Raw genomic sequence first — 57,671 nt, forward strand, 5'->3', positions numbered from 1 at the left:
AGCGGGCTTGCTCGCGAAGAGGCCAGAACTGCCACCATAAAACTCAGGGCTTGTACCCTAATTCAAAAGCCTAAATCTGAATCACATGTCTCATTTCGTACTAAGAGGAACGTTTACCTTTGCCCTAATGAACGGTACGCCTGAAGACAAATAGGGCTTGATGAATTCCGCTACGTTTACCTTTTGCTTTCGCTTACAGAAGACATTGAGACTCCAATTGGTTTTACAGTCCTCTCCCTCCAGAGTGATGCTGTATTTCAGGTCAACTACTTCTCGATTGGTCGCAATGGCAAGTTGCGTTAACTCTTCCCATTTAAAAGCATAGTGATGGTACTGCGTGTGCATTTCCTGATAGCTCTTGGAGTGAGCCATAGACAGATACATCAGCCCCATGCCGCCGGGGCCTACCAGAGCGCCGATCAGGAATACCGGATCAATGCTTGCCATGCCGATGCAGATAATCACGGTGATGCCTGTGAACCATTTCAAAAATGGCAGCACCCACTTGGGAAAGTCTTTCCATTTACAATACTCGACTCCAGACTGTGTAAACCGATAGGCAAAATTCACTCGCTGATGCGTCATCGATATCAAGGCAATGTTCACGACGACGAAATACAACAAAGTTAATGTTCCGCTGAAAACGGGATCTTCATCGATGCTTCTATATATCAGAACTGAACCTATTGTGATTGCGGCGAAACAGGACCAAAACATGAAATCGGCTACAAATGTATTGTAGTTGCGTGCTCGGATTGTCCATCCCAACAACTCCTGTTCGTCAGCGTACTTCCAGTGAAGTTGCGACGGCAGATCAAGTGCTTTATTCAAATTAAACATATCAGGGCTCGTCCATTAGCTCAGTTATGGATGATCAGTTCTGAAAAATGGGTCAGAATTATTTTTATACACACAAGTCACGTTAAAAATATATCTGAACCTTTTTTCTGCACTGGTCAGTTCAGCACGTCCACCTTTCCAATGACACAAGGCACGCTGGGTGGCAGGTTGGCTTTGATGAGCTCCACCACTTGCTCTTTTTTACGGCGTTTAAAGAAAACGTACTGACTTCCTGAAATCATATCGTTTGAGTTTTTTTCCGGAAATTTGAATTCCAGTTCAACCATGTCCCTATTTGTTGCAACCGTAATGCTCGTCAGCGTGGTCCAATTTATGAAGTAATGATGGTATTCAGTGTGCAAGCTTTGAAAGCCCTTAGAATTTGCCATGGATAGGTACATTAGCCCCATACCGCCAGGACCTATCAGCGCACCAATCAGAAATGCCGGGTCAATGGTTGCAAGGAAGATGAAAATAATCGCTGTGATGCCGGTAAACAATTTCAAAAATGGCAATACCCACTTAGGAGGGGCTTTCCACTCACAATATTCGACTCCGGACCGAGTGAAGCGATAGGCGAAGTTCACTCTCTGGTGAGTAATCGATATCAATGCAAACGTGACGATAGAAAAATACAGCATGGTAAGAACTGCACTGAAAAGTGGGTCATCATCCATGCTTCGATATATCAGTATTGACGCGATCATTATGACAATGAAGCAAACCCAGAACATCGAATTTGCCACAAAAGTATTGTAGTTTCGCGCCCGGATCGTCCACTCTAATAACTTTTGCTCATTAGAGTATTTCCAGCTTAGCCTTGATGGAAGATCCAGTACCTTGTTGAAATTTAACATTGTCATGTCCTTCAGTTTATTTGGTTAGGAATGGTCAGTTTTAAAAGCTGGGTACTTTGCTGTGTAAGCACGATGCCATCCTTTTCCTTTAATTCCCCGCTGAAGGCATTGTTGGCCCGATCCGCTTCACTTGAGGTCCACTCAAGCGCTATTCGAAATATGTACCCGCGACCATCAGCACGTTGAAGCACGCCGGGCGGATACTTCACCTCCAGTTCAAGGACCGGGCTGCTTTTGGAGAATTCGATCCACACCTGCCACAGACGATGCTGTTCTTTGCCGGTGTAGATGTAATCGGCGGGGTTGTCTTTGGTGCCGGGACTGTTGGGCAGCTTTCCGAGTAGTTTTGGGTCGACCCAGTAGCCATCCAGGAACCTGTTGTAGAACTTGTCCTTGGTGCTTTGCAGTTCGTCGGGGTAAAACAGATGTGTCTGGATCATCGCCGGTTGCAAGGTCACATCCTTGCCTACCAACGCATTCGGCACCTGGATCTGTAGCCAGAAACCGAGATTTCTTCTCGGCGTGCTGCCTCCGCCGGTGGACAAAGCCCTGCCGCCGACGCTGGGGCGTTGCAGGGTTTCCAAGAGAACTTGCATCTGCCTGAAGTGGCCTTCATCGCCCTGCCATTCCGGGATTGATCCGCGCCCCCAAATGCAGCGGTACAGCCACAGGCGAAGTCCCTCGCGCTTGTAGCGGTTGGCGGCCATGGTGATCGTCAAATAAGCAATGCCCAAGATCGCCAACATTATGATCACCGGGTTGGACATCACCCAGGCAAAACCGAACCAGTATCCAAGGCCTGCGCCAATAGTTTGAATGCCAGCAACCGTTGTCATAACAAGCACAGTGATTTGTTTTGCATTGAGTAGCTTTCGCTCCTCTTCACTTGTAGCGCTATCGATCTCACTGGACAACTGCCAAGCCTCAAGCCCACCCGCCACAGCCCCCAATGCAGCCCAAGTCACCGTGCGCCAGATCAACCCTTTAGAAACGCTTGCAAACTCATTTGCCAGCGCTGCTCTGGCACTTTTCCCGTCAATTGCTGCTGTTTTGGCCTCCGACAACCAACTCTTGTATGAAGCTTGAGCCACGCTTCGAGTTTTGTGCCTCAGTTCAGTTGTCATGTTCCCCGCCCGATTCCAAGCCGGCCCCACCCACAACGCCGCAATCGCATTCCCCGCATACGCCGCACTGGCACTCACATTGCGCCATTCATCCGCCGAGAACCTGCCGTCGTTCTTCGCCTGTTTCGCCGTGTGATGCAGGTTCCATGCGTTCAAACCCACCAGCAAGGCCGGCAAGGCATTACCCAGGTTCTGGTTCATCCAGGCTTTAGTGCTGCGCTGGTGTTCCTGAGTGCCGAATGTTTTCAGCTGCGCGATGACCTCGGATCGACCGAGGTCGAAGAGCCAGCGGTCGATTTGTGGCAGGTCGACATGCAGGCGCGTGTGGCCGGAGGTTCGAGCGAAGATCTGGTTGGGGAGGTTCAGGAACAGGTGTTTCAGGCGCTCTTCATTGGCTCGTAGAAAGTGGCGGGCTGCGCGTTGATCGTGAGGCGCCGCGCGATGGCGTAGGACGTTGTTGTAGGACGCTATCTTTTTCTGCAAGGTAGCGATTTCCAGCAGCCAGGCTTGGTACTCGCGTTGGTAGTTCGAGTTGTAGACCAGCTGTGTGTCGAGGGAGATTTCGGTGGAGATCAGCACTTGCGGTACGGCCAGGGTCAGTGCCAATTGTTGTTTCATGGCCGGGAGCAGCAGGACACTCAAGCCGTGCCAGGCGTCTCTGGCCTGGTAGTTTGCGACGGTGAGGAGGGTGTTCATCGCCTGTTTGGCGGTGCTGCTCATGGCTTGGTAGAGCTGGCTGTCGCGCACGGATTCCAGGTCCAACACCGCCTTGATTTCATTGAAGCGGGTGCCGATGCTCGTGGCGTCGCCCGGGGATCTTGGGTTCAGCGCGGGTGAGTGGCCATCGCCTTCGCGCCCCTGGTCGTCGAGTTTGCCGGTGGTGCTGAAGTTGTGGGTGACCTGTTTGATCAGCGCGGCGAGTTCCGGGTTGAAGTTGTACAGCGCGGTGCCGAACAGTTTGTTGGGCTGCGCGGCTTGCGCGAGTAGCCACTGCTGCCCGCGTTCGACGTTGCCCAAGGCGGTGTAGAGGGCGTGGGCGGTTTCCAGCAGTTGGCTGGCCTGATCTTCATGACCGGTGTCGTGATAGATCGATTCGGCGCCTGGATTGAGTTGGTCGAGCCAGTCGATCAGGTCGTCGGCACTGCGCTGGATATGCGCTTGCAGTTGTAGCGCCTCGACGGTGGTCTGGCTCAGGTAGTTTCGTACCTCGTCAAAGCGCACGTCCTCGCGCCAGTAGCGTTTGGCGTCCCATTCCTCAAGCGCTGTCCGCCATTTTTGTTGATCCGGCAGATGGCCCCACCTGGCTTTGAACGCGCGTTCGCCGGCCGCCACCGTCGAGTTCGCCCCCATCCTCACCATTGCGCTGTACTCGGCCTCCACCAGCTCCGTGGACCGTTCGATTTCATCATGCGTGCTCAGCAGTGTGTACAGGTCATCGGTATAGGCCTGGCGCTGGACCGGGTCCTTGATCGAGGAGGGAATGAACGGCTCGGCATCAAACCCGCACAAGTTCTGCACGGCCAACGCACTTTGTAATTGCTGTTGATGCAGGGCTTCGAACTGGCTCTGCTCCAACAGGCGACCGACGAGGTTCATGTTCAGGTCATCGATCACCGCCAGCGGATCGTCCAGTGCGACAAACAGCGCCGTGTCCTGCATCGGAACCCGGCCGCGGACCAGCGCTTCTTCGAAGGCCGGCTTGAACGCCGCGTCCGGGTCGGCGGTTTCGGTCGGCAACGAGGTGCTGGTGAAGCTCGGCGCCTGTGCGCCAAACACGAAAATGTCTGCGACGCATTTACCCAGTTCGTTGATCGCTTCACCGTGGGCGACTTTGCCGGTGAGGCAATACGCCGGCAGGTCGACGCTGCGCATCCAGCGCGATTGTTCAGCGGCATTGCTGCGCATCAACTCGCACATTCGCCAGGTCCATTGCACCGGTGAGTAGGCGATGCGCAGTTGGGTTCGGCGGGAATAGAGCAGGTACTGGCGTGCCTGGCCGGGGTTGTGGCGGGTGTCCTGATTGAGTTCGCGTTCGGTCCATTCGTGACGAATGAGCATCTCGCGTTCCACCTGATATTCATGGAAGGTTTCGTCGACGCTGCTCCACACGTACAGCCAGCCGTCTCGCAGTTGGCGCAGGGTATAGCTGCGGGTCTTCAACAGTGGCAGGGCGGGGTTTGACCATTTTTTCGGAAGCGGATTTGGGCCCTGGTTGCTGCCTTTTTGCGGTGACTCATCCACGGCATACCGAACGGGGAAAACGGCCACTTCCTGTTGCATCAATCCGCACTGGCCGGAGCCCATCGGTATGTTCTGGAATTCCTGATTGCGCCGGGCCTGATCCAGCTGGGCTTCTGTTGCGTAGCTCATCACATGTCCTTGTGGTTTTCGGTGGGTAGACAATCGTTATCCATCCGCTGGATACGCAGTTCTGGTGCAAGTTGGAGGGCGTCGGGATTGTGTAAGAGCCAATGCTGATAAGGCCCGTCTGATTGAAATGCGAACCCGACTCCCCACCGCACGCTGTACTCGACCCAGATGGCGAGACTGCACTCGCTCGACAATCCCCAGGTCTCGGCTTCATCCAATCGTTGATCGAACCATTGGGTTCGGATGCTGTTGTGCACCTGTGCGAAGGGCAGCGGGTGGCGTTGCTCCAACCTCAGGTTCAGCCGTTCCATGAAGCGCCAACGACCAGCGCTGTTCAGTGCCTCCAATTGCCCTTCACCCAACAGGGCATTGACCCCATCGGGCGCAGGCCCGGCGCGCACAAAACTACGCCAAGCAGATTGGGGAGGGGCTTCCCAGGAGTGCTGACCTTCAGGCACATGCCACGCCTCGATCGGTCCCAGAATCCCGTCGAGGTGAGTGCCCTGATAGCTCTCCAACCAATGGCGCGCCACCAGCGGATCGGCAAAACGCAGCAACCCGCTCCCGCCCAGCACATCCGGCGGCGCAATGAAACGCCGCAAATGATCGGCAACAACCTGCATGGAAGCGCGACTGGATAACAGGCTGGCATCCGCCTGCTCATACTCTTCGCCGATCAAAGTGGACGGCCCCAGGAGCGAAACCAATATCGGCCCCAGATCCTGCAGCTCACTCCACCGTGTCCCGAGATACAGCGGCACAATCTCCAGCGGCTCGCCACGCTGGTACAGACGGGCAAGCGCATCGGGCCGCAATACACCATCAATCAACAAATAGTTGGCTTGGGAAACTCTGTTCACTGGGCTGTCCATTCCCTGTTCCTTGTGTTGAGCAACGCGTAACCGTTGCCTGAACACGGCATCGGGAACGCGAAAATAAGGGTGCCCACGGGGCAAAATCGCCCAACGGGTGCCAGAACCCTTCTCAAGGAACGTGCCAGAAATATTGAGGAGCAATGAAATCGGGGGTATGGGGACTTTTTGTCCGACGTTTGAAACAAATAGAGGCTCAATTACCCCTAAAAGTGCGCAAGAAGTTGCGCAGTGCCTGGCAACTTTTTGCGCACTTGTCTGTACAGCACGGGCGACGTTGCCTGCAAGAATGTGTCCACAGGCTTATCCACATTTTTTGTGCGCAACTTCTTGCGCATAGTGGCCTTAAGTCATCACCCTATCCGATGGTGTTCAGATAGAGGCTGGGCTCAGGTTTACGAATGGCTTCGCAGCCGGGCGGTTTCTGGGGAATTTGATAGTCTGGGTTCGGCGCAGATGAATGCTGCAGCGAGTGCAGCAATCTGTAGGAGCGAGCTCGCGATGGAGGATGGGATCCCGCGGGGTATCAGGTTTCCCGCGTCATCGTTGACGACCATCGCGAGCGTGCTCGCTCCTACAGGGAGGTGGTCCCTATAATGCGTTTGTTCCGATCACCCAAAGGCACCAGGATGGCGCTCACACTCAGGCAGGCACAGGTTACCGATCTTCCATCGATCTACAGGGGCGAGCAGGACTACATCCGGTGCTGGGAACCTGATCACGAAAGCGCCTGGCGAATCCAGCTGGAGCGGCACCTGACGCGCTGGGTGGAGAACTTCGAACGGTTCACCATCGCGTCCATGGACGAGCAGTTCGCGGGTTATGCCTTATGGACTGCCGAGCAGGATCACGCCGAAATCTGCACCCTCAACGTCAGCCCGTCGCATGGACGCTGCGGCATTGGTCGAGCGCTGCTCGAGGCTTGTACGGCGGCGGCATTGCGAGAAGGCTTCACGCTCATGAAGTTGAGCGTGAAACCCGAGAACCCCGCCAGGCACCTCTACGAACGAGCAGGTTTCGTGCGGAGCGGAATCGACACTCACGGTTATCTGCAATACGAGCGCAGAACTGATCAGGTTCCGCGCCCGTAGCGCGACTATCAAAAGCTGTATTTGGCCGTCAGCATGTAGTTGCGCGGTGCACCGTAGGTATCCGTCGAACCCCAGGTCACGTCATAGCCGATCGCCGAGTAGTAGGTGCGGTCGAAGATGTTGTTGGCGTTGAGTTGCAGGTCCAGGTGCTTGTTCACCTCGTAGCCGGCCATCAGGTCGGTGACCGCGTAGCTGCCCTGTTCGATGCGATAGCTGCCATCGTCGAGCGCCACGTCGTTGTACATGCGGCTCTGCCAGTAGACGTTGCCGCCCACGCGAAACTTCTCCAGCGGACCTTGCAGACGGTAAGCGGTGGACACCTTGAACAGGCGCTCAGGCTGATCCGGGGTGAAACGCTGGTTATCGTTGGCCGGGTCCGAGTCCTTTTTGTAGCGGGCGCGGGTGTAGGTGAAGCCGGCGCCCACTTGCCAGTTCGGGGTCAACGCACCCTGCAGTTCCATGTCGATGCCCTGGCTGCGAACCAGGCCGGACGATTCGTAGCAGGTCATCTCCGGGCAACCGGTCTGGTCGTCGGCGACGCTGGCGCGGTTCTTCTGATCGACCTGGAACAGTGCCAGGCTGGCGTTGAGGGCGCCGTTGAAATATTCGCCCTTGATGCCGATTTCGTAGTTCTCGCCCACGATTGGTTCGATCACCTTGCCGGAGGTGTCCTTGGAGGTTTGCGGGGTGAAGATGTCGGTGTAGCTGGCGTAGACCGAATAGGTGTCGTTCAGGTCATAGATCAGGCCCGCGTAACGGGTGACGTTGCGGGTGACCTTGTAGTCGCCTTCGCCCGTGCGGTTGTCGTAGTCATACCAGTCCAGACGGCCGCCGAGAATCAGGCTCAACGGGTCGGCAAGACTCAGGCGGGTGGTCAGATAGACGCCGTCCTGGCTGGTGACTTCATGGCTGTCGCCGCTGTGCACGAAGTCCGGTTTCGGTGCGCCGATCGCCCATGACAGGGCATAGGGGCTGTACTCGCGCGTGCGCAGGTCGACTTCACGACGGCTGGCGCCGAGAACCAGTTCGTGGGTACGACCGAAGGCTTCGAACGGGCCGCTGGCGAAGGCATCGAATGCGGTCTGGTCTTCCTGGGGTTTGGACTGATAGGCCGTTGTCGCCAGCGGGCCGGAGTAGCGCGACAGATAGGTGCCGGAGAACAGCGCGTCCTGCCAGGACTTGGTGGCCGCCAGATGCAGGCTCCAGTCGTTGGCGAAGTGATGCTCGATTTCGCCGAACAGCGTGTTGATTTCCTGCCGTTTGTTTTCCCAATCCGTGCCCGGGTAAGTCGAGCGCGGCAAGTCCAGATGGTGGCCGTCGGCGCCGATGGGCAGGCCGCCCCAGAAGAAGTTGGTCTGGTCTTCCTGGCGCGAGAAGCCCAAGGTTGCCGTGGTGTCTTCGCTCAGGTCCGCCTCGCCGATGGCATAGAACAGGCCATGGTCGCTTTTTTCCTTGTCGCGAAAGCTGTCCGAGTCGCGGTAGGAACCCACCACACGACCCCGCACGCTGCCGCTGTCATTCAGCGCGCCGGAAGCGTCGAACTCCCCGCGATAGTCATCCCAACTGCCAGCCGCGCCGGTCAGCGTGACCTGCGGAGTAGCGGTGGGGCGCTTGCGAACCATGTTGATGGCCGCCGAAGGGTTGCCGCTGCCGGTGACCAGGCCCGTCGCGCCGCGAATGATTTCGACCCGGTCGAACATCGCAAGGTTGGGCTGCACGCCGACGTTCCAGCCGGTGTAAGAACTCGGCAGGCCGTCGTACATGATGTTGTCGATGTCAAAACCGCGTGCGCTGTAGGTTTGTCGACCTGGGCCGCTGGACTGGCTGAGGAACAGCCCCGGCGTCGCCCTGACCACATCGTTCACGCTGGTCATGGCCTGGTCGTCCATGCGCTGACGGGTGATCACGGTCACGGCTTGCGGCGTCTCGCGCATGGACAGCGGCAGCTTGGTGGCGGTCGACATGGCGCCGGTGGTGTACGACCCCGTGCCTTCGGTGGTCTGGCCCAACTGATCGGCGCTGACGTTCACGGCTCCCAGTGTCAGGACCTGCTGGTCGCTGATCGGCTCGTCAGGCGTTGTTGCCGTAGCGGGTTCCTGCGCAAGTACAAAGGGCGAGGCGCTGGCCAGGGCAACGGCAACGGCGAGAGGACGGGGCCAAAAAAATTGCACGCGAAAGTCTCCTTACAGAATGGATGTCGGATTGAACGGATGGGGGGTGTTTCAGCGGCGGCGGGGTGGACCGAATTGCGTTACGAGGCGGACATGGGCACTCACACAAATGCTGTTGTGATTACTTGTGATAATCATTCGCAACAGAGTGCCAGATTGGATCCTGGAAAAAAAGTGCTTATTACCAATTGGTTAACGAAAATTTCATATTTCGAAATGAATGGGCGCTGATAAACAACTGTAGAAGCGAGCTTGCTCGCGATGGAGTCAGATACACCGCGGGGTGTCAGGTTTCCCGCGTTATCGTTGACGACCATCGCGAGCAAGCTCGCTCCTACAGGTGATTGTGGTTAGCCTCCTTACATCTTGTGCCCCGCATGCTGATGGTGCTCATCGTGAGTGTCCTGCGCCACCGGCGCTTGCGGCTGCAGGCGTTCGGTCTCTTCGGCCAGATAGGTCAGCACCGCATTGATCTCGATCTCACCCAGGCGCAGGTTCGGCATCGCCAGGCTGTTGTATTGCTCGAACAACTGCGTCGCCAATGCATCTTTCTCCGCCAGCATCACGTCCGGTTCCTTGATCCAGCGTTTGAGCCATTGCGGGTCGCGTTGGCGGGTGACGCCGATCAGGTCGGGGCCGATGCTGCGGATGCCGGCGTTCGCGGTGTCGCCCACGGTATGGCAGGACGAGCAGCGAGTGCGGTAGATCTGCTCACCGGCGCTTGGTGGGCGCAGGGTTGGGGCGGTGGCGTAGTCCTGGGTGCTGGTGCTCGGCTGTTTCCAGTTCTGCAGGGTTTTGCCCAAGCGGTCGGCCAGAATGTACGGGTTCTCCATGGGCGAGGATTTCATCCAGCGGCCGGTGCTCTGGTTGCCGATGATCAGGCTCAGGTTGTGGTCCTTGTTGCGGCCGTTGTCGATGCCTTCGATGAACAGGCCCAGGCTTTTGCGCAGGGCGGTGATGTCGTCCTTGTTGCCGGTGAGGAACTGCCAGCCCGGGCCGATCCTGAATTTCTCGGTGTATTTCTTCAGCACCTCTGGGGTGTCGGTTTCCGGATCGATGGTGATCGAGTAGAGAAAGATGTCCTTGCCGACCCGATCGCCCAGCACCTTCTGGACCTGGAGCAGGCGTGCGGTTTCCAGCGGGCAGGAGTCGGTGCAGGAGGTGAAGATGAAGTTGATCGCCACCACTTTGTCTTTGATCAGGTCATCGAAAAAATGCACCTTCAGGCCGTCCTGATTGACCAGTTCGGTGTTGGGGAAATAGTCCTTGCCCCAGGGTGTGCTCGTGCCGCTTTCCTCGGCAACGGCGGCTGCTCCGCCAGCGATGCTCAGGGTTAAAAGCAGCAACGGGCGAAGGAGTCTGATCGTCCGGTTCCAGTGTGAGGTGATCATGAGTGCGTCCTGTGCAGAGTACTGATTGAAGCCTTGCACTCCACCGGTAAGGGCTGGAGTGCAAGGTGATGCCGGTCAACGGACGGAGATAGGCGCTGTGACCGACTTGCCGGAGGACGACTTGATCGTCACGACGGGAGTCGCCGCCGGCCCGTTGCCGGTGGTGCTCGCCGAGATCCTCCAGCGCGCGCCGGTGGCGGTTGGCGTCAGGGTCGCCGTACCCAGTACCAGCGGCCCGCCGGTGGTGGCTGCGGTGACGGTCAGCACCGATCCGGTCAGCGACGTGGTCCCCGCCAGATCCCAGGTGTAACGGTTGTTGCTGCGTACCGACACCGTGGCGCTGGTCACTTGCAGGTCCTCGTTGCTGGTCGCTGCCGGTGCCACCGAGACAGTCACAGTGCCGGGGGTTGCCGAGACACCACCCTTGGCGTCGCGCACTTCATAGGTGAAGGACGCGATGCCCGGCTCGGTGAGCGCGGCCGGTGGTGTGTAGATCACCCGGGTGCCATCGGTGGTGGTCGTGCCCATGCCGGAATCCGGCTGTGTCAGGCCGACCACGGTGAGCGGCACGTTGTTGTCCGGGTCACTGTCGTTGGCCAGCACGTTAAGGGTGACCGGCACACCGGCGGTGGTGCTGCCGGCGTCGGGACCGGCGATCGGCAGTTTGTTGGTGCTGTTGTCGTCGCCGCCTTCGTCCTCGTCATCGTCATTACCGCCTTCGCCTTCGCCTTTGCCACCGGTACGGAAGGTCGGCAGGGCGGCGGTGGCGACGTACTCGACACCATCCCAGCTTGGCAGCGGTGTCGGCATCAGCTCGAACTGGCCGGGGTGTTCGATGTCCCAGCGCAGCAACATCGACGAGTCTTCATGCTGGGTGTTGTGGCAGTGCTCCATGTAGGTCCCGGCGAATTCGCGGAAGCGGATCGCCATGGTCACTTCGGTGGAACTGTCGACTTCCGGCCCGATGCGGTACACGTCCTTGCGTGCCCATTTTTCCCAGTCCGGTGGTGCCTTGCCGTCGCGGTTGAGGATCACCCCTTCCTCGAAGTGCACGTGCACCGGATGGCTCCAGCCGTTGCCGCCGTTCTTGATGTTCCACACTTCCAGGGTGCCGTCGCCGCTGAAGCCGGCGTCGGTCGGCCCGGTGGACAACGACGCCGCGGCGGTCAGCTGGCGTGGGTCCATGCTGTAGCCGAAGCCGCCGTCGGTCTTGATGGTCCATGGCGCGGTGTCGGTGCCATCGGAGCGGCCGAAGGTGAAGCTGCGGTGACGGGCCTTCTCCATTTTCGCCTTGTCGGCCACGTCGTCGCGGTTGATGGTCAGCGGGATCATTTTCTTGCCGGCAGGTTTGCCGGGTTTGGCCGGTTCATAGGCGACAGGGTCCATGCTCAGGTCTTGCCCTGAGTATTCCTTGACGATCAGTTGCAGGAACTTGCCCACCACCGGATCGCCCTTGTCCCACTGCGGTCCCTTGCTGCTTTGCTTGAGCACGGCCTTGTATTTTTCGGACAGGACATCGCCCAGCGGCACTTCCTCTTTCTCCGGCCCCTTGCCGGTCTTGTGCTCCATCAGGTTGACGAAGTACAGCTTGTCGCCGGTTTTGATTCCGTTCTTCGCGAAGTTGATGATGATGTCGTAACGCTCTGCGATGGCCTGGGTCGGCAGGATGCCGTTGTTGTCTTTCAGGTCGCCGTCGCCGTCGAGGTCCATGCTGCCGTCGAAGGGAATAGCGTGTTCCATGATGTTGCCGTCGTTGCCGATCATGTGGAACGGCACCCGGGCGTAGGACACACCTGAGCCGGATGGCCCTGGGAACTCGCCGCCGGTGCCCTTGATTTCCCGCACCACCGCTAGCTTCATGTAGCGCGACACCGAGCCGTTGAGAATGCGGAAACGGTAGCTGCGGGCACGCACGTTGAGGAATGGCTGGTACTGCCAGTTCACCAGCATCTGGTCACCGATGAAGCCGTCGGTGTTGAACGGGTTGAACCACAGCTGGCCGTTGGCATCCCAGGCCTTGTCGGCCACCACCAGGTTCACGTCATAGTCGCGGTTGCCCCAGGGCATGGCGCTGCCGCTGGGCAGGCGCAGGTTGACGCCATCCTCGAAAGACTCGTTGCCGCGGTCGATGGCGCTGTAGTAGTTCATCATCACCGCGTTGCCCTTGTAGACGTTCTGCGCGGTGAAATCGAGCATGTGGTCGTGGAACCAGTGGGTGCTCATGGTTTCGCGCCAGTCGCCACGGATCTTGATGCTGCCGTTCTCGCAGGTCTTCTTGGCGGGAGCCATGTCGTTGACCCACAGGGTTTCGCCCGGCGAGCAAGGGAAGGCGGCGCGCGGGTCTTCGGCCTTGGTGTTGATAGTGTCGTAGCCGGCCAGTTGCACCGGCCAGCGGTAGTCGTAGTACTGACCGGGGAAGAAGAAGGCGTTGGCATAACCATCGCTCTCGGCCGGGCTGTGACCGTTGTGTTCGTGGGTGCTGATGGTGTGCAGACCGAAGCCGTTGTTGGCGGCCGGATCGATCGGCAGGGCGTTGTAGTGACGCATCAGCAGCGGTTGGCCGTAGCGCACCATCAAAAGTTTCGGCGGCAGGGTACCGTCGAAGGTCCACACCGAGTTGTGGTTCTGGATGGGCATCTTCGGATGGATGCGAATGTCGATGCCTTTGGTGGTGCCCTTGGTGGTTGGAATGTCCGAGGTCTGGTAGTAGAGACCGCCCGGACCGAATTCACCCTTGGTGTAGCCGTGCATCTGTTTGCTGTCGCGCAGGCCCAGGTTCTGCCGGGCGCCTGCTTGCACGGTCTTGAACGCGGCTTGCGGATAGAACTCGTTCCAGCGCTGGTGCGACCAGCCTTTGCCGCCTGGCCGTCCTTCGGCCGGGGAGCCTACCGGGGCGCGGTTGAGGAAGGCTTCGATCTGCGCCTTCCAGGGGTTGCGGTCCAGTACGTTGGAATATTGGGTCGGGAACGGCGTCAGCCCCGGTTGACGCAGGAAGGCTTCCAGCGCGGTTCCCGATGGGCCGCTGCGGGCGATGCTGTTGGGGTCCTGGCCAGGCATCGGGCCTACCGTCGGCACGGGGAAGGTCAGTTGCCCCGGCGGCGTTTGCGGGTCGAGTTTCTCCGGGCCGAATTCTTCGAACAGGAGGATTTGCTGGGTAAAGGGTTCGGCACCAAACAGCGGGCTTGGTTTGCCGTTGGTGGGGAAGTTGAACGAGGTCTGCAGCGCAGGGGGCAGGACGTTATCGGCCCTTGGAGTGTTGCGGTCGCCCTGGCCGCCATTGGGCAGCGACAGCGAGCCGTGGTTGGCCTCCGGCATCGTCCGGATTTCCAGCAGCGCGGCCGCAGGATCGGCAGGTTGCGGCCGATAGTAGGACGGGTCGGTGTGCGATGGCTCGCTCTCATCGTCGATCGGCGAAGCCCCCGCGTCCCCCATGGTGAATGCCAACAATATGGCCGAAGCCATGTCCGGCCGTATCAAGCGTGAGAAAGAACGGTTGGGTTGTTTGGTCTTCATTCTTTTGCCTCCCCGGCAAGGTGTGGCGCCAGGCCAGACCTGCATCGCGTTGATAGCACTGTGCCCTATATTTGGGCGTCAAGCAGGGACCGTGCCAGCGCTCGCTGCGATCGGAAAACGTGAGCAAATGTTTCATGGATCCAACAGTCCGCGGACAATCGGGGGTGGTTTGGCGGGGTGTTTCAAGAGAGGGACAAGTGGGGGCAAAGCCCCTGTTTCGGGGGGGATTGGGGGAAATGGGCCCGCAGATTGGCTAATGCTGAAACCCTAGCCCTGTGGCTGTTTGCGCCACATCCCGGGCGATGTGCCGAACTGCCTTTTGAACGCCCGACTGAACGCCGCCTCCGACTCATAGCCCACCGCAAACCCGATCTGCGCCACATTTCCCCGGCCTTCACGCAGCTGTTGCGCGGCCACGTGCATGCGCCAGAGCGTCAGGTATTGCATCGGCGGTTGACTGACCAGAGCCGTGAATCGTTCGGCGAACACCGACCGCGACATGCCCACTTCAAACGCCAAACCTTCCGCCGTCCAGTTTTCGGTCGGGCGGGCGTGGAGCAGGGCCAGGGCGCGGCCGATCTGCGGGTCGCGCAAGCCCGCCAGCCAACCTCGGCGCTCGGCGGGGAGGCTGGCGACGTACTGGTTGACGGCTTCGACGAACAACAGTTCCGACAGCTTGGCGATGACCGTGGCCGAGCCGACCCGTCCCGCCGCGATCTCGCTGACGGCGAAACGGAACGAGCTTTCGATCCAGGTGCCCGAGGCGGTCGCGCGCAGGTCCAGTTTCAACAGCGAAGGCAGCGACGACAGCAATGGACTGAAGGGCGTTTCGGAACCGAGAAAACCGCACAGCAACTGCGTGGCCACTTCACCGCCTCCGCCGTATCGAATGCGGGAAATGCCACCGACTTCGGGTGGCTGGATGACCTCTTTCACCGGCATCGGAGCGATGCTCAGGTCACTGCCGAAGGCATGGGTGTGGTTGTGCGGCAGAAGCACCAATTCGCCGGCCTGCACCTCGACGGCGGTCTCGCCCTCGACCCGGATCTGCATGCTCCCGGCGGCGACGAAGTGCGATGCGATGACATGCCTGGGTGACTGCTGAAAGGGCTTGCAATCCTCTTCCGACATGCGCCCGTTGATGCACCAGGGCGCGGTGAGTTCAGCCTCGAGGAACACCCCTCCAGACAAACGGATGACACGCAGTACATCGGACAGCGCATCGAGCATTGGCCAGACCTCAGTCTCAGCTCTCGGTTTCGGTTCCGGACGCCGGAGCAGGTATTCCGGCGCATCGGTCATTCAACGCCGCAATGGCGAGGCCTAGATTAGCACCAACGCGGAACCGGCGATCCAGGCGCCCTTGGCGGCCTTCATCGAGGGTCCTTGGCTCCGACGTTATCGCTAACTGGCACATCCCTATTCGACCAGGCAATCCGGAGATCAATGTGAATACTGTCGTGACCGTACCCAGCTCCTTACGCGGCAAAGCTGCCGCCAATGTCGATCGCTATGCGCAAATGGTCAAAGCATCGAAGAAAGCCGAATGGCAGATCGACCGCGATCTGCTGCAGGACCGCCGCTTTGATTTTTCGCGCAAATTCCTCCCCGACGGTCTGTCGCAGATCGACCGTCTGAGCTTTCTCGGCGTCGATGAAGCGCGTCTGCTCAGCCAGATCCAGGGCCGCACCTATGCGTACCTGTTCGGCCTGGTCGAACGCTTCATCAGCGCCAAGATGCTCGATCAGGGCAGGGCCCATGTGTTCGACGATCAGTTGGCGCTGGAGGCGCTGGTGCGTTTCTCCAACGACGAGATCAAGCATCAGGAGCTGTTCCGGCGCATTGAAATCATGATTGGTGAGCAATTGCCGGCCGGCTATCGCCAGGTGGCCGAGCCCAATGAGGTGGCCCGCGCGGTACTGGCGGCCAGCAGTTGGTCGGTGCTGGCGCTGACCTGCCATATCGAGCTGTTTGTGCAGACCCACTACAGCCAGAGCATCGCCCCGCGCGAAGAGCTGTGCCCGCTGTTCAAGGATGTGTTCAAGTTCCACTGGAAGGATGAGAGCCGGCACGTGGTGCTCGACGAACTGGAGTGGCAAGCGGAACACGCCAAGCTCTCGCCGGCCGAGCGCGACCTGGCGGTGGATGATCTGATTGCCCTGGTGGCGGCCGTGGACGGCATCCTGCAGGCCCAGTCGGCGGCGGATGCCGGGTACTTCATCCGCAGCGTTTCGCGCCCGTTCAGTGCCGATGAACGCGCGCAAATCAGCGACGGCCTGCTGGGCGCCTACCGCTGGCAGTACATCGTTTCGGGCATGCAGCACCCGCACTTCGGCAAGCTGCTGACGAGCATGACGACGCCGGCACAGATGTCGAGGATCCAAACGGCGCTGGCGCCCATCCTGGAAAGCTGATCGCGCACGCGCGACTGACATTTCATCGGTCGCGCGATGTTTTGTAGGCCGTCGGTCCGGCGTTATCCCCGGTTCCCTGCTATTAATTTAGGGTGCAGGAATGCAAATCTTTCGGGGAGCGTGTCATGAATCCATCCGTGCGTATCGGCATCGTCGACGACCATCCGTTGTTGCGCGAAGGCGTTGCCAATACCTTGAAAAGACGCCCGGACCTCCAGGTGGTGGAGCAGGGCGCGAGTGCGGACGATGCCAGGGAAATTGCCGAACGGGTGAGCCCGAACGTGATGTTGATGGACGTCAATATGCCCGGCGATGTGTTCGCTGCGGTGCGATTCATCACCACTCAGCTGTCGGATGTGAAGGTGCTGATGCTGACGGTTTCCGAGTCCGAGAACGATGCCTTTCTGGCGCTCGAGGCCGGCGCCAGCGGCTATGTCTTGAAAGGGATCAGCGGCCCGCAACTGGTCGAGGCGATCAGGGCGATTGCCCGGGGCGAAACCTTCATCTCCCCCGAGCTTGCGGACAAACTGCTGAGCAACACCAAAAAGCACGAAGCGGAAATGCCGAGGTTCGATTTGACCCCGCGTGAGGAGGAGGTCATTCGTGAGGTTTCAAAAGGGCTGACCAACCGGGAAGTCGCGACCAAGCTGCTGATCAGTGAAAAGACCGTCAAGCACCACATGGGCTGTGTGATGCAAAAGCTCAACGCGCGAAATCGCGTGGAAGCGGTCACCGTCCTGCGGCGTTACTGGGAACACGAAGCGGTCGAGCGACTTCGCTTCGCCGCCGAAGAAGCCTCTCAGGACGCTGACTAGAGTCGAAATTGCGCATTGACCGACGTGCCGGCGGCGCTGGAGTCGATGCTGAACAACCCGCCCAAGGATTCGACGCGATAACGCAAGCCGGCCAGCCCCAGCCGGCTCCTGCCTGATTTATCGAGCTCGAAGGCGTCGTCCGACAGGCCCGGCCCACTGTCCCTGACGCTGATGTTCAGTATCCCGTTGATGTACTTCGCCTGGATCGCCTGGCCCTCGCCGTTGGCATGACGGTAGGCGTTGTTGAGCACTTCCTGCACGAAACGGTACAGGCAGAGCTTGAGCGGCATCGACGTGACCTTCGGCAGCGTACCGATGTTCAGGGCCACCTGGGTGCCGGTCCGTTGCTCGTGTCGCTGTGCCACCAGATGCAGCTCTTCCACCAGGGTCAGGTCGTTGATTTCCGGCAGGGCCAGGCCTCGGGACAGATCCCGCACCTCGCGCAAGGCGTCGGTGGCCGCGCCGCGAATGGTTTCCATCGACTCCTGATCCACGTTCGAGCAGTTCTCGGCCAGGTCGTCAAGGCGGATCAAAATCAGGGTCAACAGCTGCGCCGGCCCGTCGTGCAGGTCCGCGCCGATGCGGCGCAGGGTCAGTTCGTTGACCCGGGAAAACTCCTGGGTCGCCGTGGCCATCTTGCGTTGCAGTTCAGCGTTGCTGATGTGCAGGCGGGTCTGTTCCTGCAAGCGCAGGCGCAGGGCCACCTGCTGGCGCTGGATGATCTTGTCGCCACGGCGCACGATAAAGAACAGCAGCGTCAGCATTGCCAGCGTCGCGGCGCCGACCACCGTCCAGACTTCCTTGCGGATGCGATTGATCTCGACCTTCAGGCTCTCAGCCTTTTCATAGAACTCGCCCACCGCGATGATCTTGCTGGAACCGGCATCGCGCAGGGGCGCGTAGATCTCATAAAGCGGCAGGTCGAGTTTGCGTTCCCACTCGTTCTCGTCCTGCGACGGGTCTTCAACGTCGGTGACCACCTTGCCCTTGAGTGCCTCGCCGACATGCTCCACCGGGAATTTGTGGTTGGTAATGGCCTTGTTGGTGCTGTAGACCACCGTGCCGTCGGCCCGCCAGATCTTGATCGAGACGATGTGCTGTTTCAGCGCATGACTTTGGGTGAGGCGATCCAGTGCCTGGACACTGGCTTCGGAGAGGGTGTTGTTCTCGCTCATCTCCTGCACGAAGGGCTCCAGAAAGGTCCCCATGTACTGCGCGCCCGCGGCTGCGGCGCTGTTCACCGCGGCGTTTTCGATGTTTTCGCTCACCAGATTGCCCACGGAAAACATGGTCAGCCCGAGAATCACCGTCGCAATAATCACAAATCGCGTCGAGTTGCTCAGCTGCCGCGCCCAGAACCGCGCACCCCAGCTGCCGTTGCGATGCTCATCGATCGGAGGGGTGGACTCGAACAGAGGCTCATTGTGATGCGCGATGAACGTCGCGTCTTTTGAGTCGACCTTTTCGTCTTTTGTCATGGGGTTGGTTCTCCGATGCCTCCATTCAAGAAGTGTAGGCCTCTTCACCCCGTATGCCGCGCCCTGTAGTCGCTGCCGAAGGCGTGATCTTTTCAGATGGATTTCAACGCCGACTGAACGCCAACCGCGCCGCAAACAGCACAAAAATCATCCCTGTGGTGCGATCCATCCACTTGATCACGCGCTCGCGTCGCAGAACGCTGGCTAGCGGTTGGGTCGCGCCGATTAGGCTGGCGGACCAGATCAGGCCGAGTACCACGTGAATGCTGACCAGACCGAAGGTCCAGGCGATCAGGTTGTGTCCCTGGGGAATGAATTGGGGGAGGAAGGAGACGTAGAAGATGCCGACCTTGGGATTGAGCACGTTGCCCAGCATGCCCTTGAGGAACCAGTTGGCGTTCGGCTTGCCATCGGTTTCGACCGGGGAGAGCGAGCGGCGAGGGCGCAGCAGCATGTTCAGCCCGAGCCAGGCCAGGTATCCGGCGCCGCAATACTTGAGCAGGTTGAACGCCAGTTCCGAAACCGCGATCAGGGCGCCCAGGCCAAAGGCGACGGCAGCGCCCCACAGCAGGCAGCCGGCGTTGATGCCCAGTGCGGCACGGAACGCCTGTTGTCGGCCTTCCACGGTGGCGGTTCTCAGGACCAGGGCGGTGTCCAGGCCGGGAGTCAGGGTCAGCACCGTGGCGGCGAGGGTGAAGGCGAGCAGGCTGTCGAAGATAGACATGGGCGGTGGCTTCCACGTGGGGATGGCCGCACGTTAGCACATGGCCCGAACAAATCCCCCGCACCTACGCCGTTTTACGCTGCGCACTTTCCTTGCGTTCAACCACCTTGAACGTCAGTCGCACCAAAGTTCCCTTCTGATCAAGGCTACTCAACGTCGCCTCGCCACCAAAGCTCTCCATGATCTGCTTGACCATGATCAGCCCGATGCCGAGCCTGCCGTCCTTGGTGGTGTAGAAGGATTTGAAGGCCGCCATTTCCTGCAACCTGGACAGTCCGTATCCGGTGTCATGCAAGGTCAGATGCAGCCATTGCTGGGTTTCATCCAGCTCGGCGCGGATGGTCAATGTTCCCCCGCCAGGCATGGCCTCGATGGAATGGGCGATCACGCTGTTGAGAATCTGCGACAGCAGCAGCGGGTTGCTCACCACACGGGGCGTCGGCTCGTTGCTGAAAATCACCTGGATCCTGGATTGGCCCAGTTGCGTGGCGAAAGTGCCCAGCGTGGCCTGTACCCCGACCATTGGCTCCACCAGTTCGGCCTCTCCGCGAATCGGTCGCAGGCACAGCAGCAGTTCATGCACCCACTTCGACATCCGGTCGACCTGGCTGACGATATCGGCGATGTTCTTGCGCGCGGGCTGGCCCTCTGTTTCGTCTGCCAACTCGGCACTGGAGCGGATGCACGCCAGCGGATTGCGCAGGCTGTGGGCAACCGCCGTGGACATCTCGATCAGCCCCAGATAGGTCTTGTTGGCCACCAGTTGCGCTTCCTGCGACGCCAGTTGCGCCGACGCCCGTCGCACCATCCAGTACAGCCCGAAGTACAGCAGAACACCGCCCAGCGCCGTGGACAGCCAGATGATCCAGTGGCCCCGCTCGAGCCTTTCGATCAGGTCGGACGGCTCCTTGTAGATTTCCACCATTACCAGTGTGTTGCCCACGTCATCCATCAGCGGGATGTAGCTTTCGATGAAGAAGTTTTTCGGCGGATGCAAAAACTGCTGCTCGGGGCGCGCTTCATCGGCCGCGCTGTATTTGGTGGAGACCCGGTCCTTGGCCTGGAAGGCGGCTTCCAGTGCTTCGTCGTCGAGAAATTGCTTGCCGATCAATTCGGGATTGGTCGACCAGATCACCGTCCGCTGCGGGGAGTAGAGGCTGATCAACAGGGAATCGGGCAGGTGCGACAGATGGTCGAAAAACTCCGAGCGCGCCCGTAGCCGGTTCTGTGCCAATTCATGGGAAAGCACGCCATACGGAGGCGCGGCCAGCACATCGGCCACCCGCATCCCGGTGAGCCCGTGATGGCGGATCTCGCCGGCGGCGATGGTCTGGATGAATTGCGCTGACAGCAGTGCATCGCGCTCCAGGCTTTCGATCACCAGATACTGAGTCGACACCGTGCCCAGACCAAAGGCGATGACGCTGACGAGGAAAAAACTGATCAGCGAAAACCAGCGCAGAAGATTGAATTGCCGAGTCGGCGCGATGGCGTCGGCGGCTCCCCGGGGCAGGCGATTGAACAGTGCTGAAATGGCAGCCATGGGGAATGTCCTGTCAGTGTTTCGTTTCCCTGTGCAGCAAATCGGGCTTCTACTTCAAGCCTGTAGTAACTGGAGCATTGTTCATGCCAAACCTGAGGCCGGACCTGACGCCAGAGCCGTCGGGCGTTGAGCGAGGGCGGGTGGGCAGATGAGAGGTTCTGAACCGGGGCGCGAAAGCCAAATTTGGGGCAAATTCCCCAGTCATTGCCCCGAATCCGCAAGCAACCTATCGACCATGCGCCGCATCGGCCAATTGCCCGGCATCGACCCGCACAAAGACCGAGTCGCCCACTGCCGTCAGTACCTCGCCGGCGAACACTTCGCAGATCACCCGGGTCTTGCGCCCGACGTCGCCTTCCACTCTGGCCCGCAATGTCAGCGGCACGCCCATGGGGGTGGGTTTGATGAACTTGATGCCCAGGTTGCCGGTGACGCAGTTGATGCGCGGCAGGCTGGCGACTTCGCGCTGTTCGGCGCGGTAGTGCCAGGCCATGGCGGTCCAGTTGGAATGGCAGTCCACCAGCATCGCGATCAGGCCGCCGTAGACCAGGTCCGGCCAGCCGCAGTACTTGTCTTCCGGCACATGTTCGGCCACGACATGGGTGCCGTCCTCGTGCCAGTAACTTTTGATGTGCAGCCCGTGGGGATTGCTGGCGCCGCAGCCGTAGCAGACGCCGTCGGGGGCTGCCGTGTCTTGAAGGGAGGTGTCGTGGGTGGTCATGCCGGGATCATCCTCGAAAGTGGAAGCCCCGATTGTTAGGCAATTCGCACCATAACGCACCCCCTGTAGCGTTTCAGCGGCGTGCCGAATGCTGTTGCGGCGCCAGGAAAGCGTCGTGGAAGTAGGTGCGAAACGCCTGCATCGCCGGACTGAATTCGCGCTCGCGGTGCCAGGCCAGGCCGACGCTCATGGGGGTGACCTTGTCGGTGATGGTCACGGTTTCGATACGTTTACCTTCCAGCGACCACGGGCGGTGCACCAGGTCGGAGAGAATTGCCACGCCGCTGCCGTTGGCCACCATGCTGCGAACCGCTTCCACCGAACTGGTGCGGACCCGTACGTTGGGCTGCTGATGGGCATGTTCCCAGTAGCGCATGGCGCTTTGTTCGGCTTCGTCGACGGTCAGCAGGATGAACGGCTCCCTCGCCACATCGGCAAGGCTCACCGCCGAGCGCTCGCACAAAGGGTGGTGGCTGGGCAGCCACAGCCGGCGTTCGGAGTTGAACAGGGTTTCAGAGACGATGTCCGGGTGCGTCAGGTTCGCCGTGAGCACCACCGCCATGTCGAATTCGCCCTCCAGCAGGCCTTGCTCGATGGCCTGGCGTTCCCGTTCGTGGACTTCGATGGCCACGTCCGGGTGCCAGTGTTCCAGGCGTTGCAGATGGTGCGGCAGGAAGTAACCGATCACCGTGTAACTGGCCGCCACCCGCAACAGGCCACTGGCGCGCACGTCCGGCAGCGGGCTGTTCAGCGCATCATCGACGCTGCGCAGGATCACGTAGGCCCGATTGAGAAAATGCCGCCCGGCATCGGTCAGGCTCATGCCCTGGGCGGAGCGCTGGAACAACAGCGCGCCGAGCATGCCCTCCAGCTCCTTGATCGCGGTGGTCACCGCCGACTGGGAAATATTCAAATGGATCGCCGCCTGGGAGATCTGCCCGATCTCGGCAGTGGCGACGAAATAGCGAACCTGGCGCAGGGTCAGTGACATGAAAGCTCCGGTCGATGAGTTCCTGTTTTTCAGAAGCGATGTGTTTTTCAGAGCTATCTGTTTTTCAGAAGATGCCCCCTCTGATAATAGATTTTCCCAAGGGGTCGGCTGGAATTTAACGTGGCCTGCATGAAGTCACAAGCGTCAGGAGCAAGCGTCATGCAGGCAGTAGATTTCAATTCGGACATGGGCGAAGGCTTCGGGCCGTGGACCATCGGCGACGGCGTCGACAACGAACTGATGGGCTTCATCAGCTCGGCCAACGTCGCCACCGGCTTCCATGCCGGCGACCCCGGCACCATGCGTCGCACGGTCGAGCAGGCCAAGCGCCTGGGCGTGGCCGTCGGGGCCCATCCGGGCTTTCGCGACCTGGTCGGCTTCGGCCGTCGCCACATCAATGCACCGGCCCAGGAGCTGGTGGACGACATGCTCTATCAGCTGGGCGCCCTGCGCGAACTCGCCAAGGTTCAAGGCGTGGCCCTGCAACACATAAAACCCCACGGCGCGCTCTACATGCACCTGGCCCGGGACGAGGAAGCGGCGCGTTTGCTGGTGGAAAACCTGCAGCGCCTGGAGCCCGAGCTGCTGCTGTATTGCATGCCCGACTCGGCCATCTGGCGCATCGCCACGGAACTCGGCCAACCGGTGATTCGCGAGTTCTATGCCGACCGCGAGTACGACCTCAGCGGCTCCATCGTCTTCACCCGCAACGTGCGTGCCTACGACCCGGCGCAGGTAGCGGCGCGGGTACTGCGCGCCTGCCAGCAGGGCGTGGTGCGCACCGTGGAGGGCGAGGACCTGGCGATCGAATTCGACTCCATCTGCTTGCACAGCGACACACCCGGCGCACTGGCGCTGGTCGAGGCCACCCGCAAAGCGTTGGACGGCGCGGGGATCAAGGTGCGCGCACCGCGATAACCCACATCGCAACGCAATAACCAACAAGAACCACCTGGCACACAGACGTCAGGGTTTGCATCACACACAGATTTTTTTGCCTGCCTTTCTACAACTATTCCAAGAGGAACAGACATGGCGCAGCACACAGTCATCACCCCGTTGCCGGGGACCTTCTACCGCAAAGCCACCCCGGACTCGCCGAACTACGTCGAGGCCGGTGCCCAGGTCAGCGCCGACACGGTGATCGGCCTGATCGAGGTCATGAAGCAGTTTTCCGAACTGACCGCCGGCATGGCAGGGCGCCTTGACGCGTTTCTGGTCGAAGACGGTGATCCGGTGGAGCCGGGTCAGGTCATCGCCACACTCGAAGACGCGTGAGGGCACGACCATGACTCAAGGCATACGTAAATTGCTGATCGCCAACCGTGGCGAAATTGCCGTGCGGATCATCCGTGCCGCGAAAGCGCTGGGGATCCCCACCGTGGCGGCGTGCAGCGAAGCAGACGTCGATTCCCAGGCCGCGCGCATGGCCGACGAGGTGCACATCCTTGGCCCGGCCCGCGCCGACAAGAGCTACCTCAATGTCGAAGCGCTGCTCGGCGCCCTGAAGGCCACCGGCGCCAACGCGGTCCACCCGGGCTACGGCTTTCTCTCGGAGAACGCCGAATTCGCCGAAGCGGTGCAAGCCGCCGGGGCGATTTTCGTCGGCCCAAGCCCGGAGACTATTCGGCGCATGGGCGACAAGGCCGAAGCCCGGCGCACCGCACAAGCGGCGGGCGTGCCGGTGGTACCCGGCTCCCCCGATGAACTGTTCGATGTGGAATCGGCACTCAAAGCCGCCGAATCCGTCGGCTTCCCGCTGCTGATCAAGGCCTCGGCCGGTGGCGGCGGACGCGGGATTCGCCTGGCGGAAAACCCGCAGCAGTTAAGCGAAGAATTCCCCCGTTCCCAGCGCGAAGCCCAGGCCGCGTTCGGCAACGGCGCGGTGTATCTGGAGCGTTTCATCGGCAAGGCCCGGCACATCGAAGTGCAGGTGCTGGGCGATGGCAAGCACGCGGTGCACCTGTTTGAGCGCGAGTGTTCGCTGCAACGCCGTCGGCAGAAGATCTTCGAAGAGGCGCCGTCGCCGGTTCTTGATGCACAGCAGCGCGAGACTCTTTGCGCGAGTGCCGTGCGCCTGACCGAGGCCTTGGGTTATCAGGGCGCTGGCACCCTTGAGTATCTGTACGACGACGCCACCGGCGAGTTTTTCTTCATCGAGATGAACACGCGGATCCAGGTGGAGCACCCGGTCAGCGAGCTGATCACCGGCATCGATCTGGTCCAGGCCATGCTGCGCATCGCCGGTGGCGAACCGCTGGGCCTCAAGCAAAGCGATATCCGGCTCAACGGCGCGGCCCTGCAAATGCGCCTGAACGCCGAAGACCCGGCGCGGGATTTCTTCCCAAGCCCGGGGCTGGTGCAAGCGCTGAACTGGCCGCAAGGCGAGGGCGTGCGCGTCGACAGCCATCTGTATGAAGGCTACCGGGTGCCGCCATACTATGATTCGCTGCTGGCCAAGCTGATTGTCCATGGCAGCGATCGCGCCGAAGCCCTGGCCCGCGCGCGACTGGCCGTGGAGCAGACCACGCTCACCGGCATGGCCAGCACCTTGGCTCTGCACGGCGAGCTGCTGGAGCAACCCTGGTTGCACACCGCCGACTTCCACACCGGCACTTTGGAAACCTGGCTGGCCGAGCGCCGCAGCGGAGGTGAAGCATGAGCAGTCCGATTCGCTACAGCTTTGGCGCTGACGAACACCTGTTTGCCGAAGTCAGCGACAGCATGTCCCTGGAAGCCTTCTTCAAGGGCATGGCGGTCACCCGTGCGGTGGAGCGTCTGGCCCTCGATGGCGTGCTCGACGTGTGCCTGGCCAACGCCTCGTTCCAGATCCGTTTCGACCCGGACCGTATCGCCCCGGCCGATCTGCTTGAAGCGGTGAAGGGCGCCGAAGCCGAGGCCGTGGCCGAGCGCACCCTGCACACCCGGATCATCGAGATTCCGGTGCTCTACAACGATCCCTGGACCCACGAAACCCTGATGCGCTTTCGCGACCGTCATCAGGACCCGAGCGCCACGGATCTGGAATACGCCGCACGAATCAACGGCCTGGCCGATGTCGAGGCGTTCATCGCCGCCCACAGTGGCGCGCCGTGGTTCGTCTCGATGGTGGGTTTCGTGGCGGGTCTGCCGTTCATGTTCCAGATGGTCGAACGCGAACGCCAGTTGCAGGTACCCAAGTACCTGCGGCCGCGCACCGACACACCGAAACTGACCCTGGGCCATGGCGGCTGCTTCGGTTGCATCTACTCGGTGCGTGGCGCCGGTGGCTACCAGATGTTCGGCGTGACCCCGGCACCAATCTACGATCCGCAGCAGAACCTGGCGTACCTGAAGGAACACATGGTGTTCTTCCGTCCCGGCGACATCGTGCAGTTCAAGCCGATGGACCGCGAGGCCTATGACCAGGCGGTGGCCGAGGTCGAAGCGGGGCGCTTCGATCTGCGCATCCGTCCGGTGGAATTCTCGCTCGATGCGTTCCTCGCCGACCCGATCGGCTATCCCAAGTCGCTGCAGGAGGTGCTGGCATGATCAAGGTACTCAAACCCGGTCTGGCCACCTCGGTGCAGGACCTTGGCCGCGAAGGCTATTACCACCTGGGCATCCCGCCTTCCGGAGCGCTGGACCAGTACGCCCTGAGCGCGGCCAACCAGTTGGTGGGCAACCCGGCCAATTCGGCGGCGCTGGAATGCACGCTGCTGGGGCCGGAGCTGGAATTCACGCAGGATGCGCTGGTGGCGGTGTGCGGTGCGCACATGACGCCGAAGGTCGATGGCGTGGACATGCACCTGGACACCGCCTTCGAGGTGAAGGCCGGGCAGGTGTTGCGTTTCGATTTCCCCAAGGCTGGCGCCCGGGCTTATCTGGCGGTGGCCGGCGGCATCGATGTGCCGGTGGTGCTCGGCAGCCGTTCCACCTATGCGCTGGGGGCGCTGGGCGGTTTTCAGGGGCGCAGGCTGGCGGTCGGTGACGAATTGCCGGTGGGCGTCGCCAGCGGCAAGGGCCGCGTCGGGGCCAGTCTGCCCATGGCGCTGCGTCAGTCGCTGGGCGGGGAAATCACCCTGCGGGTGGTGCCGGGGCTGTACTACGACCGCTTGACCCCAGCGGCGGCGGACAGCTTTTTCGCCGAAGCCTGGACCGTCGGCTCGGAAGCGGATCGCATCGGTTATCGCTTCAAGGGCGGCAGTCCGCTGAGCTTCCAGCCTCGCGAGCAGCCGTTCGGTGCCGGTTCCGATCCTTCGAACATTGTCGACAGCTGTTACCCCATCGGTTCGATCCAGGTGCCGGCAGGTCTGGAACCCATCGTGCTGCACCGCGATGCGGTGTCCGGTGGCGGCTACGCGATGATCGGCACGGTGATCAGCGCCGACCTCGACCTGATCGGCCAGATGCAACCCAACCAGAAGGCCCGCTTCGTCGCGGTGACCCTGGAAGAGGCACTGGAAGCCCGACGTTCCTACAAGAAAAAACTCAGCTGCCTGAGCAAGCTGTTCCCTTCCTGATTCTGCCCGCCGCACGGCGCGGGTAAAGCCAAAAGACCAGCCAACGCCGCACTTCGGTGCGGTGGCGGCTGCCCGCGCTTCAACCTCTGACTGGTTTTGGAGATCACGCATATGGCTGCTTTATCGCAATCGAGTCAAACCGGGCAGGACCCGGCCAATCACCCCGTTCCTACCGAAGCGCGCATGGGCCGACTGTCGCTGACCATGGCCTGGTGGGCGGTGTGCAGCGCGATGTTCTACATCGTGGTCGGGGCGTCCCTGGCGCTGTCCTACGGCGCGCGCAATGCGCTGATCGGCATGGTGTTGTCGGTGATCAGCTACGGGCTGGTCAACAGCGTGCTCAGCCGCTTCGCGGTGCGCAGCGGCTTGTCGGTGGCGTTATTCTCGCGGCTGCTGTTCGGCAGTACCGGAGCGTGCCTGGCGACACTGATCTTCTTCTCCACGGCGATCTATTACGCGGTGTTCGAGGGCTCGGTGATCGCCGTGGCACTCAATCATCTGTACCCGGAGCTGGTATATCCGCTGGCCGCGCTGCTGGTGGTGCTGTACAGCGTGCCTATGATTCAGGGCAGCGTGCAGCACTGGCTGGACAAGCTCAACGGCGTGCTGCTGCCGGTGTACCTCGGCGGCCTGCTGGTGGCGGTGGGCTTGTCGATCAGCCGTTACGGCTACCAGTCGCAATGGCTGGATTTCGGCCCGGCGACGCCCGCTGCGTTCGGCTGGTGGGACTGCTTCGTGGCCTACATGGGCGTGTGGATCCTGATGCTGTTCACCTTCGACTACGCCCGTTTCGGCAAACCGGATGACGCCGAATACCACGGTCGCTGGAACTTCGGCATGCCGTTCTACATGGTGACCTTCCTGCTCAATGGCGCGGCGGGCATCTACCTGGTTAGCAGCATTCCCCACGAAGGTGCGCTGAACGAGGTGTCGGTGGTCATGGCGATCCTGCAGTTGATGGGCCTGTGGGGGCTGCTGTTCGTCTGGGCCACGCAAACCCGGATCAACACCGCCAACTACTACCTGGCGACCCTGAACATGCAGGCCTTCTTCGCCCGCTTCGGCCTGCGTGCCTCGTACCTGGTGTGGGCGGTGGCAGTGGGGGTGATCGTCTACGGGCTGATGCTGGCGGATGTGTTTGCCTACCTGCTCAAGGCGTTGGCCTATCAGGGGATCTTCGTGGTGGCCTGGGTGGGCGTGGCGCTGGCGCAGATTGTCTATGGACGTTATGACGCCGGGTCGCTGGAGCGGGTGTCGGCGTTCAATCCAGTGGGGCTGAGTGCGTGGTTTGGGGCTACGGCGTTGGGGCTGGCGCTGATGTTTTCGGCCGGTGGCTTGAGCAGCTTTTCCGCGCCGGCGACGGTGGTGGTGGCTTTTGTGTTGCAGGCGGGGCTGGCGCGTCGGGGGCGGGTGCAGGTGGGGGTGGTGCAGTAGTAAAAGAAGTATCTCTGGCGAGGGGGCTTGTCGAAACGTCGCACTGCCCCGTTGGACTGCGCAGCAGTCCCATCTTTTTGGGGCCGCTTCGCAGCCCAACGGGGGTAACCCCCCTCGCCACAAGGTATGTGTTCCGCTTAACTAACTGTTTGTTCAGACCGGCTGCTCAACCCTGCGATGCAACCACCGCGCTTCGCTCTGCAACTCCAGCACCTGCCAATGAAACCGCTCCAGCGACGCGTTGTGCCCGACGCTGATCAGAATCGTCTCCGGCAACGTCTGCTTGAGCAATTGATAACACCGCGCCTCGTTCGCCGCATCCAGCGCCGAACTGCTCTCGTCCAGAAACAGCACCGAAGGCCGAGCCAGCAGGGCGCGGACGAAGGCGCAGCGTTGCTGTTCGCCGACGCTCAGGGTCTGCGACCAGTCGTGCTCCTGATCCAGTTGCTCGCTCAGGTGCTGCAGGCCGATTTGCTGCATGGTCTGGCGCAGGGTGGCGTCGGCTTCGTGATCCGGCGGGTTGGGGTACCACAGCGCTTCGCGCAGGCTGCCCAGGGGCAGGTAGGGTTTTTGCGAGAGGGTCAGGGCGCGACTGCGGTCATAGCTGATGGAACCGCTGGCATGGGGCCAGAGCCCTGTGAGGGTGCGGATGAAGGTCGATTTTCCATAGCCCGACGGTGCGCTGATCAGCAGGCTGTCGCCGGGCTTGAGGGAAAGATTGAAGCCATCGAACAGGCGGCGGCCGTTGGGCAGCCAGATGTCCAGATCCTTGATCTCCAGGCCTTCGACCTGATGGCCGGCGACCACATTCGACTGCACCTCGACCTTGTCCAGGCGCTCCTGGAAACCGATCAACCGGTCGATCACCGATTTCCACGCCGACAGCTCCGGGAACACCTCCACCAGATAGGCGATAGCCGAGTGCACTTCGCCGAAGGCGGCGCTGATCTGGGTCAGGCGTCCCAAGGGGAAGGCGCCAGCGAAGAACTGCGGCGCCATGATGAACATCGGGATGACCGTGGCGCTGCGCAGATAGAAAGTCGAGTAGCCCATGATCAGCTTCTGCTTTTTCACCAGCGCCCAGAAGTTCACCAGCGCCGCTTCCAGGCGTTGATTGAACCGCTGGTTTTCAACCGCTTCGCCCTTGTACAGAGCCACCGAATCGGCGTTCTCCCGCAGGCGCATCAGCGAGAAACGAAAGTCCGCTTCGCGCCGTTGTTGCAGGAAGTTCAGTCGCGGCAAGGCTCGACCCAGCCAGAACGCCAGCCCGGTGCCGGCCAGCGCATAGACAATCGCGATCCACACCAACAATCCCGGGATGACCACCGAATCACCGGCGAATGGCACGCTGACCAAAGCCGAGGCCTGCCAGATGATGTGCAGGAAGGAGAACAGCGAGACCACCGAGGTCAAAAGGCCCAGGGTCAGTTTCAACGATTTGACGATGAACAGATCGATGTCTTCGGCGATCCGCTGGTCGGGGTTGTCGACTTCGGTCTCGGTCAGTTTGAGTTTCTGGTAACGCTGGCTGCCCAGCCATTGCTCGAGCAGGTTGTGGGTGGCCCAGCGACGCCAGCGCAACGTCAGCTTCTGCTGGAAGTGAAACGCGGCGACGGTAAAGGTGGCAGTGCCGATCTGCAGCAGGATGAACTGCACGCTGCCGACGATGAAACCGTGGTAATCCAGGGCCTGCAAGGCGTTGTAGAAGTGCAGGTTCCAGAAGTTGGTCAGGATGTTGACCCCCACCAGGCACAGGGTCATCACCACCGTGGCCACCAGCAACAGCCAGGCCCGGTACTTTTCTTCCGAGGCCCAGAAAGGCCGTGCGAGACGCCAGAAATTGCGGAGTGTTTGCATGAGGTCTTGTCGGGCCCGGTCGCTAGCGACGTTGAGTTTGCGAGAGAGGGACGATACGATCGGCCAATGCTAATGGTTTGCAATAATTAGGGAAAGTCACGGGAGACCCGTCATCGAATTTCCAGAATGGCTCAGTCAGGCCTGGCCGCCAATAAAGCGCGTCATCCAGCGTGAACCCGGTGATCATCCTTGCGTTCCCCTCAATCGGCTTGCCGATCCTGCGGTGCTGCAACCGCTGCTGACACGCTTTGCCCTGCTGTATCCGGGGGTGAACAGGGCGGCGGTGGTTTCGCAGTGGTCGATGAACTACATGAGTATCGTCCTGCCGGCGACTTTTGCCTGCGTGCTGACACGCAGTGGCGCGATCGACTTCTGGAACGGGGAGTTCGTGCTGGTTCACGATGACGGGCAGCCCAAGGCGTTGGGACTGGCCGAGCCACTGCAGGTCCTCGCAGTTGAAGACCGCGCCGCCTATTGGTCGCGCTTGATCCATGAACACCTGACGCCGCTGTTCGCCACCCTGGCTGCTGCCGGTGGTCTGGCACCAAAAATCCTCTGGGGCAATATGGTCGCGATCTGGGATGGCGCCTTCGCGCGGATGGACCCTGATCTGTCCCGGGACGGCTTCGCCGATGCCCATGCCTGTCTGGAGCCGGTCACGGTCAATGACGGGCGCTTGAAGCTGCGCGGCCTGCAGTGGATGGTCGAATCTCCTGCGCCGGAAGTGTGCCCGCAACTGCCGCTGCGCCGGCATTGCTGCCTGCATTACCAGCTGCACGCGCCGGTCGAAGGCGAGCCCGCGGTCCTCTGCGAATCCTGCCCCAAACTGCACCGTTTGCCGCTGGCGGAGCAGGTCAGTTATCTGCATTACATCTACGAGTAAACCCATTACATGAGCCTGACACCGAATCTGTAGGAGCGAGGCTTGCCCGCGAAAGCGGTGTGTCAGCCACCATTGCAGTCGGCTGAACTGACGCCTTCGCGGGCAAGCCTCGCTCCTACAGGGTTTTGGGTTGTTTGAAGGATTTGTGGCAGGCATGGAACCTGTGGGAGCGGGCTTGCTCGCGAAGGCGGTGTGTCAGTCGCCATTGAAGTCGACTGAACTGACGCATTCGCGGGCAAGCCCGCTCCCACAGGGGGTTTGTGTTGTGCCCGAATGTCGTTAGGGGTAGACCTTGGCCATGGTCGGTGAATCCACATCCGACTGAGGGGTGATCTCGCTCAACGTCCCGTTCTCCACCCGAATCAACCGATCGGCGAGGCCAAAATACGCATCATCATGTGAAATCACGATCACCAGCTTCCCGCGCTCGCGCAGGTCGGTGAGGATGCGGTGGTAGAAGAAGTGCTTGAACACCGGGTCCTGGTCCGCCGCCCATTCATCGAACAGGTAGCACGGGCGATCGTCCAGCCAGGCGCTGAGCAGGGCCAGGCGTTTGCGTTGGCCGGTGGACAGGGCCAGGGTGGTCAGCTGTCCGTTCTCGATCTGCACCTTGTGGTCCAGCTGCAGATTCACCAGATACTCCTGCGCCTGCTGTATGCGCTGCGGATCGTCGCCGTGCAGCAGATTTTCGAACAGACAGAAGTCGGTAAAGATCGCCGAGAAATGCTGGCGGTAATGATGATTGTCATTGGCTGACGACACCTGCTCATCAAGCACGATGTCCCCATTCTCCGGACGGTAAAGCCCGGTCAGCAACATGGCCAGGGTGGTTTTGCCGCTGCCGTTACCGCCGGTGATGAACACCGTTTCCCCGGCATTGAGCGTCAGGTCGATCGGCCCGAAGGTGAAATGCCCGTCCTCGCGCTCGCGGTAGTAGGTGTGGGCGACCTGGCGGCAGACCAGGCTGCGCACCTGGGTCGGCGGAATCGACTCGACGACCTCGCTGGCACTTTCCATTTCGCCTTCCAGCGCCCGGATCTTGTTCAGCGCAACACTGGCCCGACCGAGGGTGGGCAGGGCGTGCATCAGCTCCGACAGCGGCGTGATCATGTAAAGAATGGCCAGAATAAAACCGGTCACCAGACTGGTGCTCAGCTCGATGAACTGCGGCGCCACGAACAGCACCACGCCGATCAACATGTAGAACACCGCATTGCCCCAGTTCAGCACCACGGCATAGATGCTCATGCCACGCACGAAATCCTGGCGATATTGCTTGCTCACCGGCAACAGCAGGTGGCTGAAGAAATGCTGGCGGCGCGGATGATTCAGTTGCAGTTCCTTGCTGCCGTCGGTGAGCAGGCGGTACTGATCGAACAGCTGATCCTTCAACTCACGGGCCTTTGAGATCGACGTCAGCGCCCGACGCTGCGGCCAGTTGAAACTGAGGCTGCCCAGCACAATCAGCGTCAGCGTCAGCACCAGCAACGGAAAGCTCAGCCAGCCCAGATACCCCAGGCAGGCGGCGATGATCCCGGCGTTGACCAGCAGAATCGGCACCAGCTCCACCGCCTGACTGATGGTCTGGGTATCGTCGGTCAGCATCGCCAGCAGGCGATGCTTGCCCAGGCGCTGCAACTGGGCGTACGGCGTGTCGATCAGCTTGGCGCTCAGGTGCAGGCGCATGTCGTGCACCGCGCCCTGGCCCAGGCGCAGCAGGCTGACATCGGCAATCACCCGCGACACCGCGACCAGCAGCACGAGCCCTGCGAAGTACCAGCCATCTGCCGGACGCAACTGGTCGAACACTTCAAGGCTGTGATTGATGGAGGCGATCAGGCCCGCCGCCGCCAAACCACAGACCAGGCCGGTCAGGGTCGCGATCAGCAGCGCGCGCCATGAACGTTTGGCCATGAGAATCAACAAATCCATTTCAAACCGCTCCGCGTGGGGTGAAAGCCTCGAGCTGCGCACCCAGCTGCTGATGCAGGGCAGGTTGCTCAAGGATGGTCAAGTGTTGTGCCTGGATCACTTCGCGGGTCAATCGACCGCTGCTCAGACGTTCCCAGTACGGGTCGACGAAGGCGCTGTCGGCCAGGGTATCGCTGGCCCACCACAGATGCACGTCACAGCTTAGACGTGGCGGCTGGAAGGTCGCCAGCAGATGCTGGGTGTGCTGCTGATAACGCAGCCGCGTTTGCAGGTGCTCCCAGCTGTCGCCATCCAGTTGCAGGCCTTGCTGACGCGCCCACTGCACCAGCTCCGGCAGGCGATCGGCCGGTGCCAGGGCTTGCAACTGCGCGGTCAATGCGTCGAGAGCCGCGGTCGGCAGTTGGCGCATCAGCGTCTGGCTGTCCGCGGTCAGGGCCGGCACGGCCGAGGCCAGCAGCGCCTCGACGCTGTCTTCCGGCGCCTGGTGCTGGTACTGCGAATCGACAACCCCGAGGAAGGCCACCTGTTCGCCGGCGCGCTCCAGATGCGCGGCGGCGGCAATCGCCAGCAGTCCACCGAGGGAGAAGCCCAAAAGGTGATACGGCCCTTGCGCCTGCTGCTCGCGCAGATGCTCGACATACAGCGCAGCCAGACTCTCGATATCGCCGCCCAGCGCGGTGCTGTCGTCGGTCAGATAAGCCGCCTGCAAACCCCACAGATTCCACGCCGGCAACGGTGAGCGCAGCGCGCGATAGTCCTGCACGTGCCCAGTGGACGGGTGGAAGCAGAACAGGTTCGGCGCCGCGACGTTATCCTGCGTCGCCAGCTTCACCAGCGGCGAGAGCTTGAGCTCGGCCTGCACCAGCGCGGCGAATGCCGAAACGCTCGGCGCGGTGAACACGGCGTTGACCGTCACCGGTGCCGACAGCACGCTCTGCAAGCGGCTGGCCAGGGTCACTGCCGCCAGAGAATGGCCGCCCAGTTCAAAGAAGTCATCGTCGATGCCGACCCGCTCAAGCCCCAGCACCTGCGCCCAGACCTCGGCCAGCAGCGCTTCCAGCGGCGTGCGCGGCAAGGCGCTGCCGACGCTGTCGAGCACCTTGTCGGCCCATTGCTGCAAGGTTTTGCGATCGAGCTTGCCATTGCCCATCAGCGGCAGCGCTTCGACGACCCGCAGTGCCGGCAGCATGTAGTCCGGCAGGCGATCCTGGGCCTGACCGTGCAGTTGCGCCACGGTCACCGATTGCCCCGGTGCCAGGGTCAGGAAGGCGAACAGCTGCTGACCCAATTCACCCTTGGCCAGGCATTCCACCGCCGCCTGGGCCACGCCCGGAAGACTCGCCAGTTGTGCCTGGATCTCGTCCAGCTCCACGCGGAAACCACGGATCTTCACCTGACGGTCGGCGCGGCCGCTGATTTCCAGGCTGCCATCATGGCGATAACGGGCCAGATCACCGGTGCGATACAGGCGTTCGCCCGACACCTCGATAAAGCGTTCACCACTCTGTTGCGCATCCAGATACCCCCGCGCCACTTGCGGGCCGGCGATATACAGTTCGGCGTTGACGCCGGGCGCGACCACTTCCTGCTGCTCGTCCAGCAGATACAGACGCATGCCGTCCAGACGATCGCTCAGCGGCAGGCGACGGTAATCGCAGGCCGGATCGAGCCGGTGCATTGCTACCCCGATCGTGGTTTCGGTGGGGCCGTAGTGGTTGAAGATCGCCAGTGACGGTGCCAGTTCACGCAGGCTTTGCAGCAGGCGCGGCGAGCAGGTTTCGCCACCGATGATCAGCTGTTTGCGTGGCAGCACGGCGGCGCTGCGGCTGTGCAGCAGCCAGGCGTCGAGCAGCGACGGCACGATTTTCAGGTGATCGATCGGATAGGCCGCTTGCCAGTCCGCCCAAGCCTGGGCGTTCATCGCGGTGTCCTTGTCCAGAATATGCAACTCACCGCCGCTGAGCAGGGTGGGGAACAGCAGGGTGTAACCCAGGTCCGCCGCGAGCGCGGTGACCACGGCGCTGCGTTCACCCGGTTGCAGTGCCAGGCGACGGGTCACGCTGGTGATGTAACTGGCGAGCTGGCCATGCTCGACGATCACGCCTTTTGGCGTGCCGGTGCTGCCGGAAGTGAACAGCACATAGGCGGCGTCCTGCGGATGGATTTCGGTATTCAGCGCTGTCATCGGGCTTTGATGCCAAACCGCTGTATCGCGCAAATCGAGGCTGGCCACCGAAGGCAAGGCCGGGCCATTGCCGGCCGCGCCGCTGAGCACGAACACCGGTTGCGCCTGTTGCAGAATCGCCAGGGAGCGCTGCGCCGGTTGTTGCACGTCCAGCGGCACGAACGCGGCGCCGCACTTGTGCACGGCGAGCATCGCCAGAACCATCGACGCCGAGCGCTCCAGATACAACGCCACCCGGTCTTCAGGCCCCACGCCCCGGGCGCGCAAGTAGTGCGCCAGCTGATTGCTGCGCGCGTCCAGTTCGGCGTAGCTCATTTGCTGAGTCTGGTCGCGCAGCGCCAGGTGATCGGGGAACTGGGCAGCACAACGAGTGAAGCCCGCCGGCACGCTGACAAAAGCCTGCGCCGTAGCGGGGCCGTGCAGTTCAGCCAGGGTCATGGAGAAGGTCGGCGAATGCAGCGACAGCTCGGCCAGAGTCTTGCCGGCATCACCGACGGCATCGATCACCAGCGACTGCAACTGTTCCAGCAAAACCAGAGCCGCCTGCTCGCTGTAGCGGTTCGGCAGATGGCACAGGTTCAGGCGATGGCCGCCCTCGACGGCTTCGGCCACCAGCAGCAACTCGATGCCCGGTGGTATGGCGTGAGCGTCCTGCACTGTGAAAGACGCAGCGTCGCTGCCCAGCCAATCGAAGCGCTGACTCAGGCTGGCGCTCCACTGGAAACCATAACGGGAACCCTCGGCCGCGCCGCCGTACTCCTGCCATTCCGTGGCCCCTTCGCAGCGCGACTGCAAATCCGTCAACGCCTGGACAAAGCGGCTGTCGCTGGCTGGTTCAAAGCGCAGGGGCAGGGCCTTGGCGAACAGGCCCCAACAGTCGGCGAGTTCTTCGTAATCGTCGCGGCAGTCATGGACCCAGTTCAGTGTCAAAGCGGGCGTGTCGCCGGTGCTCAGCCGCTGCAGCAGCACGCCCCAGGCGGTCATCAACACCTGCTCGGGGGACGCGCCGTGACGCTGGCAAAAGCTGTCCAGTGCCGTGCTCAAAAGGGTGCTGGCCATCAAGCGAGTCGTAAAAGGCGCATCGGCCTGATCGCTGCGCACCTGACGATAAAGCAGCTCACCGCCAGCCTGCTCATCCAGTGCCTGGCCCGCCCAGAACTGCCGACCCAGCGCGGCATCTTCATCAGCCTGCAAATCCTGCAGCCAGGCGCTGTACTGGGTGTAAGTCATGGCCTCTTCATCGAACGCCGGCACAGACGCCGAACCCAGCGCTTCGGCCAGGCGCAGCAGGGTGCCACGGTCGGCGCCCAATGCCGGCAGTTGCAAGGTCACCCGATATAGATTGTTCGCCAGGTTTTCCACCTCAACGCCGATGGCGTCAGGTGCTGCGGCCGCTGCGACCTGCAACGGCACCTGCAAGCCCGGCTCCGGCCGCACCCGCAGGCGCAAGGCTTCGTGGGCCGCGCTGAAAGCTGCCAGCCGTTCCTGCAAACGGTCCAGCGCCAGCTCGCCGGCCACCTCCAGTTCCAGGCGCGCCGCCGGCAAACCGGCCAACCACTGGCTGCGTTGCTGCGGCGACAGGGCGAAGGCGTCTTCGCGTTGTTCGAAAGCGGTCATGCCTGCACCTCGGCGTCGAGCTGTTCACGATTCATCATCTGCCCCATGGCCACACAGATCTTGCGTTCGCCTTCAAACGGATCGCGGGCGTGGGCCACCAGCATGTTGTCGAGCATCACCATGTCGCCTTTCTGCCAGGCGAAACGCACGGCGCACTCCTCGTAGGCGGCGCCGATCACCTGCATGACCTCGTCTTCGATCACGCTGCCGTCGCCGTAGTACACGTTGCGCGGCAGGTTGCCCAAGCCGAACAGATTGATCAGGTTGCTGCGCACTTCAGGCTCCAGGCAGGCGGAGTGGTGCAGTTGCACCTGATTGAAGAACGACAGTTCACCGGTGTCCGGATGGGCGACGATGGCCGGGCAGTGCTGGGCGATTCGCAGGTTGTCCGCGCCCAGCCATTCCCATTGCATGCCGGTCTCGCGGCACTGACGCTCCACTTCTTCGCGTACTTCGGTCTTGAAAAAGTCCTGCCAACGCACATCCAGCTTGTCGGTGAAATGCCGCACGTACAGCAGGCCCTTGGCTTTGAGGCGCGCAACGATGTCCTCGGGCAGGCGCGCCAGCACCTGACGGCAATCGACGATGGGCGTGCAGCCGCCGCGCGGCGCAGGGATCTCGCAGAAGAACCACTGCTTGCACGGCCATTGCGGCAGGTGCGAGCTCTCGTTGTGGAACAGGATCATGTGCTGCTCCGGGTACGGCGTCGAATGGTAAATGTTCTTGCCGGAGGTGTTCTTCGGCAGGTCGCCGTAGGTCCCGTACAGGTCCGGTTCGATGGCCTGGGCGAACTGCTCGAAGGCCGCGGCGTCGGGCAGGTTGAAACCGCGGAACAGCAGGCCACCGTGGGTGCGCAGCTGTTCGTTGATCCACAGCCGGGCTTGCAGCGCCCAGTGCACCGGGTCGAGATCGCCCAGCAACGGTTCGATCACCAGCGGCAGCGCCTGGCCGTCGATCAGCGTGCGGGTACGCACCTGCTCATGGGCCAGCTGACTTACGCCAGAGGCACGGGTCTGCTTGAGCTTGCTCATCTTCGACATCTTGCGGGCACTGCGCGCGGCGGCGTCGTCCGCTGGTGTTTCGGATGGCGCTTCGGATGGCGCAGGCGCTGCAGAGGAGCTGCCCTCGAGGCGCCACGACCAGTCTTGCAGGGCTTGTTCAGGTGCAGTCACGATTCGCTCCAGCAGATTTTCGAAGCCTTGTTCCAGGCGATTGACAGTCGGTGCGCCGAGCACGCTGGTGCGGTAGACCCAGCGCACGTTCAAGCCTTGCTCGTCGTCTTCCTCGACGAACACCGCGAGGTCGAACTTGCTGCTTTCCTGACCCGGCAGCAGATGTTCCTCGATGTCCAGGCCCGGCAGGCTGGCGTTGGTGCCCGGTGTGTTCTGCATCACGAACAGCACCTGCACCAGCGGATTGACCCCTGGCGTGCGCGGCGGTTGCAGCGCTTCCACCAGTTTGTCGAACGGCACTTGCTGGTGCTGGAACGCCGACAGGCAGTCGTCGCGCAGGCGTTGCAGGCGGGCGTCGAATCCCTCGCCTTCGGTGAGTCGCGCGCGGATCGGCAGCACGTTGACGAAGAAGCCGATCAGGTTCTCCACCGCCGGGTGTTCGCGGTTGGCCAGGTCAGTGCCGACGATGAAGTCGTGGGCGCCGGTGGCACGCTGCATCAGGCTGTTGAAGGCATTGAGCAGGACCATGAACAGCGTCGCCTTTTGCTCCTGAGCGTAAGCCTTGAGCACTCGGGTCTGGGCCGGGGTGAAGCTTTGTTGCAGGGATGCGCCGTGATAATCCGGTCGTGTCGGACGCGGGGCGTCCAGCGGCAGCGGGATCAGGGGCGGCGCGCCTTCCAGCTGACGGCGCCAGTAGTCGATGGCGCGCGCCAACAGACGCTGTTGCGGTTCGCTGCGTTGCCAGTGGGCATAGTCGGCGTACTGGATCGGCAGCGGTGCGAAGACCGGCGTCGCACCGTTGCTGTAGGCCAGATAGCCGGTGATCAGCTCCTGCATCAGGATGCCCATGGACCAGGCATCGGTGGCGATGTGGTGCAGCACCACTTGCAGCACGTGATCGTCCTGACCCAGGCGCAGCAGGCTGGCGCGCAGCATCGGCGCCTGTTGCAGGTCGAACGCACGCGCGGCCTGCTCGTCGATCAGGCGTTGCAGGGCTTGCATCTGCGCATCGCCCGCCAGTGCCGAGAGATCGGTCGGCGTCAGGTCGACGGTCGGTGCCGGGCTGATGACCTGGACAGGCTGGTCGCCCTTGAGCTGGAAGGCGGTACGCAGCGATTCGTGACGCTCCAGGACCGATTGCAACGCCGCTTGCAGGGCGGCGATGTCCAGCGCACCGCGCAGTCGCACCACCGAACCCATATTGTAGGCCGCGCTCGGGCCTTCGAAGCGGTCGAGGAACCACAGCCGTTGTTGAGCGAAAGACAGCGGCAGCATCTGGTCACGCGGGACAGGGACGATTTCGCTTTCGCTGTCGAGCCCGTTCTGCGCCTCGCGCTGGCGATCTACCGCCTGGGCCAGTTGCTCCAGAGTGCCGCCTTCGAACAGGATACGCAGCGGCAGATTGACCTCCAGGCGACGGCGAATCCGCGACAGCACCTGGGTGGCCAACAGGGAGTGACCGCCGATGGCGAAGAAGTCGTCGTGCACGCCGACGCTGTCCAGGCCGAGGATGTCCTGCCAGAGTTCGGCCAGGACTTTCTCGGTTTCCGTACGTGGCGCCACGCGCTGCTGTTGATCCTGCACGGCCAGCGGCACGTCCAGGGCGGCGAGGGCTCGGCGGTCGACCTTGCCGTTGGCGTTGAGCGGCAGTTGCGCCAGGTTCAGCCAGCGGGCCGGCACCATGTAGGCCGCCAGTTGCTGGCCCAAGTAGGCACTGAGCACCTGTTGCGCGGATTCGCTGGTGAATTCGGCGGCGCTGTCGAGCACATACCAGGCCACCAATTGCAGCGCGCCACGGGCGTCGGGCAGGGCCAGTACCGCCGCGCTGCTGACTGCCGGGTGCTGCATCAGGCGGTTTTCGATTTCGCCCAGCTCGATACGGAAGCCACGGATCTTGACCTGCTGGTCGCGACGACCGAGGTATTCGAACACCCCATCGGCACGCATCCGGCCGATGTCACCGCTGCGATACAGGCGCGCGCCCGGCTCGAACGGATGATCGACAAAGGCTTCGCGGGTGCGTTGCGGGTCGCGCAGGTAACCGCGACCGACACCGACACCACCGATGCAAATTTCACCCGGAACACCGATCGGCACCATGCGCAGGTCGGCATCGAGCACGAACATCTGGTTGTTGGCGGTCGGCGTGCCGATCGGCATGTGCAGGCAATCGGCGTCCGGTGCCTGGGTGATGGCATGGAAAGCCACGTCGTCCGAACACTCGGCCGGGCCGTAGGCGTTCATCATCGGGATGTTCGGAAAGCGCGCGCACCAGTCCCGCGCCAAGGCCGGTGGCAGGGCTTCGCCGGTCGGCAGCAACCAGCGCAGGCTGCTCAGATCTTGTTGCGCCTGGCTTTCCTGGAGCATGCCGCGAATCAGCGCCGGTACGGTTTCCAGCAGGGTCAGGCCGTGTGCCTGAACGGCATCGAGCAGGGCCAGCGGATCGTGGGCCTGGGCATCCGGGAGGATGTGCACGGTGGCGCCGAACAGCGGCGCGGCGAGGAACTGCCACACGCAGATATCGAAGGCCGCCGAGGCGGTCTGGGCGATACGGTCGTGCTCACCCAGGCCCAGGGACGGCACCTTGCCGAACTTGTTGTTGAGCATGCCGCGCTGCTCGACCATCACGCCCTTGGGCTTGCCGGTGGAGCCGGAGGTGAAGATTACGTAGGCCAGTTGGTCCGGATTGTGGACGTAGCTGACCGCCGGCTGCTCGGCACCTTGCCAGAGGGTCTGGGCAATCAGGCAGGTCGGCTGTTTGGCCATTTGCGGCAGGACGTTGTCCAGAGTAGCCGTGGCGTGTTCGCACACCAGCAGCACCGGCGCTTCACCCAGTTCCAGCAGTTCCGCCAGGCGCGCGGGCGGTTGCTGAATGTCCAGCGCCTGGAACGCGGCGCCGGCCTTGAGGGTGGCGATCATCATGGTCAACAGCGCCAGACCGCGTTCGGCAAACAGCGCCACCAGCGTTTCCGGGCCGACACCTTTGGCTTGCAGCGCGCGGGCGATGCCGTTGGTGCGGCGGTCCAGCTCGGCGTAGGTCAGCGATTCGCCCTGGCAGACCGCGGCGATGTGCTGCCCACGGTTGCGCACCTGATCGGCGAACAGCGCGGCATAACCACGCTCCAGCGGGAAATCCACGGCGCTGCGGTTGTATTCCACCTGCAACTGCTGGCGCTCGGCCGACGGCAGCATGTGCAGGCTGCCCAGCGGGGCTTGCGGCTCATCGAGCATGCTGGTCAGCAACTGCACCAGATGCCCGAGCATGCGCTGCACGGTCTCGCCGGTGAAACGCTGGTTGTCGTAGGACAGGCGAATGCCCAGGCGATCGCCGGGGTAGAGCACCACGGTCATCGGGAAGTTGGTGTGCACCCGGTCTTCGTAGATGTCGATGCTGAAGTTGTCCAGTTGCACGCTGCTGATATCCAGCGGGGCGTTTTCGAACACCACCAGGCTGTCGAACAGTTGCTGGCCGCGCGGCACGCCGCTGCAACGCTGGATGTCCACCAGCGAGGTGCTTTCGTGTTCACGCAGTTGCGCGTTGTGCGACATCAGGGCCTGCAGCCAATCGGACACCAGCGCCTGTGGGTCGACGTCGACCCGCAGCGGCAGGCTGTTGATGAAGATCCCGACCATTTCCTCGACCCCGGCCAGATCGGTAGGGCGACCGGCCACGGTGACGCCGAACAGCACGTCGCGATTGCCGCTGTAGCGCGACAGCAACAGGGCCCATGCGCCTTGAATCCAGGTGTTGGGCGTCAATTGGTATTGCTGGCACAGCTGCTGCAAACGCTGGGTCTGGGCGATGCTCAGGGTGCGGTCCTGATCGCCGACCGCTTCCGGCGCCTGCTCGGCCCGGGCCGGCGAGCTGTCCACGTGCAACGGCGTCGGCTCGCTGAAACCCGCCAGATCCGCTTGCCAGAAGGCCAGGGCGGCGGCCATGTCGTGGCGCTCCAGCCAGCTCATGTAGCCACGGAACGAACGGAACAGCGGACGGGCCACCGGCTCCTGACGCACGATCGACTGATAGATCGCCAGCAGGTCTTCCATCAGCAAACCGAAGCACCAGGCATCGGTGAGGATGTGGTGGAAGCTGCGCACCACGGCAAAACGACGTTCGTCGAGCTGGAAAATCCGCAGGTGGGTCAACGGCGCGCGGGCCATGTCGAAGCCTTGCTGGCGCTGGGCTTCGAGGGCCTGATCCATGGCCAGGCGCTGCTGCTCGGCGTCGAGGTGGCGCAGGTCTTGCCAGTCGAACGCCGGGTCGGTCTTGCGGAACACGCATTGCAGCGGCGCGTGGTCTTCCTGCCACCAGAACGCGGTGCGCATCATCGGGTGGCGGTCGAGGAACAGCTGCCAGGCCGCTTCCATGGCCGGGCGTTGCAGGGCGCCGTCCCAGCTGTAGCGTTGCTGCATCAGGTAGATGCCGCTGTGGGGTTGCAGCAGTGTGTGCAGCAGCATGCCCTGTTGCATCGACGACAGCGGATAGAGGTCCTCGATGTTCGGCCAGTCCAGCGGCTCGGCCGCCAGGGTCGCCGCCTGCTTGTGGCACAGCGGGAAGGCCGCGCTGGCAGGGCGCAACTCGGGCTGGGCGAGCAGGGCGGCGAGGTCGGTCAGACGTTGCACCAGTTGTGGTGCCCAGTCGGCGGCCAGCGCGCCTTCGCAGCGCAGGTGCAGGCGACCGTCCTGCCAGCTCGCGTCCAGGGTCAGTGCGCAGCTGGGTGCTGACGGCTGATGAGCCGCTTCGACCTGGCTCAGGATCGCGCGTTGTTCGCGATGGCCGTCACGGTCCCCCAGCCAGCGGATGGCGACAGGGGCGGCGGGCAGGTCGCGCAGGGGTTCCTGCAGGTAGGTGTTGTCCGACAGGTAACGCAGGGCGCCATAGTCGGCGCCGTGTTGCGGGTAGGCGCGCAGCTGCGAGGCGGTGGCCTGCAAGCGCTGCAGCAGGGTTTCGCCCTGTGGCTGAAGGTAGAACGGCACCGCCAGTTCCAGGGCGCCGATGATGCGTGCCGGGTCCAGGTCGGCCACGGCAATCGGCGCGCTGACCGGCAGGCGATCGGCTGCCGGGCGGGCGTCGTGCAGATTCAGGGCAATCAGCCCGGCGCCGGCGACTTCGCGGCATTGCTCGGCCACGGCGCTGGCCAACAGGCTGTTCCAGTCCAGTTGCAGCACGTCGCCCAGGCGCTTGAGGTCGCTGGAGGTGTCCGCCGGCAACGCATGTTCGATCACGGAACTGGACTGCTGGCTGTCCGGCAGTTGCAGCACGTCCATGCCGGCGAATTGCAGCCAGTGTTCCCAGGCCTCGTCCAGCGCGTCGCCTTGTGCATGGCTCTGCTGGTGGCGGGTCCATTGGGTTAAGTCGCCACCGTTGTAGGCCAGGCGCACCGGTCGTTGGTACAGCAGTTGCGCCAGCGCCAGGTTGAGGTCGGACAGCAGCAGCGACCAGGACGCTTCGTCCACGCACAGCGGGTGCGCGGCGAGCAATACGCAGTGTTTGTCGCCATGCTCCAGCAGGCTGGCGTGCAGGGTTTGTCCGGCGCTCAGTTCGAGGGCATCGACACCGGCCTGAGCCAGGGTTTGCAGGCGTGTCTGGTCGAGGTCTTCAAGGGTCTGACGGCTGATCACCGGCGCCTTGGCCGCCACCATCACGCGCTGCTGCCATTGGCCTTCAGGCGAGATTTGCAGTGCCAGGCGCAGGGCCTGATGGTGCTGTTGCAGGGCGCTGATCGCCTGGCTCAGCAGGTCGCTGTCGATGGATTGGCTGAGGGCCACGCAACGCCAGGTGGCGTCCAGCGAGCCTTGTTCCACGCGTGCCAGTTGGCCAGAGCCCAGGGGCAGTTCATAACCATCGGCCAGGTTCTCGGCCACGGTGTTGCTGGCATCGGCACCCAGCACCCGGGCGATGTCGGCGATGGTGCGGTTTTCGAACAGCTGGCGCGGGGTGAGCTTGAGTCCTTGCTGGTTGGCGCGGGCGATGATCTGCAGGTTGAGGATCGAGTCGCCGCCCAGGGCGAAGAAGTTGTCCTGCACGCCCACGCGATCGAGCTTCAGCACCTCCTGCCAGATCTGCGCCAGCAACGCTTCGACTTCGTTGCGCGGGGCGATATGGCTGGCACTGTCGTCGGCCGCTTTCTGCGGCAGCGGCAGGCGCGAGGCGTCGACCTTGCCGTTGCGGTTCAGCGGCAGTTCGTCGAGGGTGATGAAGTGCGCCGGGACCATGTAGTCCGGCACGCGCATCGCCAGATCGTCGCGCAGCTTGGCCGGCGACAGCGACTGGCTGGATACCAGCCAGGCGACAAGACGCAGGCCGCCATCGAGTTCCACGGCACGCACCAACGCCTGCTCGATCAAGGGCGACAGGCGCTTGATCTGCGCTTCGACTTCGCCCAGTTCCAGACGGTTGCCGCGAATCTTCACCTGACTGTCGACCCGGCCGAGGAACGCCAGTTGACCGTCGACCAGCCAGCGCACACGGTCGCCGGTGCGATACCAGCGTTGTTGCTGCGCGTCGACGATGAAGCGCTCATCGGTGAGGTCGGGGCGATGCAGATAACCGCGAGCCAGCGCGCCGCCGATCAGCAGCTCGCCGGACACGCCGGTCGCCACTGCTTGACCGTTGCCATCGACTACCCGCAGTTGGCGATTGGGCAGGGGACGGCCCAGGGCGATGCTGCGCAGGCCGGTCGGCAGTTCGGTGGCAATCGCACCGACCGTGGCCTCGCTCGGTCCGTAGTGGTTGAACACCTTGAGTTGCGGCGCCAGGCCATTGACCTTGTCCAGTAGCGCCGGGCTCAGGGCATCGCCACCGAACACCAGCAGCGTGGTCGGCAACAGACGAGCATCGGGCAATGCCTGCAACAGGCCACCGAGATGGCTCGGGGTGATTTTCAGTACATCGATCGGGTGCTGGCTGAACAGCTCGGCCAGTGCCAGCGGGCTGAAGCCGCTGTCGTCATCCACCAGCAACAGGCTGCCGCCGGTGCACAGGGCACCGAACAACTGGGTGTGGCCGAGGTCGGCGGCAACGCTGGACAGCAGGCCGTAACGGGCCGCTTGCGGCGGGTTGAGCACCGACTGCACGGCAGTCACGTAGTCGACGATGGCCCGGTGTTCGACCACCACGCCCTTTGGCGTGCCGGTGGAACCCGAGGTGTAGATCACGTAGGCGGCAGCATCCGGGCTGTGCGTCACCGCAGGCGCGCTGTCCGGTTGCGCGGCGATCGCAGCCGCGGCCTCGCTCAGCCACAGCGCCGGGGTGTGCTCGGCCAGACGGGTCAGCTGAGCCGAAGGCGCGGCGCCGATCACCAGCGCGGCGCGGCTGTCCACCAGCACATCGGCCAGGCGTCCGGCGGGTTGTTTCAGGTCCAGTGGCAAGTAAGCCGCGCCGGCCTTGAGGGTGGCCAGCAGGGCGATGACGAAATCGGCGCTGCGGTCCAGGGCCAGGGCCACCAGGTTGTCGGCACCGATGCCTTGGGCTCGCAGGTGCTGGCTGAGCTGGTTGGCGCGCTGATCGAGTTCACGGTAGGTCAGGGCGACCTGACGGTCGCGCACCGCCAGTTGCTCAGGGTTCGCGGCGACCTGCTGTTCGAAGCGCTGGTGCAGGCATTGCTCCGGCACCGGCAGGCTTGTGCCGCTGCCTTTGACCAGCAATTGCTGCTGTTCTTCAGTGCTCAGCCAGTCAAGTTCGGCGACCTGGCATTGCGGCTGTGCGGTCATGGCCAGCAGGATCGCGCGCAATTGCGCCGACAGCATGGCGATTTCTGCATCGCTGAAGCGTTTGCGGTCGTAGCTGAACAGGTAGTTCAGCTGCTCGCCCGGCACCACGATCAGCGACAGCGGGAAGTGGTTGCGGCCCTGGGTGTGGGTGATGCCGTCGACCTGCTGGTCGTTGGACGGCGCGATGAAGCTCAGGCCGTCGGCGTCTTGATTGAGCGCGTCGGTGACCGGGAAGTTTTCGAACACCAGGATCGAATCGAACAACGCCCGCTCGGCGGCGATCTTGCTCATCGACTTGAGCTTGCCGATCGGCAGGTAGGCGTGGTGACGCAGGTCGCTGTTGGCCTGCTGCAACTGTTGCAGCCAGTCCACCAGCGTCGGGCTGTCGGCCCATTGCACCCGCAGCGGCAGGGTATTGATGAACAGGCCGACGGTGCTTTCGACTGCGCTCAGGTTCTCCGGGCGGCCGGCCACGGTCACGCCGTAAACCACGTCATCGCGCCCGGCGTGCTGGCCCAGCAGCAGCGCCCAGGCACCCTGGATCAGGGTGTTGACGGTCAGGTCATGGCGACGGGCGAAACTCGACAGCTGCTCGGTTTCGCCAGCTTCCAGCAGGCTTTCCCGCTCGGCGAACGGTGCGCCCGACGGTGGCGCCAGGCGCACGGCGAAGTCCGGCAGCGGGGTCGGTTCGTTGAGGTCCTGCAACTGCTCGCGCCAGAACGCTTCGGTGGCGGCCATGTCCTGTTCCGCGAGCCAGGCGATGTAGTCGCGGTAAGGGCGGGTCGCCGGCAGGTTGGCGGCGCGGCCCAGGGCCTGTTCGTAGTAGAGCGCCAGCCATTCCTGAATGGCGATGCCCACGCTCCAGCCATCCATGAGAATGTGATGGAAGGTCCAGGTCAGGTGAAAGCGCTGTTCGTCCAGACGCACCAGGGACACGCGCATCAGCGGCGCGTCGTTCTGTTCCAGCGGTTCGGCGCGCTGCTCCAGCGCCAATTGTTCCAGCGCGATTTGTTGATCGTCGCGCTCGCGCCAGTCCAGCAGGCTCAGCGGCACTGCGAGGTCCTGCTGCACCACCTGATAGGCGTCGTCCAGGTCTTCCCAGAGAAACGCGCTGCGCATCACCGCGTGGCGCTGCATCAGTGCCTGCCATGCACCACGGAACGCGGTGAGGTTCAGCGGACCCTGGATTTCCAGGCTCAGTTGCTGGTAGTACACCCGCGAATCCGGCTCGAGGACGCTATGGAACAACAGGCCATGCTGAGTTGGCGAAAGGGAGTAGATGTCTTCGATGTTGTTCATGCTTTGACGGGTCCGTAGCTAATTCTTGAAAACGTATTGAGCGAAGGCAGGGGCGCGTGGGTCGAGTTCCACCCACGCGCCGGCTCGCCCGCTAGCTTTGGGGATTCGGTTTGGTCTTGAGCTTGCTCAGCAACATGTCCAGGGACTTCTGGTTCATGCCCTTGGCCAGCGGGAAGTCCGACGGCATCAGCGCGCCGGACTGCGGATCGAGGCAATGGGCGACCAGCGCCTGCAAATGTTCCAGCAGGCGCGCCGGCAAGCGGCTGTCGGCATCCGGCGTGACGCTGTGCCACTCGATGTGCAGCACGCCGCCCTCCAGCCAGGCCACCACTTCACGGCCGTGGCTGACCTTGTTGATCGCGGCCACTTCCGCCGGGGCTTTCAGGCTGCTGGCGCGCAACCAGCCTTCCGGCGTTTGCTCGTGCCCCAGGTAGTTGAACAGCACATCGCCACGGCTCGCCGGCAACTCACCGCGCTGGCGCAGCAAGCCGTGGCCCAGGCCATTGCCCGGTACGGCGCGCAGGGCTTCCTTGGCCTCGCGCACACGCTCGGCCGGAGCGCCACTGGATTTGACCCGCAGCGGGAACAGGGTGGTGAACCAGCCAACGGTGCGGCTGACGTCCAGGCCTTCGAACGGCGCATCGCGGCCGTGGCGCTCCAGATCGACGACGATTTCCTCGCGCTTCTCGGCTTGCGCCAGGGTCGCGGCGAGGGCGGCGATCAGCAGCTCTTCCGGTTGCGTGCGGTAGGCGGCGTGGGACTCGGTCAGCCATTGCTGGGTGTGCGTGGCGTCCCAACGGGCGGACAGGGTCTGGCGCTCGGCGACCGTGGCCAGCGGGGCCGGGTTCGCGGCGGTCTGGGCGTTCCAGTAGCGCTGCTCGGCACCGACCTTGTCGCCGTGGGCGCGCAGGTGCTCGGCCCATTGTTTGTAGGAGGTGGTTTTCGCCGGCAGCGTCGGGTTCTCGCCGCGTTCCAGGCCCTGGTACAGCTGCTGGAAATCTTCCAGCAACGGCGTCCAGGACACCGCATCGACCACTAGGTGGTGAGCGACGAGGTACAGGCGTTGCGGTTCGCCTTGCAGCAGGGCGGCGGCGAACAGCGGGCCTTGTTGCAGGTTCAGGCTTTCGGCGACCTGTTGCAGTTGCTCGGGCTGATCGCAGACGGTAAATCGGGCTGGCGAAACGGGCGCGATCTGCGCCTGCCATTGGCCATCGACCTGGTTGAACTGCAGGCGCAGGGCGTCGTGGTGCGCCACCAGACGATTCAGGGTCGCCTGCACCAACGCCGGCTCCAGACGACGGTCGCTGTCGGCCAGCACCGACTGGTTCCAGTACGCCGCTTGCGGTTGCTGCAGGTCGAAGAACCACTGGTGCAGCGGCATCAACGGCAGGCTGCCGGTGACGTCGCCCTGTTCGGCCAGAGTCAGCAACGGGCTGGCCACCTGGGCCAGGGCTGCCGGGGTCGGCGAGCGGAACAGGTCTTTTGGCGTGAGCGAGTAACCCTGTTCCCGCAGGCGCGAAATCAATTTCAAGCCAAGGATCGAATCACCGCCCAGGGCGAAGAAGCTGTCCGTGGTGCCGACCTCGCGGCCGCTGCTCAGCATGTCACTCAGCAATTCGCCGAACAGCTGGCAAAGCAAGGCTTCCAGTTCGTTGCGCGGAGCGACGCGGGCTTCCTGGCTTTGCGGCAATGGCATCGCCGCCAGGGCCTTGCGATCGATCTTGCCGTTGGTGGTCAGCGGCAGGGCCGGCACTTCAACCCACACCGCCGGCACCATGTAGGCCGGCAATTCGGCGCTGAGCAGTGCGCCCAGGTCCGATTGCGGGGCGTTGCTGCTGTAGAACGCGATCAGACGGTTATCCAGCACCAGGGTGCAGGCGCCGGTGATAGCGGGCTGGTTGAGCAGCGCGGCATCGATTTCACCCAGTTCGATACGCTGGCCACGTAGCTTCACTTGATGGTCGAGACGACCGAGGTATTCGATGTTGCCGTCGGCAAGGAAGCGGCAACGGTCGCCGGTGCGGTACAGGCGATCACCTTCAACAAACGGGCTGGCGAGGAAGCGTTCCTCGGTCAAGTCCGGGCGTTTCAGGTAACCACGGGCCACGCCGACACCGCCTATATAGAGCTCGCCGATGCTGCCGATTGGCAATGGCTGCATGGCTGCGTCGAGGATGTACAGGCGCAGGTTGGCGATCGGTTTGCCGATCGGCACGATCAGGTCATCCATCGAGCAACGCCATACCGAGACGTCGATGGCCGCTTCGGTCGGGCCGTACAGGTTGACCAGCGCCGCCGGGTGCTGGCCCATGAAACGCCGCACCAGATCCGCCGGCAGCGCTTCGCCGCTGGCGAACACCTGACGCAGGCTGTGGCAGTTTTTCAGGCTCGGCTCTTCGACGAAGGCGCGCAGCATCGAAGGCACGAAGTGCAGGGTGGTCACCTGTTCCTGCTGGATCAGCTGGCTGAGGTAAGCCGGGTCGCGATGGCCGTCCGGACGGGCTACCACCAAGGTGGCGCCGGTGATCAGCGGCCAGAAGAATTCCCACACCGACACGTCGAAGCTGTACGGCGTCTTTTGCAATACGCGGTCGTTCGGGCCAATCGGGAAGGCGTCCTGCATCCAGTAGATGCGGTTCATCAGGGCGCCGTGTTCGTTCATCACGCCTTTTGGCTGACCGGTGGAGCCGGAGGTGTAGAGCACGTAGGCCAGATCACCCGCATCAACGGTCAAAGGCTCGCCAACAGGTGCCTCAGGCAACTTGTCGAGGATCCAGGCAGTGTGCCCGGCCGGCAGACGCGACAGCCATTGCGCCTGGGTCAACGTCACCTGCGCATCGGCATCCCCAATCAGGAACGCCAGACGCGCCGCCGGCAGCTCCGGATCCAACGGCAACCACGCCGCACCGGCATGCACGATGCCGAGCAGGGCGACGACCATGTCCACCGAACGCTCCATGCACACCGGCACGATGCTGTCGCGACCGATGCCTTGAGCGCGCAGGGCACGGGCCAGTTGCTGCGCCCGCTGATCCAGCTCGGCATAGCTCAGGCGCTGGCCTTCGAATATCAGTGCCGGAGCGTTTGGCGTTAGCGCCGCCTGCTGGCTCAAAGCCGTGTGCAGATTGGTCGGGCCCGGATACAGACGCTCGGTGGCATTCCAGCGATCCAGTTGCTGCTGATCCTGCTGCTGCGGGAACAGCTCCACCAGCGAGCGCTCGGGGGCAGCCACCAGCGCGTCGAGCAGGGCGCACCATTGCTCGCTCCAGCGCTGCATCGTGCGCTGATCAAACAGCGCCGCCTGGTATTCGAGGGCGAGGGTCATGTCGCTGCCGTCGTCCTGCACTTCCCAGCTCTGTTCGAACTTGGCGTCGATCACCGGCAGCATCTGTTCCTCGATGTTCAGCCCCGACCACTGACGGCTGTCCAGGCGTCCGTGGTTGAGGGAGAACAGCACCTGGAACAGCGGCGTGCGATTCAGGTCGCGGCGCTGGGCCACGGCGCCCACCAGGGTGGCGAACGGCAGGTCGGCGTGGGCCTGGGCCGCGCGCAGATCGGCTTCCAGGCTGGTCAGCAGTTGTGCCGCCGGGGCCTGCTGGTCGATCTCGCTGCGGATCACCAACGTGTTCACCAGACACGCCAGCAGCGCCTGGGTTTGCGGCTGCTCGCGCTGGTCGGCCGGGGTGCCGAGACGGATCTCGCGCTGGCCGCTGTAGCGGGCGAGCAGGGCGCTCAGGGCACTGGCCAGCACCACATAGGCGGTGGTGCCGCGTTGCCGGGCGAACTGGCGAATGGCCTCGGCGCGCTCGGCACCCAGACGCAGGGTCAACTGCCCGGCACGACGCTCCGCTTCGGCGCCGCGTGGACGGTCCAGCGGCAGGTCGAGTTGGTAGTCGTCCTGGCCCAGATGGTTTTTCCAGTAATCAAGGCTGGCGCTGCGGCGGGCCTGGGTGTCCGGGTACTGCTGCCACAGGGCGAAGTCGACGTAGTCGATCTCCAGCGCGGTCCAGTCCGGCGCCTGTCCGCGCAGGTCGGCACTGTAGGCCTCGCTCAGTTCGTCGATCAGCAACTGCATGGCCCAGCCGTCGGTGGCGCTGTGGTGCAGGCACACCAGCAGGCGGCTTTCGTCGCTGTCCCGGCGTTGCAGCAGGTGCGCGCGCCAAGGGGCGGCCTTGGCCAGGTCGAACGGCGCCATCAGCGCGGTTTCGGCGTCGGTGCAGGCTGAGGTCCAGTCCTGAGTGCTGACTTCGGTGATGACCAGCGCTGGGCCGTGATCGTCGATCAGCAGTTGCGCTTCGCCTTCGATTTCGACGATGCGGCTGCGCAGGACCAGATGACGTTGGCTGACCTGTTCGAACGCGTCGCGCAATGCATCAGTGTTGAGCTTACCGCGCAGAGTCAGGGCAAACGGCATGTGGTATTCGCGGGATTCCGGCACCAGGCGGCTGAGCATCCAGAAGCGCAGTTGCGCCAGACCCAGCGGCAAGCGTTCTGGTCGTGGTTGCTGGCTGATCAGTTCGCCCGGTGTGGCCGCCTGCAGGTGACCGGCCAGTGCCGCCACCGTCGGTTGGGCGAACACCAGTGCCAGCGGCAGCGAAGCGTTTAGACGCTCACGCACTCTTGCCACCAGACGGGTCGCCAGCAGGGAATGACCGCCGAGCTGGAAGAAGTGATCCTCTATGCCTACCGGGCCGCATTCGAGCAGTTCGCTGAACAGCTCGCAGAGCACGATCTCGGTGGCATTGCGCGGTGCGACCTGTGAACGGTCGCCACGGATGTCCGGCAGCGCCGTGGCAGCCAGTACCTTGCGGTCGAGCTTACCGTTGCTGTTGAGCGGCAGGCTGTCCAGTTGCACCAGCAGGCTTGGCACCATGTGCGTTGGCAGGTTGTCGTTCAAGGCCGCGCGCAGTGCGCTTTCCTCTGCGTCACCGCACCAGAACGCCACCAGACGTTGATCGAGCAGCAGGGTCGCGGCATCGCGCACGCCGGCCTGATTCAGCAATTCGGCATCGATTTCACCCAGCTCGATACGCTGGCCGCGCAGCTTCACCTGATGGTCGAGACGGCCGAGGTATTCGATGTTGCCGTCGGCGAGGAAGCGGCAACGGTCGCCGGTGCGGTACAGGCGATCACCTGGGATGAACGGGCTGGCGAGGAAACGTTCCTCGGTCAGGTCCGGGCGTTTCAGGTAACCACGAGCGACGCCGACACCGCCGATGTACAACTCGCCGATGCTGCCGATTGGCAGTGGCTGCATGGCGGTGTCGAGGATGTACAGGCGCAGGTTGGCGATGGGTTTGCCGATCGGCACGATCAGGTCATCCATCGAGCAACGCCATACCGAGACGTCGATGGCCGCTTCGGTCGGGCCGTACAGGTTGACCAGCGCCGCCGGGTGTTGGCCCATGAAGCGCCGCACCAGATCCGCCGGCAACGCTTCGCCGCTGGCGAACACCTGACGCAGGCTGTGGCAGTTTTTCAGGCTCGGCTCTTCGACGAAGGCGCGCAGCATCGAGGGCACGAAGTGCAGGGTGGTGACTTGTTCCTGCTGGATCAGCTGGCTGAGGTAAGCCGGGTCGCGATGGCCGTCCGGACGGGCCACGACCAGCGTGGCACCAGTGATCAGCGGCCAGAAGAACTCCCACACCGACACGTCGAAGCTGTATGGCGTCTTCTGCAATACGCGGTCGTTCGGGCCAATCGGGAAGGCGTCCTGCATCCAGTAGATGCGGTTCATCAGGGCGCCGTGTTCGTTCATCACGCCTTTTGGCTGGCCGGTGGAGCCAGAGGTGTAAAGCACGTAAGTGAGGTCGCTGGCTTCGACGTTCAACGGTTCGCCCGCTGGCGCCTGTGGCAACTTGTCGAGGGTCCAGGCAGTGTGCCCGGCCGGCAGACGCGACAGCCACTGCGCTTGGGTCAAGGTGATACGAGCGTCGGCATCAGCGATGAGGAACGCCAGACGCGCCACCGGCAGTTCAGGATCCAGCGGCAACCACGCCGCACCGGCATGCACGACGCCAAGCAGGGCGACGACCATTTCCACCGAACGCTCCATGCACACCGGCACGATGCTGTCGCGACCTATGCCTTGAGCGCGCAGGGCGCGGGCCAGTTGTTGCGCCCGCTGATCCAGCTCGGCATAGCTCAGACGCTGGCCTTCGAACACCAGTGCCGGAGCATTTGGCGTCAGCGCCGCCTGCTGGCTCAAGGCCGTGTGCAGATTGGTCGGGCCCGGGTACAGACGCTCGGTGGCATTCCACTCGATCAACTGCTGCTGACGCTGGTTTTCGGTCAACGGCGACCAATCACCCAGACGCGTCTGCGGCGCATCGAGCATGGCTTCCAGCAGCTGCTGCCACTGATCCAGCCAACCCTTGACGGTGCTCTCGCTGAACAGCGCGGCACGGTATTCGAGCAGCACCGACAGCACCTCGCCGTCGTGCACTTCCCAGTTCAAATCGTACTTGGTGGATTGCGCGGTCACCGCGCGCTCATGCACCTGCAACTGCGGCCACTGGCTGGCCGATGCGTCGGCGTTCTGCATCACGAACAGCACCTGGAACAGCGGCGTCTGCGCCAGACTACGGGATGGATTGAGGGCTTCGACCACCTGATCGAACGGCACGTCCTGATGCTGCTGGGCATCCAGTACGCGGTCGCGGACCTGACCGAGCAGGCCTTCGAAATCCAGTGCCGGGTCCAGATCGCTGCGCATCACCACGGTGTTGACGAAGCAACCGATCAGCGGCTGCAGCTCGGCCAGCGGACGCTGGGCCACCGGGCTGCCGAAACGTACGTCGCGCTGGTTGGCATGACGCCCCAGCAGCAACTGCGCGGCGCTGAGCATCAGCATGTACAAGGTGGCGCCGCGTTGCTGGGCGAACTGACGCAAGCGGTTCGCCAGCTCTTTCGGCAATTGCAGTTGTACGGCGCCTGCGACCGGGTCGAGCTGGTGCGGGCGGGCCTGACGGGTCGGCAGATCCAGCAGGTAATCGCCGTCTTCCAACTGCGTGCGCCAGTAGTTCAACTGCTCGCCGAACAAGGCCTGTTGCGCCGGTTCACGCTGCCAGAGCGCGTAGTCCGGGTATTGCAGGGCGAGGTTCGGCAGTTCGGCCACCGAGCCCTGGCACTGCGCGGTGTAAAGCAGCGCCAATTCATCCAGCAGGTTCTGGCTGGAGGCGTCATCGGTGGCGCAGTGGTGCACGTTGAGCAGCAACAGCGCCTGAGGCTGGCCGCTGCGCTGAATCAGCGTGGCGCGCAGTGGAAGGTCGTTGGCCAGATCGAAACGGTGGCCGGTCTCGGCATGGATCGCCACGTCGGTCAGCTGTTGCCAAGCCTCATTGCTTGCGGCATCCAACGGCGCCAGACGCAGGGCGACCTCGGCTTGCGGCTCGATGACCAGCGTCAGCTCACCTTCGGCATCACGCACGATGCGGCTGCGCAGGCTTTCATGCCGCGCGACCAGCGCATTCAGCGCGGCTTGCAGGGCCGGCACGTTCAGCTCGCCATCGAACTGCACGGCGCTGACCACGTTGTACTCGCCGCCCCCCGCGCTCAGTTGTTCGAGGAACCACAGGCGCTGCTGTTCAAACGATAGCAGCAGGCGCACCGGACGTTCGGCCTTGGCCCAGGTCGCGGCCGGGGCTTGCAGCGGTTCGCCCAGCAATGCGGCCAACGCTTCCAGGGTCGGATGCTCGAACACCGAGCGCAGCGCCGGCACCGTGGCGAACTGCTGACGCAGACGGGCAAACAGCACCGCCGCCAGCAGCGAATGACCACCCAGGTAGAAGAAGTGACTGTCGCGACCGATCTGGATCAGCGGCACGTTCAGCAGTTCGGACCACAGCGCCGCCAGTTGCTGTTCGGCAACGGTGCGCGGCGGGTCCTGGGCGTCCGGCGCGGCCTGGATGTCCGGGGCGGGCAGGGCCTTGCGGTTGAGTTTGCCGTTGTCGGTCAGCGGCAGCTCGTCGAGCACCACGAAGGCCGACGGCACCATGTAGTCGGGCAGGGCGGCGCCGATTGCCTTGCGCCAGCCGTCGATATCGGCCTGGGCATCGCAGGTGACGTAGGCCACCAGGCGCTTGTCGCCGGGCACGTCTTCACGGGCCAGCACCACCGATTGACGCACGCCCGGCTGGGCACCGATCAAGGCTTCGATTTCCCCCAGCTCGACACGGAAGCCGCGGATCTTCACCTGATGGTCCATGCGTCCCAGGTATTCGAGCTGGCCGTCCGGCAGCCAGCGCACCAGGTCGCCGGACTTGTACATGCGCGCGCCGGGCACCGACGAGAACGGGTCTTCGATGAACACCTTGGCGGTCTGTTCGGCGCGGTTCAGATAACCCAGGGTCACACCGGCACCGCCGATGTGCAGCTCGCCGGGCACGCCTACCGGCATCGGGTTCAGCCAGGCGTCGAGCACGTAGGTACGCACGTTGGCGATCGGGCGACCGATGATCGGCCGGGCCGGGAAGTCGTTCACCGCGCAACCGGTGGCGTCCACGGTGCATTCGGTCGGGCCGTAGGTGTTGAAAAAACGGCTGCCGGCAATCGACGGCAGGCGCTGCCAGAGCTGCGCGTCCACCGCATCGCCGCCGAACAGTACGAAGCGCGGCAGGTACACCTCGCCACGGCGCACGCCGTCAGTTTCCAGCAGAGCCTTGAGTTGTGCCGGGGTGCATTCGAAGGCGTCCAGGCGGGTGTCACTGAAGAATTGCGCCAGGGCTTGCGGGTCGTAGCGCACTTCTTCCGGGGTCAGGTACAGGCTGTGGCCGTCGAGCAGCAGGATGAGCTCGGCCACCGAACTGTCGAAGGCGAACGAGTAGTTGAAGCTGGTGCGCATCGGCTGGTCGGTGTAGCGACGGTACAGGCCGTGGATACGCGCCCACGCCAGGTTGACCACCGAACCATTGGTGACCAGGGTGCCCTTGGGCTTACCGGTCGAGCCCGAGGTGTACATGATGTACGCCAGGTCGTCGGGACCGGCCACGGGCGACAGGTTGCCGTCCGGCTGATCGGCGAACAGCGCGGCATCGCTGTCCAGGCGCAGGCGTGGCAGCCCGGCGCCCAGTTGCTCCAGCAGCCCTTGCTGGCCGAGGAACAGCGCCGGTTGCGCGTCTTCGAGCATGTAGGCCAGGCGATCCACCGGGTAGGTCGGGTCCAGCGGCACATAGGCGCCACCGGACTTGAGAATGCCCAGCAGACCCACCAGCAGTTCCAGCGAACGCTCGACACACAGCGCCACCGGACGGTTGGCCACCACTCCCTGCGCGCGCAGGTAATGGGCGACCTGGTTGGCCCGGCGATTGAGTTCGGCGTAGCTCAGGCTTTGGCCTTCGAACGTCAGGGCGTCGCGATCCGGGGTGCGCTCGGCCTGTTGTTCGAACAGCTGAGCGAAGGTCAGGTGCTGCGGCACCTGCATCTCGGTGCGGTTCCACTCGACCACGGTGCGCTGCCATTCCTCCGCCATCAGCAACGGCAGGGCCGCCACCGGGCGTTGCGGTTCGGCGAGCATCTGTTCCAGCAGGTGCTCCAGACGGGCCAGGGTCTGGCGCGCGCTGTCGGCAACGAACAGGTCAAGGGCGAACATCAGCTCCAGCTGGATCGGCGCATTGGCCGGGCACAGCACGTGCAGGTCCAGGTCGCATTCGGACTGCTTGATCGGAGTGTCGAGGGCTTCGAAATCCAGGCCCGGGAAGCGCAGGCGCGATTCCATCGCCAGTTGCTGGGCCACCATCACTTGATACAGCGGCGCGTGGCTGAGGCTGCGCGGCAGTTGCAGGCTGTCGACCAGTTGCTCGAACGGCAGGTCCTGATGTTGCAGGCCTTCGCGTAGACGCTTGGCCACTTGCTCCACCAGGGCAGTGAAATCGGCTTGCGGTGCGAAGTCGGCGCGAATGGCCAGGTTGTTCAGCAGGATGCCGAGCAGGCCTTCGGTGCCCGGTTGTTCACGGTGGGTCACCGGGGTGCCGATCAGCACCGTGGCATCGCCGCTCAAGCGGTTCATCAGCACGGCAAAGCCTGCGAACAGCACGGTGAACGGCGTGGTGCCCAGACGGCTGGCGAAGGCCTGGACCCGGGCGCTGAGGTCGCTGCTCAGCTCACGCTGGACGATGCCGGCGCGGTAGCTCTGCACCGATGGCCGCGCCAGATCGGTTGGCAG

The 57,671-nt window shown here is 62.8% G+C and carries 28 protein-coding genes (1 of these 28 running past the window's edge); 10 read left to right on the plus strand and 18 right to left on the minus strand.

The genetic code is table 11. The annotated features are described in order from the left end of the window. Positions 1-90 precede the first annotated feature (90 nt). From K9857_RS00005 to K9857_RS00020, 4 genes are all read right to left on the minus strand, one after another. Entirely contained in the window at positions 91-840 is a 750-nt protein-coding gene (locus K9857_RS00005; RefSeq protein ID WP_224532855.1) for a hypothetical protein, read from the minus strand. Between the two features lie 116 nt (positions 841-956). Beyond that, positions 957-1,697, minus strand: coding sequence for a hypothetical protein (locus K9857_RS00010; protein ID WP_224532856.1), 741 nt, complete (start codon positions 1,695-1,697; stop codon positions 957-959). An 11-nt stretch (positions 1,698-1,708) separates the two neighbouring features. Next, on the minus strand, positions 1,709-5,191 hold the full coding sequence (locus K9857_RS00015) for a T6SS effector BTH_I2691 family protein (RefSeq protein WP_318011734.1): 3,483 nt from the start codon (positions 5,189-5,191) through the stop codon (positions 1,709-1,711). Next, entirely contained in the window at positions 5,191-6,063 is an 873-nt protein-coding gene (locus K9857_RS00020) for a DUF4123 domain-containing protein (protein WP_224532858.1), read from the minus strand. The genes K9857_RS00015 and K9857_RS00020 overlap by 1 nt, the downstream gene beginning before the upstream one ends. Positions 6,064-6,692: 629 nt before the next feature. Here K9857_RS00020 and K9857_RS00025 point away from each other — a divergent pair. Then, positions 6,693-7,154 (plus strand): GNAT family N-acetyltransferase, encoded by a 462-nt coding sequence (locus K9857_RS00025; RefSeq protein ID WP_224532859.1) that lies wholly within the window; start codon positions 6,693-6,695, stop codon positions 7,152-7,154. Positions 7,155-7,162: 8 nt separating this feature from the next. On the opposite strand, the gene K9857_RS00030 is transcribed toward K9857_RS00025, so the two are convergent. From K9857_RS00030 to K9857_RS00045, 4 genes are all read right to left on the minus strand, one after another. Beyond that, on the minus strand, positions 7,163-9,325 hold the full coding sequence (locus K9857_RS00030) for a TonB-dependent siderophore receptor (protein ID WP_224532860.1): 2,163 nt from the start codon (positions 9,323-9,325) through the stop codon (positions 7,163-7,165). 359 nt (positions 9,326-9,684) lie between these two features. After that, positions 9,685-10,716: an SCO family protein gene (locus tag K9857_RS00035; RefSeq protein ID WP_224532861.1), complete on the minus strand. Its 1,032-nt coding sequence runs from the start codon at positions 10,714-10,716 to the stop codon at positions 9,685-9,687. Positions 10,717-10,791: 75 nt separating this feature from the next. Then, positions 10,792-14,178 carry an Ig-like domain-containing protein gene (locus tag K9857_RS00040; RefSeq protein ID WP_224532979.1) on the minus strand — a complete coding sequence of 1,129 codons (3,387 nt, stop codon included), beginning with the start codon at positions 14,176-14,178 and terminating at the stop codon, positions 10,792-10,794. Between the two features lie 318 nt (positions 14,179-14,496). Then, positions 14,497-15,459 carry an AraC family transcriptional regulator gene (locus K9857_RS00045; protein ID WP_224532862.1) on the minus strand — a complete coding sequence of 321 codons (963 nt, stop codon included), beginning with the start codon at positions 15,457-15,459 and terminating at the stop codon, positions 14,497-14,499. Between the two features lie 218 nt (positions 15,460-15,677). On the opposite strand from K9857_RS00045, the gene K9857_RS00050 reads away from it, so the two are divergent. Together K9857_RS00050 and K9857_RS00055 are read left to right on the plus strand one after the other, a co-directional pair. Then, on the plus strand, positions 15,678-16,643 hold the full coding sequence (locus K9857_RS00050; RefSeq protein ID WP_224532863.1) for a diiron oxygenase: 966 nt from the start codon (positions 15,678-15,680) through the stop codon (positions 16,641-16,643). A gap of 125 nt (positions 16,644-16,768) precedes the next feature. Continuing rightward, positions 16,769-17,458, plus strand: coding sequence for a response regulator (locus K9857_RS00055; protein ID WP_224532864.1), 690 nt, complete (start codon positions 16,769-16,771; stop codon positions 17,456-17,458). Here the strand turns inward: K9857_RS00055 and K9857_RS00060 are convergent. From K9857_RS00060 to K9857_RS00080, 5 genes are all read right to left on the minus strand, one after another. Further along, positions 17,455-18,936: a sensor histidine kinase gene (locus tag K9857_RS00060; protein ID WP_224532865.1), complete on the minus strand. Its 1,482-nt coding sequence runs from the start codon at positions 18,934-18,936 to the stop codon at positions 17,455-17,457. The two genes, K9857_RS00055 and K9857_RS00060, sit on opposite strands and share 4 nt — an antisense overlap. 103 nt (positions 18,937-19,039) lie before the next feature. Beyond that, a complete protein-coding gene (locus K9857_RS00065; protein WP_224532866.1) occupies positions 19,040-19,660 on the minus strand; it encodes a LysE family translocator in 621 nt (206 codons plus the stop codon). 64 nt (positions 19,661-19,724) lie between these two features. Then, positions 19,725-21,203 (minus strand): sensor histidine kinase, encoded by a 1,479-nt coding sequence (locus K9857_RS00070; protein ID WP_224532867.1) that lies wholly within the window; start codon positions 21,201-21,203, stop codon positions 19,725-19,727. Between the two features lie 226 nt (positions 21,204-21,429). Further along, complete coding sequence (locus K9857_RS00075) at positions 21,430-21,924, minus strand: PaaI family thioesterase (RefSeq protein WP_224532868.1); 495 nt, start codon at positions 21,922-21,924, stop codon at positions 21,430-21,432. A 73-nt stretch (positions 21,925-21,997) separates the two neighbouring features. Beyond that, the gene (locus tag K9857_RS00080) at positions 21,998-22,915 is read right to left on the minus strand and encodes a LysR family transcriptional regulator (RefSeq protein ID WP_224532869.1); all 918 of its coding nucleotides are present in this window, start codon (positions 22,913-22,915) and stop codon (positions 21,998-22,000) included. 159 nt (positions 22,916-23,074) lie between these two features. Between K9857_RS00080 and K9857_RS00085 the strand changes: the two genes are divergently transcribed. The 6 genes from K9857_RS00085 to K9857_RS00110 all read left to right on the plus strand — a co-directional run bounded on the left by K9857_RS00085 (position 23,075) and on the right by K9857_RS00110 (position 28,851). Continuing rightward, entirely contained in the window at positions 23,075-23,833 is a 759-nt protein-coding gene (locus tag K9857_RS00085) for a 5-oxoprolinase subunit PxpA (protein WP_224532870.1), read from the plus strand. Positions 23,834-23,947: 114 nt separating this feature from the next. Next, positions 23,948-24,193, plus strand: a complete 246-nt coding sequence (locus K9857_RS00090; RefSeq protein WP_224532871.1) for an acetyl-CoA carboxylase — start codon at positions 23,948-23,950, stop codon at positions 24,191-24,193. A gap of 10 nt (positions 24,194-24,203) precedes the next feature. Next, a complete protein-coding gene (locus K9857_RS00095) occupies positions 24,204-25,577 on the plus strand; it encodes an acetyl-CoA carboxylase biotin carboxylase subunit (RefSeq protein WP_224532872.1) in 1,374 nt (457 codons plus the stop codon). Continuing rightward, positions 25,574-26,446, plus strand: a complete 873-nt coding sequence (locus K9857_RS00100) for a 5-oxoprolinase subunit B family protein (protein ID WP_175380092.1) — start codon at positions 25,574-25,576, stop codon at positions 26,444-26,446. Before K9857_RS00095 ends, K9857_RS00100 begins: the two co-directional genes overlap by 4 nt. Beyond that, positions 26,443-27,417, plus strand: coding sequence for a biotin-dependent carboxyltransferase family protein (locus tag K9857_RS00105; RefSeq protein ID WP_224532873.1), 975 nt, complete (start codon positions 26,443-26,445; stop codon positions 27,415-27,417). Before K9857_RS00100 ends, K9857_RS00105 begins: the two co-directional genes overlap by 4 nt. A gap of 111 nt (positions 27,418-27,528) precedes the next feature. Beyond that, a complete protein-coding gene (locus K9857_RS00110; protein ID WP_224532874.1) occupies positions 27,529-28,851 on the plus strand; it encodes a purine-cytosine permease family protein in 1,323 nt (440 codons plus the stop codon). Positions 28,852-29,004: 153 nt separating this feature from the next. On the opposite strand, the gene K9857_RS00115 is transcribed toward K9857_RS00110, so the two are convergent. Continuing rightward, positions 29,005-30,708: an ABC transporter ATP-binding protein/permease gene (locus K9857_RS00115; RefSeq protein ID WP_224532875.1), complete on the minus strand. Its 1,704-nt coding sequence runs from the start codon at positions 30,706-30,708 to the stop codon at positions 29,005-29,007. Between the two features lie 223 nt (positions 30,709-30,931). Between K9857_RS00115 and fhuF the strand changes: the two genes are divergently transcribed. Continuing rightward, entirely contained in the window at positions 30,932-31,591 is a 660-nt protein-coding gene (gene fhuF, locus K9857_RS00120; RefSeq protein WP_411961529.1) for a siderophore-iron reductase FhuF, read from the plus strand. A 279-nt stretch (positions 31,592-31,870) separates the two neighbouring features. Here fhuF and K9857_RS00125 read toward each other — a convergent pair whose 3' ends face one another. From K9857_RS00125 to K9857_RS00140, 4 genes are all read right to left on the minus strand, one after another. Next, positions 31,871-33,523 carry a cyclic peptide export ABC transporter gene (locus K9857_RS00125; protein ID WP_224532876.1) on the minus strand — a complete coding sequence of 551 codons (1,653 nt, stop codon included), beginning with the start codon at positions 33,521-33,523 and terminating at the stop codon, positions 31,871-31,873. Position 33,524: 1 nt separating this feature from the next. Continuing rightward, a complete protein-coding gene (locus K9857_RS00130; RefSeq protein WP_224532877.1) occupies positions 33,525-37,325 on the minus strand; it encodes a non-ribosomal peptide synthetase in 3,801 nt (1,266 codons plus the stop codon). Continuing rightward, complete coding sequence (locus tag K9857_RS00135; RefSeq protein ID WP_224532878.1) at positions 37,322-47,509, minus strand: non-ribosomal peptide synthetase; 10,188 nt, start codon at positions 47,507-47,509, stop codon at positions 37,322-37,324. Before K9857_RS00135 ends, K9857_RS00130 begins: the two co-directional genes overlap by 4 nt. Before the next feature lie 91 nt (positions 47,510-47,600). After that, on the minus strand, positions 47,601-57,671 hold the 3' portion of the coding sequence (locus K9857_RS00140; protein WP_224532879.1) for a non-ribosomal peptide synthase/polyketide synthase. Its footprint extends 3,876 nt past the window's final position; 10,071 of the gene's 13,947 nt are visible here — the last part of the coding sequence; the start codon falls outside the window, past its right edge; its stop codon occupies positions 47,601-47,603.

It is taken from the genome of Pseudomonas sp. REP124 (assembly GCF_020164475.1).
Classification (GTDB): Bacteria; Pseudomonadota; Gammaproteobacteria; order Pseudomonadales; family Pseudomonadaceae; genus Aquipseudomonas.

Excerpts from the sequence above, each read along its gene's own strand:
- K9857_RS00085 (WP_224532870.1), top strand. The coding sequence starts at position 23,075 with ATGCAGGCAGTAGATTTCAATTCGGACATGGGCGAAGGCTTCGGGCCG.
- K9857_RS00080 (WP_224532869.1), bottom strand. The coding sequence starts at position 22,915 with ATGTCACTGACCCTGCGCCAGGTTCGCTATTTCGTCGCCACTGCCGAG.
- K9857_RS00055 (WP_224532864.1), top strand. The coding sequence starts at position 16,769 with ATGAATCCATCCGTGCGTATCGGCATCGTCGACGACCATCCGTTGTTG.
- K9857_RS00060 (WP_224532865.1), bottom strand. The coding sequence starts at position 18,936 with ATGACAAAAGACGAAAAGGTCGACTCAAAAGACGCGACGTTCATCGCG.
- K9857_RS00020 (WP_224532858.1), bottom strand. The coding sequence starts at position 6,063 with ATGGACAGCCCAGTGAACAGAGTTTCCCAAGCCAACTATTTGTTGATT.
- K9857_RS00075 (WP_224532868.1), bottom strand. The coding sequence starts at position 21,924 with ATGACCACCCACGACACCTCCCTTCAAGACACGGCAGCCCCCGACGGC.
- K9857_RS00015 (WP_318011734.1), bottom strand. The coding sequence starts at position 5,191 with ATGAGCTACGCAACAGAAGCCCAGCTGGATCAGGCCCGGCGCAATCAG.
- K9857_RS00090 (WP_224532871.1), top strand. The coding sequence starts at position 23,948 with ATGGCGCAGCACACAGTCATCACCCCGTTGCCGGGGACCTTCTACCGC.
- K9857_RS00100 (WP_175380092.1), top strand. The coding sequence starts at position 25,574 with ATGAGCAGTCCGATTCGCTACAGCTTTGGCGCTGACGAACACCTGTTT.
- K9857_RS00045 (WP_224532862.1), bottom strand. The coding sequence starts at position 15,459 with ATGCTCGATGCGCTGTCCGATGTACTGCGTGTCATCCGTTTGTCTGGA.
- K9857_RS00130 (WP_224532877.1), bottom strand. The coding sequence starts at position 37,325 with ATGACCGCTTTCGAACAACGCGAAGACGCCTTCGCCCTGTCGCCGCAG.
- K9857_RS00065 (WP_224532866.1), bottom strand. The coding sequence starts at position 19,660 with ATGTCTATCTTCGACAGCCTGCTCGCCTTCACCCTCGCCGCCACGGTG.
- K9857_RS00125 (WP_224532876.1), bottom strand. The coding sequence starts at position 33,523 with ATGGATTTGTTGATTCTCATGGCCAAACGTTCATGGCGCGCGCTGCTG.
- K9857_RS00135 (WP_224532878.1), bottom strand. The coding sequence starts at position 47,509 with ATGAACAACATCGAAGACATCTACTCCCTTTCGCCAACTCAGCATGGC.
- K9857_RS00040 (WP_224532979.1), bottom strand. The coding sequence starts at position 14,178 with ATGGCTTCGGCCATATTGTTGGCATTCACCATGGGGGACGCGGGGGCT.
- K9857_RS00095 (WP_224532872.1), top strand. The coding sequence starts at position 24,204 with ATGACTCAAGGCATACGTAAATTGCTGATCGCCAACCGTGGCGAAATT.
- K9857_RS00115 (WP_224532875.1), bottom strand. The coding sequence starts at position 30,708 with ATGCAAACACTCCGCAATTTCTGGCGTCTCGCACGGCCTTTCTGGGCC.
- K9857_RS00010 (WP_224532856.1), bottom strand. The coding sequence starts at position 1,697 with ATGTTAAATTTCAACAAGGTACTGGATCTTCCATCAAGGCTAAGCTGG.
- K9857_RS00025 (WP_224532859.1), top strand. The coding sequence starts at position 6,693 with ATGGCGCTCACACTCAGGCAGGCACAGGTTACCGATCTTCCATCGATC.
- K9857_RS00035 (WP_224532861.1), bottom strand. The coding sequence starts at position 10,716 with ATGATCACCTCACACTGGAACCGGACGATCAGACTCCTTCGCCCGTTG.
- K9857_RS00105 (WP_224532873.1), top strand. The coding sequence starts at position 26,443 with ATGATCAAGGTACTCAAACCCGGTCTGGCCACCTCGGTGCAGGACCTT.
- K9857_RS00070 (WP_224532867.1), bottom strand. The coding sequence starts at position 21,203 with ATGGCTGCCATTTCAGCACTGTTCAATCGCCTGCCCCGGGGAGCCGCC.
- K9857_RS00110 (WP_224532874.1), top strand. The coding sequence starts at position 27,529 with ATGGCTGCTTTATCGCAATCGAGTCAAACCGGGCAGGACCCGGCCAAT.
- K9857_RS00005 (WP_224532855.1), bottom strand. The coding sequence starts at position 840 with ATGTTTAATTTGAATAAAGCACTTGATCTGCCGTCGCAACTTCACTGG.